The 57,671-nt window shown below is 37.6% G+C and carries 53 protein-coding genes, 1 tRNA gene and 2 riboswitches (2 of these 56 cut by a window edge); of the genes, 16 read left to right on the top strand and 38 right to left on the bottom strand.

Going from position 1 to position 57,671, the window contains the following annotated elements; genetic code table 11:
* The 10 genes from EPI11_RS12950 to EPI11_RS12905 form a co-directional block, all read right to left on the bottom strand.
* Nucleotides 1-165: the 5' portion of a GNAT family N-acetyltransferase gene (locus tag EPI11_RS12950; protein WP_128390404.1), read on the bottom strand. The gene continues 126 nt to the left of window position 1, outside the view; the window shows 165 of its 291 coding nt (coding positions 1-165); it begins with the start codon at nucleotides 163-165; its stop codon lies off the left edge, out of view.
* 188 nt (nucleotides 166-353) lie between these two features.
* On the bottom strand, nucleotides 354-944 hold the full coding sequence (locus EPI11_RS12945) for a Crp/Fnr family transcriptional regulator (RefSeq protein WP_128390403.1): 591 nt from the start codon (nucleotides 942-944) through the stop codon (nucleotides 354-356).
* Nucleotides 945-1,035: 91 nt separating this feature from the next.
* Nucleotides 1,036-3,813, bottom strand: a complete 2,778-nt coding sequence (gene acnA, locus EPI11_RS12940; protein ID WP_128390402.1) for an aconitate hydratase AcnA — start codon at nucleotides 3,811-3,813, stop codon at nucleotides 1,036-1,038.
* A gap of 201 nt (nucleotides 3,814-4,014) precedes the next feature.
* Nucleotides 4,015-5,988 carry a protein-disulfide reductase DsbD family protein gene (locus EPI11_RS12935; protein ID WP_128390401.1) on the bottom strand — a complete coding sequence of 658 codons (1,974 nt, stop codon included), beginning with the start codon at nucleotides 5,986-5,988 and terminating at the stop codon, nucleotides 4,015-4,017.
* A 14-nt stretch (nucleotides 5,989-6,002) separates the two neighbouring features.
* On the bottom strand, nucleotides 6,003-6,809 hold the full coding sequence (locus EPI11_RS12930) for a hypothetical protein (RefSeq protein WP_128390400.1): 807 nt from the start codon (nucleotides 6,807-6,809) through the stop codon (nucleotides 6,003-6,005).
* Nucleotides 6,810-6,811: 2 nt separating this feature from the next.
* Nucleotides 6,812-7,339 (bottom strand): heavy-metal-associated domain-containing protein, encoded by a 528-nt coding sequence (locus EPI11_RS12925; RefSeq protein WP_241657624.1) that lies wholly within the window; start codon nucleotides 7,337-7,339, stop codon nucleotides 6,812-6,814.
* A gap of 1 nt (nucleotide 7,340) precedes the next feature.
* Nucleotides 7,341-7,826: a TlpA family protein disulfide reductase gene (locus tag EPI11_RS12920; protein ID WP_128390398.1), complete on the bottom strand. Its 486-nt coding sequence runs from the start codon at nucleotides 7,824-7,826 to the stop codon at nucleotides 7,341-7,343.
* A gap of 23 nt (nucleotides 7,827-7,849) precedes the next feature.
* Entirely contained in the window at nucleotides 7,850-8,218 is a 369-nt protein-coding gene (locus EPI11_RS12915) for a heavy-metal-associated domain-containing protein (RefSeq protein ID WP_241657623.1), read from the bottom strand.
* A 161-nt stretch (nucleotides 8,219-8,379) separates the two neighbouring features.
* Entirely contained in the window at nucleotides 8,380-8,736 is a 357-nt protein-coding gene (locus EPI11_RS12910) for a hypothetical protein (protein WP_128390397.1), read from the bottom strand.
* 159 nt (nucleotides 8,737-8,895) lie between these two features.
* On the bottom strand, nucleotides 8,896-9,393 hold the full coding sequence (locus EPI11_RS12905) for a GNAT family N-acetyltransferase (RefSeq protein ID WP_128390396.1): 498 nt from the start codon (nucleotides 9,391-9,393) through the stop codon (nucleotides 8,896-8,898).
* Nucleotides 9,394-9,709: 316 nt separating this feature from the next.
* Here EPI11_RS12905 and EPI11_RS12900 point away from each other — a divergent pair, with 316 nt between their 5' ends.
* Both EPI11_RS12900 and EPI11_RS12895 read left to right on the top strand, forming a co-directional pair.
* Nucleotides 9,710-10,756 carry a hypothetical protein gene (locus tag EPI11_RS12900; RefSeq protein WP_128390395.1) on the top strand — a complete coding sequence of 349 codons (1,047 nt, stop codon included), beginning with the start codon at nucleotides 9,710-9,712 and terminating at the stop codon, nucleotides 10,754-10,756.
* Between the two features lie 14 nt (nucleotides 10,757-10,770).
* Nucleotides 10,771-11,322 carry a T9SS type A sorting domain-containing protein gene (locus EPI11_RS12895; protein WP_128390394.1) on the top strand — a complete coding sequence of 184 codons (552 nt, stop codon included), beginning with the start codon at nucleotides 10,771-10,773 and terminating at the stop codon, nucleotides 11,320-11,322.
* A 57-nt stretch (nucleotides 11,323-11,379) separates the two neighbouring features.
* On the opposite strand, the gene EPI11_RS12890 is transcribed toward EPI11_RS12895, so the two are convergent.
* The 8 genes from EPI11_RS12890 to EPI11_RS12855 form a co-directional block, all read right to left on the bottom strand.
* Entirely contained in the window at nucleotides 11,380-12,666 is a 1,287-nt protein-coding gene (locus EPI11_RS12890; protein WP_128390393.1) for a glycosyl hydrolase family 18 protein, read from the bottom strand.
* A gap of 288 nt (nucleotides 12,667-12,954) precedes the next feature.
* Nucleotides 12,955-14,082 (bottom strand): coiled-coil domain-containing protein, encoded by a 1,128-nt coding sequence (locus EPI11_RS12885; RefSeq protein WP_128390392.1) that lies wholly within the window; start codon nucleotides 14,080-14,082, stop codon nucleotides 12,955-12,957.
* Between the two features lie 19 nt (nucleotides 14,083-14,101).
* Complete coding sequence (locus EPI11_RS12880) at nucleotides 14,102-14,788, bottom strand: hypothetical protein (protein WP_128390391.1); 687 nt, start codon at nucleotides 14,786-14,788, stop codon at nucleotides 14,102-14,104.
* Nucleotides 14,775-15,335: an RNA polymerase sigma factor gene (locus EPI11_RS12875; RefSeq protein WP_128390390.1), complete on the bottom strand. Its 561-nt coding sequence runs from the start codon at nucleotides 15,333-15,335 to the stop codon at nucleotides 14,775-14,777. Before EPI11_RS12875 ends, EPI11_RS12880 begins: the two co-directional genes overlap by 14 nt.
* 197 nt (nucleotides 15,336-15,532) lie before the next feature.
* Nucleotides 15,533-16,453 (bottom strand): AraC family transcriptional regulator, encoded by a 921-nt coding sequence (locus EPI11_RS12870; RefSeq protein WP_128390389.1) that lies wholly within the window; start codon nucleotides 16,451-16,453, stop codon nucleotides 15,533-15,535.
* Nucleotides 16,454-16,528: 75 nt separating this feature from the next.
* Nucleotides 16,529-17,434, bottom strand: coding sequence for an SDR family oxidoreductase (locus tag EPI11_RS12865; protein WP_128390388.1), 906 nt, complete (start codon nucleotides 17,432-17,434; stop codon nucleotides 16,529-16,531).
* Between the two features lie 264 nt (nucleotides 17,435-17,698).
* Nucleotides 17,699-19,156, bottom strand: a complete 1,458-nt coding sequence (locus EPI11_RS12860) for an FAD-dependent oxidoreductase (RefSeq protein WP_128390387.1) — start codon at nucleotides 19,154-19,156, stop codon at nucleotides 17,699-17,701.
* Nucleotides 19,157-19,323: 167 nt separating this feature from the next.
* Nucleotides 19,324-19,397 (bottom strand) — tRNA-Arg (locus tag EPI11_RS12855).
* A gap of 70 nt (nucleotides 19,398-19,467) precedes the next feature.
* Between EPI11_RS12855 and EPI11_RS12850 the strand changes: the two genes are divergently transcribed.
* Complete coding sequence (locus EPI11_RS12850; protein WP_128390386.1) at nucleotides 19,468-19,980, top strand: adenine phosphoribosyltransferase; 513 nt, start codon at nucleotides 19,468-19,470, stop codon at nucleotides 19,978-19,980.
* On the opposite strand, the gene EPI11_RS12845 is transcribed toward EPI11_RS12850, so the two are convergent.
* The 5 genes from EPI11_RS12845 to EPI11_RS12825 all read right to left on the bottom strand — a co-directional run bounded on the left by EPI11_RS12845 (nucleotide 19,977) and on the right by EPI11_RS12825 (nucleotide 25,970).
* Nucleotides 19,977-20,117, bottom strand: a complete 141-nt coding sequence (locus tag EPI11_RS12845; protein WP_128390385.1) for an SsrA-binding protein — start codon at nucleotides 20,115-20,117, stop codon at nucleotides 19,977-19,979. The genes EPI11_RS12850 and EPI11_RS12845 overlap by 4 nt on opposite strands.
* A gap of 110 nt (nucleotides 20,118-20,227) precedes the next feature.
* On the bottom strand, nucleotides 20,228-22,138 hold the full coding sequence (locus tag EPI11_RS12840; protein WP_128390384.1) for a M56 family metallopeptidase: 1,911 nt from the start codon (nucleotides 22,136-22,138) through the stop codon (nucleotides 20,228-20,230).
* A gap of 102 nt (nucleotides 22,139-22,240) precedes the next feature.
* On the bottom strand, nucleotides 22,241-24,241 hold the full coding sequence (locus EPI11_RS12835; protein WP_128390383.1) for a M56 family metallopeptidase: 2,001 nt from the start codon (nucleotides 24,239-24,241) through the stop codon (nucleotides 22,241-22,243).
* A gap of 1 nt (nucleotide 24,242) precedes the next feature.
* Nucleotides 24,243-24,602, bottom strand: coding sequence for a BlaI/MecI/CopY family transcriptional regulator (locus tag EPI11_RS12830; RefSeq protein ID WP_128390382.1), 360 nt, complete (start codon nucleotides 24,600-24,602; stop codon nucleotides 24,243-24,245).
* Nucleotides 24,603-24,719: 117 nt separating this feature from the next.
* Nucleotides 24,720-25,970: an MDR family MFS transporter gene (locus EPI11_RS12825; RefSeq protein ID WP_394343647.1), complete on the bottom strand. Its 1,251-nt coding sequence runs from the start codon at nucleotides 25,968-25,970 to the stop codon at nucleotides 24,720-24,722.
* Between the two features lie 64 nt (nucleotides 25,971-26,034).
* On the opposite strand from EPI11_RS12825, the gene EPI11_RS12820 reads away from it, so the two are divergent.
* A complete protein-coding gene (locus EPI11_RS12820) occupies nucleotides 26,035-26,637 on the top strand; it encodes a DUF1684 domain-containing protein (protein WP_128390380.1) in 603 nt (200 codons plus the stop codon).
* Between the two features lie 78 nt (nucleotides 26,638-26,715).
* Here EPI11_RS12820 and EPI11_RS12815 read toward each other — a convergent pair whose 3' ends face one another.
* The 3 genes from EPI11_RS12815 to EPI11_RS12805 all read right to left on the bottom strand — a co-directional run bounded on the left by EPI11_RS12815 (nucleotide 26,716) and on the right by EPI11_RS12805 (nucleotide 30,368).
* Nucleotides 26,716-27,951 carry a homoserine dehydrogenase gene (locus tag EPI11_RS12815; protein WP_128390379.1) on the bottom strand — a complete coding sequence of 412 codons (1,236 nt, stop codon included), beginning with the start codon at nucleotides 27,949-27,951 and terminating at the stop codon, nucleotides 26,716-26,718.
* A gap of 9 nt (nucleotides 27,952-27,960) precedes the next feature.
* Nucleotides 27,961-29,139, bottom strand: coding sequence for a trans-sulfuration enzyme family protein (locus EPI11_RS12810; RefSeq protein WP_128390378.1), 1,179 nt, complete (start codon nucleotides 29,137-29,139; stop codon nucleotides 27,961-27,963).
* 148 nt (nucleotides 29,140-29,287) lie between these two features.
* Nucleotides 29,288-29,399, bottom strand: a riboswitch (SAM riboswitch).
* Between the two features lie 105 nt (nucleotides 29,400-29,504).
* On the bottom strand, nucleotides 29,505-30,368 hold the full coding sequence (locus EPI11_RS12805) for an EamA family transporter (protein WP_128390377.1): 864 nt from the start codon (nucleotides 30,366-30,368) through the stop codon (nucleotides 29,505-29,507).
* Between the two features lie 352 nt (nucleotides 30,369-30,720).
* Between EPI11_RS12805 and EPI11_RS12800 the strand changes: the two genes are divergently transcribed.
* Both EPI11_RS12800 and EPI11_RS12795 read left to right on the top strand, forming a co-directional pair.
* Nucleotides 30,721-32,343 (top strand): S8 family serine peptidase, encoded by a 1,623-nt coding sequence (locus tag EPI11_RS12800; RefSeq protein WP_128390376.1) that lies wholly within the window; start codon nucleotides 30,721-30,723, stop codon nucleotides 32,341-32,343.
* 19 nt (nucleotides 32,344-32,362) lie between these two features.
* Nucleotides 32,363-33,301 (top strand): NAD(P)H-dependent flavin oxidoreductase, encoded by a 939-nt coding sequence (locus EPI11_RS12795; RefSeq protein ID WP_128390375.1) that lies wholly within the window; start codon nucleotides 32,363-32,365, stop codon nucleotides 33,299-33,301.
* 38 nt (nucleotides 33,302-33,339) lie between these two features.
* Here the strand turns inward: EPI11_RS12795 and EPI11_RS12790 are convergent, their stop codons facing one another.
* The 5 genes from EPI11_RS12790 to EPI11_RS12770 all read right to left on the bottom strand — a co-directional run bounded on the left by EPI11_RS12790 (nucleotide 33,340) and on the right by EPI11_RS12770 (nucleotide 39,310).
* Nucleotides 33,340-33,963: a YiiX family permuted papain-like enzyme gene (locus EPI11_RS12790; protein WP_128390374.1), complete on the bottom strand. Its 624-nt coding sequence runs from the start codon at nucleotides 33,961-33,963 to the stop codon at nucleotides 33,340-33,342.
* A 2-nt stretch (nucleotides 33,964-33,965) separates the two neighbouring features.
* Nucleotides 33,966-35,384: an alkaline phosphatase gene (locus EPI11_RS12785; RefSeq protein ID WP_128390373.1), complete on the bottom strand. Its 1,419-nt coding sequence runs from the start codon at nucleotides 35,382-35,384 to the stop codon at nucleotides 33,966-33,968.
* 333 nt (nucleotides 35,385-35,717) lie between these two features.
* A complete protein-coding gene (locus EPI11_RS12780) occupies nucleotides 35,718-37,004 on the bottom strand; it encodes a voltage-gated chloride channel family protein (protein ID WP_206619123.1) in 1,287 nt (428 codons plus the stop codon).
* A 37-nt stretch (nucleotides 37,005-37,041) separates the two neighbouring features.
* A riboswitch (Fluoride riboswitch) is annotated at nucleotides 37,042-37,112 on the bottom strand.
* A gap of 117 nt (nucleotides 37,113-37,229) precedes the next feature.
* A complete protein-coding gene (gene lysA / locus EPI11_RS12775) occupies nucleotides 37,230-38,456 on the bottom strand; it encodes a diaminopimelate decarboxylase (RefSeq protein WP_128390372.1) in 1,227 nt (408 codons plus the stop codon).
* A gap of 434 nt (nucleotides 38,457-38,890) precedes the next feature.
* On the bottom strand, nucleotides 38,891-39,310 hold the full coding sequence (locus EPI11_RS12770; RefSeq protein WP_128390371.1) for a hypothetical protein: 420 nt from the start codon (nucleotides 39,308-39,310) through the stop codon (nucleotides 38,891-38,893).
* A gap of 317 nt (nucleotides 39,311-39,627) precedes the next feature.
* Here EPI11_RS12770 and sucC point away from each other — a divergent pair, with 317 nt between their 5' ends.
* A complete protein-coding gene (gene sucC / locus EPI11_RS12765) occupies nucleotides 39,628-40,824 on the top strand; it encodes an ADP-forming succinate--CoA ligase subunit beta (RefSeq protein ID WP_128390370.1) in 1,197 nt (398 codons plus the stop codon).
* Between the two features lie 89 nt (nucleotides 40,825-40,913).
* Here the strand turns inward: sucC and EPI11_RS12760 are convergent, their stop codons facing one another.
* Nucleotides 40,914-41,342 carry a response regulator gene (locus EPI11_RS12760; RefSeq protein WP_128390369.1) on the bottom strand — a complete coding sequence of 143 codons (429 nt, stop codon included), beginning with the start codon at nucleotides 41,340-41,342 and terminating at the stop codon, nucleotides 40,914-40,916.
* A 210-nt stretch (nucleotides 41,343-41,552) separates the two neighbouring features.
* On the opposite strand from EPI11_RS12760, the gene EPI11_RS12755 reads away from it, so the two are divergent.
* From EPI11_RS12755 to EPI11_RS12730, 6 genes are all read left to right on the top strand, one after another.
* A complete protein-coding gene (locus tag EPI11_RS12755; protein ID WP_128390368.1) occupies nucleotides 41,553-42,071 on the top strand; it encodes a thioredoxin family protein in 519 nt (172 codons plus the stop codon).
* Nucleotides 42,072-42,089: 18 nt separating this feature from the next.
* On the top strand, nucleotides 42,090-42,923 hold the full coding sequence (locus EPI11_RS12750) for a GNAT family N-acetyltransferase (RefSeq protein WP_128390367.1): 834 nt from the start codon (nucleotides 42,090-42,092) through the stop codon (nucleotides 42,921-42,923).
* A 63-nt stretch (nucleotides 42,924-42,986) separates the two neighbouring features.
* Nucleotides 42,987-43,370 carry a rhodanese-like domain-containing protein gene (locus EPI11_RS12745; RefSeq protein WP_128390366.1) on the top strand — a complete coding sequence of 128 codons (384 nt, stop codon included), beginning with the start codon at nucleotides 42,987-42,989 and terminating at the stop codon, nucleotides 43,368-43,370.
* A 135-nt stretch (nucleotides 43,371-43,505) separates the two neighbouring features.
* Nucleotides 43,506-44,195, top strand: coding sequence for a sensor histidine kinase (locus EPI11_RS12740; protein WP_241657622.1), 690 nt, complete (start codon nucleotides 43,506-43,508; stop codon nucleotides 44,193-44,195).
* Complete coding sequence (locus tag EPI11_RS12735; RefSeq protein ID WP_128390364.1) at nucleotides 44,164-44,883, top strand: LytR/AlgR family response regulator transcription factor; 720 nt, start codon at nucleotides 44,164-44,166, stop codon at nucleotides 44,881-44,883. The genes EPI11_RS12740 and EPI11_RS12735 overlap by 32 nt, the downstream gene beginning before the upstream one ends.
* 174 nt (nucleotides 44,884-45,057) lie before the next feature.
* Nucleotides 45,058-47,328, top strand: coding sequence for a cation:proton antiporter (locus EPI11_RS12730; protein WP_128390363.1), 2,271 nt, complete (start codon nucleotides 45,058-45,060; stop codon nucleotides 47,326-47,328).
* Nucleotides 47,329-47,632: 304 nt separating this feature from the next.
* On the opposite strand, the gene EPI11_RS12725 is transcribed toward EPI11_RS12730, so the two are convergent.
* Genes EPI11_RS12725 through EPI11_RS12715 form a run of 3 tightly spaced genes read right to left on the bottom strand, consistent with a single transcriptional unit; the run spans nucleotide 47,633 to nucleotide 53,349 of the window.
* Complete coding sequence (locus EPI11_RS12725) at nucleotides 47,633-48,721, bottom strand: efflux RND transporter periplasmic adaptor subunit (RefSeq protein ID WP_128390362.1); 1,089 nt, start codon at nucleotides 48,719-48,721, stop codon at nucleotides 47,633-47,635.
* 1 nt (nucleotide 48,722) lies between these two features.
* A complete protein-coding gene (locus EPI11_RS12720; protein ID WP_128390361.1) occupies nucleotides 48,723-51,950 on the bottom strand; it encodes an efflux RND transporter permease subunit in 3,228 nt (1,075 codons plus the stop codon).
* Nucleotides 51,951-51,963: 13 nt separating this feature from the next.
* Nucleotides 51,964-53,349 (bottom strand): TolC family protein, encoded by a 1,386-nt coding sequence (locus tag EPI11_RS12715; protein WP_128390360.1) that lies wholly within the window; start codon nucleotides 53,347-53,349, stop codon nucleotides 51,964-51,966.
* A 178-nt stretch (nucleotides 53,350-53,527) separates the two neighbouring features.
* Between EPI11_RS12715 and EPI11_RS12710 the strand changes: the two genes are divergently transcribed.
* The 3 genes from EPI11_RS12710 to EPI11_RS12700 are packed head-to-tail and all read left to right on the top strand — an operon-like array spanning nucleotide 53,528 to nucleotide 56,348.
* The gene (locus EPI11_RS12710; protein ID WP_128390359.1) at nucleotides 53,528-54,556 is read left to right on the top strand and encodes a sensor histidine kinase; all 1,029 of its coding nucleotides are present in this window, start codon (nucleotides 53,528-53,530) and stop codon (nucleotides 54,554-54,556) included.
* Nucleotides 54,553-55,284 (top strand): LytR/AlgR family response regulator transcription factor, encoded by a 732-nt coding sequence (locus tag EPI11_RS12705; RefSeq protein WP_128390358.1) that lies wholly within the window; start codon nucleotides 54,553-54,555, stop codon nucleotides 55,282-55,284. Before EPI11_RS12710 ends, EPI11_RS12705 begins: the two co-directional genes overlap by 4 nt.
* A gap of 17 nt (nucleotides 55,285-55,301) precedes the next feature.
* Nucleotides 55,302-56,348, top strand: coding sequence for an NAD(P)-dependent alcohol dehydrogenase (locus EPI11_RS12700; RefSeq protein ID WP_128390357.1), 1,047 nt, complete (start codon nucleotides 55,302-55,304; stop codon nucleotides 56,346-56,348).
* Between the two features lie 52 nt (nucleotides 56,349-56,400).
* Here EPI11_RS12700 and EPI11_RS12695 read toward each other — a convergent pair whose 3' ends face one another.
* The 3 genes in view from EPI11_RS12695 to EPI11_RS12685 are tightly spaced (at most 20 nt apart) and all read right to left on the bottom strand, a layout consistent with a single transcriptional unit that may run on beyond the window.
* Nucleotides 56,401-56,823: a DUF3995 domain-containing protein gene (locus tag EPI11_RS12695; RefSeq protein ID WP_128390356.1), complete on the bottom strand. Its 423-nt coding sequence runs from the start codon at nucleotides 56,821-56,823 to the stop codon at nucleotides 56,401-56,403.
* A 20-nt stretch (nucleotides 56,824-56,843) separates the two neighbouring features.
* Nucleotides 56,844-57,119: a GNAT family N-acetyltransferase gene (locus tag EPI11_RS12690; protein WP_128390355.1), complete on the bottom strand. Its 276-nt coding sequence runs from the start codon at nucleotides 57,117-57,119 to the stop codon at nucleotides 56,844-56,846.
* A gap of 7 nt (nucleotides 57,120-57,126) precedes the next feature.
* Nucleotides 57,127-57,671, bottom strand: partial view of a pirin family protein gene (locus EPI11_RS12685; RefSeq protein ID WP_128390354.1) — the 3' portion only. The gene runs 352 nt beyond the window's last position; 545 of the gene's 897 nt are visible here — the last part of the coding sequence; its start codon lies beyond the right edge, outside the window; the stop codon is at nucleotides 57,127-57,129.

The raw sequence follows: 57,671 nt of genomic DNA, 5'->3' as shown, positions 1-57,671 counted from the left end.
AGCCAACGTAGATGCAATACCTTTACCTTCTAATTCGGGAGGTACATCAGTATGCATATAAGCGATGCCTCCATCAAATAATTTGTACTGAACAAATGCTATTTTATCCTCTGAATGGATTTCAAAACGCATGTCTTTTTCATTGTGTATTACATTATATTCCATGATGTTGTTTTTTAGTACTGTAAAATTAGTACCAATAAAACAGAATACACTTGACCTATGTTAAGAAATGAGGGGAACTATAATGATTGAATTTTGGTGAATAATGGATATGTAGAATCCTACCCATTTTATACAAATAAAATTAGCATGTATTGGATAGAAGCAACCTGATGTAGGTTAGGAAATAACTAGGGTTTAAAGTTCTTGTTTGCCAGTTCCCAGCGAACCCTGCTCAGGCTTTCGGGCGCAATACCAAGATAAGAGGCTATCATTTGCAAAGGTAGCCTGTAGGTGATTTCACGATGGGTTTCTATAAAATCAAGGTACTTCTTTTCGGCAGTGGCTGCGAGCAGATAGTTAATGCGCTTCTGCATCTGACGAATGTTTTTTTGTAGTGCTAATGTATTAAATGAAGTAAATTTATCAGAAATCTGTTCAAGCTTATTAAAGAAATCCTTCTTGATATAAATTACTTCAGAGTCTTCAATGGTATCAATAAAAAGTTCGGAAGGTTCGTCAAAATAAAAACTGCTCCTGTCGGCAATCCACCAGTTTTCTGAGGCAAATTGTATAATATGCTCTTTGCCCATTTCGTCTACAGTATACGATCGCAATAATCCTTTACACACAAAGAAAGCCCTGTCACAAATCTGATCCTGTTCTAACAGTATCGTTCCCTTTTTTGCTTTAAGGGTATATACCATAGGCTCTAATTCTTTATAGTTTTCTTCGGTTATACCGGCATTGTCCAGTATGTACTTTTTAAAATTATCAGGCATTTATAGCAAAGAGTTTATGTGGCTTATTTTATAGTATTTGTTTAATAGTAAAACAGGCAGGATTATGTAAAGATCCTGCCTGTTTTTAAGGTTATGCTTTATGCAGAAACTGCCTTAATACATACTGCAATATACCTTCATTTCTATAATATTCAACCTCAATTTTCGAGTCCAGTCGGGCAATGGCTTTAAAGGTGATTTTTTCACCGTTGCTATTTACGGCAGTAACATCTACTTCTTTTAGCGGCTTAATGTCGTTGGCGATTCCGGTAATGGTAAACTGTTCTTTTCCGGTTAGTCCAAGGCTTTCGGCATTTTCTCCATTTTTATATTGCATTGGTAATACGCCCATACCTACCAGGTTGCTCCTATGTATTCTTTCATAGCTTTCGGCAAGAACTGCCTTTACTCCTAATAGGAAAACTCCTTTTGCAGCCCAGTCTCTCGAAGAACCGCTGCCATATTCTTTACCCGCAAGAACCACCAAAGGTGTTTTGGCTTCTTTATATTTTATGGATGCATCATAGATGCTCATTTCTTCGCCTGTAGGCATAAATTTAGTGTAACCACCTTCTTTATCGGCAAGTTTGTTTTTAATACGTACGTTAGCAAACGTACCTCTCACCATTACTTCGTCATGACCACGACGGGAACCGTAAGAGTTAAATTCTTCTTTTGGAACACCACGGCTCAATAAATATTTACCAGCAGATGATGTTTCATTGTAAGAACCTGCAGGCGAAATATGATCGGTTGTTATACTATCGCCCAAAGCTAAAAGTACGCTTGCATTTTCAATGTCTTTTAGCGGTTGAGGCTGATCCGGTAAATCTTTAAAGAAAGGAGCTTCTTTTATATAGGTCGATTTATCGTCCCATTCATATATTTTCTCATTAGGCACTTCAAGGTTCTGCCATATTTCATTTCCGTCAAATATAGTTCCGTAGCTATTCGCAAACTGTTTCGGTGAAAGTACAGAACTCATAATTGCATTGATCTCATCGTCAGACGGCCAAATGTCTTTTAAATATACGGGCTGCTGATTTGGGTCGTAGCTTATCGGTTCGTTCAACAGGTCAATATCTACACGTCCTGCAATAGCATAAGCCACAACAAGCATTGGCGACATTAAGAAGTTCATTTTTATTTGAGGATGTATCCTTGCTTCAAAATTCCTGTTACCTGAAAGTACAGATGCCATTACTAAATCGTGGTCATCGATTGCTTTTGCAATGTGTGGAGGAAGCGGGCCCGAATTACCAATACAGGAAGTACATCCATAACCCACAATGTGAAATTTCATCGACTGCAGGTCATCCAGTAGATCGGCTTTTATCAAGTAATCAGTTACTACTTTAGATCCTGGTGCTAAAGATGTTTTTACCCAAGGTTTTACATTAAGTCCGTGCTCTCTTGCTTTTCGGGCCACCAAACCTGCTCCAATCATTACATAAGGGTTCGACGTGTTTGTACAGGAAGTAATTGCAGCAATTACCACAGCCCCATCAGATAGCATAAATTGTTCCTGGCCAATGGTAACGGTAACGATTTTCATACCGTCTTCAATTTTTTGTTCAATTTTGGTTTCCTGCTGCATTTGTGCTTCTGCCTTAAAGGGAAGTGAACTTCCTCCTTCGGCAAACCATCGTGTAAGCTGTTCCTGGGGTTTAATATATTTTCGTCCAAATGATTGATGCAGTACATCAATAAAAGTCGATTGGAAATTTTTAAGCAGTATTTTATCCTGCGGCCTTTTTGGTCCTGCCACAGTAGGTTCTATTGTAGAAAGATCTAATTCTAAAATATGAGTATAGGTAATGGTTTCATTCCCGGTACGCCATAACATATTTGCTTTACAATAGTCTTCAACCAGTTTCACCTGATCTTCAGAACGGTTGGTTAAGCGCATATATTCTAATGTTTTGTCATCAATAGGGAAGTAGGTTACAGTACATCCAAATTCTGGAGACATATTACCGATTGTAGCCCTATCTGGTACTGAAAGGTTATCTAACCCAGAACCGAAAACTTCTACAAATTTACCTACTACACCATATTTCCTAAGGAGTTCGGCAATGGTAAGTACCATGTCGGTAGCTGTAGAACCTAAAGGAATTTTCCCTGTTAAGCGAAGTCCGATAACCTCCGGCATGATAAAATAAATAGGCTGTCCAAGAATGGCGGCTTCAGCTTCAATTCCTCCAACACCCCAGGCAATAACTCCAATTCCGTTTACCATTGGAGTATGGCTATCTGTACCTACAAGTGTATCGGGGAATACTTCACCGTTACGTTCAATAACACCTTTAGAGAGGTATTCCAGGTTTACCTGATGGCAGATACCCATACCAGGCGGAACAACACTAAAATTACTAAACGACTGCTGTGCCCACTTTAAGAACTGATAACGCTCTTTATTACGCTTATACTCTTCGTCCATATTACGGTCATACGAATACTCGGTTCCAAAATAATCGACCTGCACGGAGTGATCTATAACAAGGTCTACCGGAATGAGTGGATTTATCTCATCCGGATTTTTTCCTTTTCGGGCAATTTCTGCTCTTAATGAAGCAATATCTACTACGGCAGGAACACCTGTAAAATCCTGCATTAGTACACGGGCAGGCTTGAAGGGTATATCTTTATCCGACGCTTCGGGTTTCCAGCTAAGCAGGGTTTCTATATTTTCGCGGGTAATAGCAAAATCATCAAAATTACGTAATGCATTTTCTAATAAAATCCGAATGGAAAATGGCATCTTTTCAATGTCAAAACCCTGGTTTTGCATTTCCGTAAGGCTGTAATACGTATACGTGCCGTTTTTGGTGTTCAGTAATTTTTTAATCTTATAAATATCTTTCGGCATAATTCCAAGTATTAGTTAGTAGATAGCAGTAATTATAAAGGTAAGGCTAATCGATGATATGACAATAATTCAAAGTTCTGATTTTGAGCTGTAAATCATAAATTTTTGATAAATATTGTCCATAGAAAAGGGGAGAACTCAATTGAATTCTCCCCCTTTTTTCCTGATAAGTTTAATCTTCTGTTTACAGTTCTTAATTTATTATTTGAATTGTTCAATACCCGATTTCAGCCATTGTTCATATTCATCAACATCGGGCATATAACCGGCAGGTTTGTTCAGGCTATTTTCGTTTGTATCTAAAACAAGATAATACGGCTGTGCATTTGCTTTGTAGCGTGTAATTTGGAAATCGCTCCATTTATTACCTATAGATTTTATCTTTTTACCCGTTTCTTTAGAAACGTATTGTTCTGCAGCCGGGAGCTCTCTTTTGTCATCTACATACAGTGATATCAATACAACATCGTTGTTTAAGATGGATAATATTTTGGGATCAGACCAAACATAATCTTCCATTTTCCTGCAGTTCACACAGGCAAATCCTGTAAAGTCTAAAAGGATTGGTTTGTTAACTGATTTGGCATAAGCCAATCCTTTTTCATAATCTGTAAAGGCAATAATATCATGCGGTCCTCTATGGGCTCCATCTGGCAATATGGAGACTGCTGCTGTGCTTCCACCTTTTGAGCTTCCTACACCATGAGGCGATTCACTATAGGTCATTGGTGGTGGAAAACCGCTAATTAATTTTAGAGGTGCACCCCATAGGCCGGGAATCAAATAAATGGTAAAGGTCAGTACGATTAATCCCATCGATAAGCGACCTACCGAAATATAGGGTGAAGGCGAATCGTGCGGTAGTGTGATTTTCCCAAATAAATACAGAGCGAGTGTACAAAATATGGCGATCCAGATGGCTAAGAACAATTCTCTTTCAAACCAATGCAATTGCAATACTAAATCGGCATTCGATAAGAATTTAAAAGCCAATGCCAGTTCTAAGAAACCTAAGAACACTTTTACCGTGTTTAACCATCCGCCCGATTTGGGTAGAGTATTTAACCAACCCGGAAACATTGCAAACAGCATAAAAGGTAATGCTAATGCTGTAGAGAATCCAAGCATACCTACAATCGGCGCAATACCACCTTTTGATGCTGCTTCTACCAGTAAAGTTCCAATTATTGGTCCTGTACAGGAAAAGGAAACAATAGCCAGAGCCAACGCCATAAATAGTATACCAATAATACCGCCCCTGTCTGCTTGTCGGTCAACTTTATTGGCCCATGAATTGGGAAGCATTATCTCGAATGCACCTAAGAACGAACTGGCAAATACAACCAATAATACAAAGAAAATTACATTGAACCATACATTGGTCGATAGGGCATTCAGGGCATCTGCACCAAAAATAAGTGTAATAACAGACCCTAAGAATACATAAATAAGGATAATGGATATACCATATATAATGGCATTCTTAATCCCTTTTGCTTTGGTTTTACTTTGTTTGGTAAAGAAGCTTACTGTCATTGGTATCATTGGGAACACACAAGGTGTTAGCAGTGCAGCAAATCCGGATAAAAAGGCGATAAAGAAAATTTTGAATAGACCGGAATCTGATGATTCCGGAGCTTCAGGTGTTTTTTTTGCTATAGCTTTTGTTTCTGTATTAACCGTATTTTCAGTTATGAGTGCTGATGCTTCAATTTCTTTAGCCTCCAGTGTCTTTAAGTTAAATTCAAAGTATTTGTTTTCACTGATGCAGCTCTCTTTACATACCTGGTAGAACAGCTCAACCTGAATAATTTTGTTTTCAGCATTACTGTGTTTAATCAATTGAGTAAACGTTACTTTATCTTCAAAGAAAACTTCGTTTACACCAAAAACATCGCTAAATACCGTTTTGGTTTCGCTTTCGGTCGCTTTCCCTATCGCTTCATAGTTTCCTTTTGTATTATGAAAAATGAATTCGGTAGGCAGCGGGCCATCTTCAGGAGTGAATTGAGAATACACATGCCAGTCGGTTTCAATAACACCATTCAGGGTAAGCAAATATTCCGAATCCGATTTTTTCTCGACGGAAGCTTCCCATTTAACCGGGTTTAAAATTTGTGCCTGCACATTTGCAAATGCAAAAAGCAGTAGTACTAAATAAAATATTTTTTTCATTATGTTATGACTGCTTATTTAGTAACATTAAAAAAAGTGTATTCCAGTTTTAAGAAGATACCGTCTGATGTTATACGGTGCATAGAATTGTAAAGCTCTTTTTTATAAGCAATGTCTATTCTAGCCTGACTGTTAATGATAAACTGAATTGAAGGTACTATATCAAGATACGATCTTCCATTTTCTGTTATCGTCTGGCCCACAAATTCCAACATGGTGTTAATATTGGTTTGTTTGTAACTGGTGTATTTTTTAGGATGCATTAAACGTCCAATAGAGAATGTATAATTCACAGCATTGTTCCCAAGATTGTCGGGGAACTTGTAGTTGTTATTGTCAAAAGCCTGTCCGTAACTTACAGAAGAACTTATCGCTACTTTCTTAATTAACTGGGTAGCTACAATACCTGCCTCGAAGCCAGTATTCATTCCCATCATATCGATAGGTTCCTGATGAATTGCCGAACTATTCCAACTGTATCGTCCAAAGGCTGCCATCCTGAAATGGCTTTGAAGATCATCTACAGAGAAAAAACGGTATTTGGCATACACACCACCACCTCTAAGATCGAGTCCGTTATTCATGTCATTAAGGTAGGCAGAGGCACGAACCATTAAGTTTTTATTGATCCCCCAGGTAACTTCGGGTGATAAATTATATACGTTTCCATTTTCCATCTGGTTTTCCAATAAGGATTGTCCAACACGAACTGAAAGGGAACCCGCCGGAGCGTTGCTTGCGGGTTCTGTAACTACAAACAATTCCTGAGCATTTATTTTTAATGAAATAAACAGCAAAAATACAATTGATAGATATCTCATTATTAAATAGCTTTTATGTGATAATCATTTTCATTTTCGGCCATGTAGCTTGGGTGCTTAGAATATGATTTGGCTAATTTTTTATACTCTTTCTGGGTTACAAAACCTTTGTCTAAAACCCTGTATTGGGTTTCTTTATCAGAAATCGGGTTGTTAGGATCGATAAAAATAAACAAACCATCTTCAATTTTTAAGGTTGAATTGTCTTGTAAATTTTGAGGATCAAGTTTCATAGTTAAAACCATTGATCCTACAAAGAATCCTGCTTTTTCGACAGCCGTTTTTAATACTTTAGGCTGTAAAAGCGTATTCTCTTTAAAATAAACCGTAAAGGTGTTGGTGTTCAGATCAGTACTGATGCTATCTACCTGAGTCATGGATTTTAACTGCTTATTTATAGCATTCGAGCACAGAGAGCAGGTTAGGCCTGTTGCCATGATTTCTGCTTTAGATATTTGAGCGTATGAGTTTACACCTGATAGCAATGCTAAAAGTGTAAGGGCTAAGAATTTTATATTTAATGTTTTCATGTTATTTGTTTTTTTTGATTTGTGCAATTATCTGTGCTTCGGTAGGGTTGATGGCGATCAGTTTTCCTGATGCATCAAAAAGGTAGGCTGCCGGTAAAGCTTCTACTCCAAATGCTATGGATGTTTTGGCATCAAAACCTTTTGGGTCGATTAATTGCGGGTGTTTTAGTTTGTCTTTTTCAATGGCTTTTAACCATTTGGCTTTATCGGTATCTATAGATATTCCTACGATCTCAAAATTTTGGCTTTTGAATTTGTCATACAGTTTAACCAGCTTTTTGTTTGCCAGTCGGCAGGGAGCACACCAGGATGCCCAAAAATCGACCAAGACTGTTTTACCTTTAAAGGAGTTAAGTTTTACTGTAGTATTTTTGTCGTTTTGTAGTTGGACATCAGGAAAAGTATCTCCTAGTTTTATCTGTGCCGTTGCTGTATAAAAACTCAGAAAGATTAGGAATAAAGCGGCTATATTTTTTAGCTTAAACATAAAGTGTCAATTTAAAGTTTCTATTACTTACTTGTTTTTGGTTCTGCCTTTAGTTCTCTTTCATACTGGCAGCATCCGTGTAATTGTTCGTAAACAGCATCTTCAGCGGTGAACTTTTCATTGTCATATCCTGCGTCGGCTATACTTTTTAATATCTGGTCTAAACTGGTTTTCTTAGGATTATAAGTAACGGTTGCCATTTTAGTATCGGCATTCCAGTTTACTTTGGCAGTTTTGTTTTTAGCCGCAGCCGTTTCAATGATTTGTTTGCACATACCGCAATTACCATTGATCTTTACTGTTTCTGTTACAGTATTTTTGTTTTGCGCATTGGCGAAAGTGACTGATAGCAATAGGGTTATTGCTACCAATAATTTATGTATTGATTTCATTTTATATTGTAGTTTTTGGATAGATCAATCCTAAAGCATAACAGTAACAATAGCATATAAGGCTATGTTCTGAATAGTACAGGGATTAACTAATGTTTAATGATTTTTTAGCCAAATAAGGCTTAAGGTTTGACGTATTTATAGCTGTCGGGGAAGAAGTACTAGCTTATTTTAGGTGGAAGCCAGATAGATCGAAAATCTGATGAGATAAAGATTTCTGAATAAAAGTAATTTTGTTTTCTGTCAGAAAAATCAAAAAGAGAATCATTTTCTGATTGGAAAGCAAGCGTAGGGGTGAAGCCGCAAGACACCGAAGGGCAACCGCAGGAAACACTTTTACAGCCACTATCGCAACTGTGCTTTTTTTCTTTAGAATGGTGTTCTTTGCAACAATCTTTTTTAGAAGATTCCTTTTTGCAGCATGCCATCTCTGCTTTATTATTATGTGCATACGTTACCGTTGGTCCCAAAAGGAAACCAAGTGTAAGCAATAATAATATGTAGATTTTTTTTGTCATGCAGATTGCAAAAATACAATTTTATAGTTTAGGGCTAATGTTAAAAATTCAAAAGAGTTATGACCCCGAATGATTGTACGTAAAAAGTCTAAACAAATTCCGAGCCATTTTATTTCCGATTTTAAAAAACAGGCATGATTTTCAAGAAAAAAGTCAATTTTATCGTTTGATCATAAAAAAGGCCAGGTCTTCGTCATCTATAACTAAATCATCCAATCGTGTAAAACCTGCTTTTTCTAATACTTTTTGAGATCCAACATTGTCAAGATCTGTTACGGCAACTACTTCTTCATTATCTGTTTTTTCAAAACAATACTGTACTAAAGCCCTGCTTACTTCGGTACCAATACCTTTTCCCCAGTATCTTTTACTCAGGGTATAGCCAATTTCCAGTTGATCCGGATTATAGGAAAAATGACGGGCAAGGCACACGCCTATAAAATCATTATCGGCAGCATTGTAAATTCCCCAACGGTTAAATATTCCTTTGTTATTGTTTTCCACTGCCATTTTAAACAGCTCAGTATATTGTTCGGTAGTACGATAAGGTACATGGCGTGTAACTTCATTATCACTAAAATGATCAAGGAATAAAGCTTGCTCTTCAGCTAAAAGGTCACGAATAATAATTGACTCGCTTTTGTGTAGAATAGACATTTTGTTCAAATTTTGGTAAAGTTAAATATTACGGGTGAAATTAAAATAGTAAAAGTTTTAATGATGTGTTAAATACTATTAGACGTTATATGAATAGAATATTTATATTTTAAATATAGCCAACAACAGTAATGATATATTTTTACCTAAAATGTGTTTTTCTTAACATTTGTTTCGTTTTTATATATTTTTTTAGTTATAAAAATGTTAATATGTTAAATTTAATTCATTTCGATTAACAGTATATTGTAACCGATTAACGGTGTAACGAATTGGCTAATTTTATCATATTCAACCATATAAAATTATTTTAAAAATGAAAAAAAATCTTTACGTTGGCCTTTTTGGCCTAAGCTGTTTATTTGCCAATGCGCAAAACAATCAACAAAATAGTTTGGCAACGAGTGGTGGGTTAGAAGCCGGAACGACCTCTAGCGGCACAGGCCAAAATGCCTTTTATGGTTACCGTTCAGGAAAAGTGAACACTACAGGTGTGTATAACACTTTTATGGGAAACAACTCGGGTGTGGTAAATACAACAGGTTCTTCCAATACTTTTATTGGTAACTTTTCAGGTCAAAAAAATACCATTGGTGCGGGTAATACTTTTATAGGAGATAAATCTGGACAAAGTAACACAGGAGGAGCATCAAATACTTGTGTAGGAACTTTTGCCGGGGTAAGCATAACTAATGGACAGGCAAATACCATTATGGGCACTAATGGAGGAGCAGGATGCAGCGGATCAGGAAATACCATGATAGGTATGGAAGCAGGATGGAGTAGTTTTGGAAATCCTGGAAACAACAATACTTTTTTAGGTGCCAGTGCCGGAACTGAATCTGTAGGATCAGAAAATGTTTTCATTGGCTATCAGGCAGGGTCTGGCCAAACAATAGATGGTGCCTTTATTGTAGAAAACTATAATTATTTTCAGCCTGCACCGCTTATTAAGGGTGATTTTGCTACAGGAAAGGTAGGAATCGCAGTTTCAAGTTTTCCTTCAACAGCAGGTTCTGTAGATGTATCAGGTTATAAATTCTTTGTTAAAGGTGGTATCCTTGCCGAAGAAATAAGAGTAGCTACTACCTGGGCAGATTATGTATTCGAAAAAGATTATCAACTTCCAACGCTTAAAGAAGTAGAACAGCACATTACTGAAAAAGGACATCTTATAAATGTACCATCGGCTAAACAAGTGGAAGAAAATGGTATTTCGCTTGGTGAAATAGCAAAAATTCAGCAGGAAAAAATTGAAGAGTTAACATTGTACATCATTGAGCAAAATAAGGTCAATGAGAAACAAGCTGAAGAGATAAAAGAAATGAAAGAGTTCATGATGAACCTGGCTGCTAAAAAATAATAAAAAGTATTATTATGAGAAAATATATATTATTTTTTGCACTTTCACTTGGGTCAATGCACCTGCATGCCCAGGGATGTGTGCCCAATCTCACGCTTACAACACCTGAAACCAGTACACCTGTTTTGCATCAGGCATCAAACACGGTAGTAGCTTCTTCAAATTATGGTGTAAGTTCGGGTTATAATGCTACGCTTAGGGCAGGAACACTGGTAGAACTAAAGTCAAATACGCATATTAAATCCGGTTCACTATTTCTTGCAAAAATCGGCGCATGCACAAAGGCAAAAAACAGTGAACAGGGCATGTCAGATGAATTATCAGAAGATGTTGCGCTAACAATATATCCAAATCCTGTAAGATCATTTTTAACTGTTTCTATTGATAAAATGGAAATGTCTAAAATAACAGTATCTAACCTTGAGGGAAAAGTTATAACAACATATGATGCTAAAAAACAAACCTCTCTACAATTAAACTTTGAGAATTATACTCCCGGAGTTTATACAATTATAGTTGAGACAGTTGATGGTTCTGTATTTCGAGAGAAAATTATTAAAAACTAAATGCAAAGCCCCACAATTGTGGGGCTTTTTTAATATAACTATTGATTATTTGCTATGTTATCCAAATACAGCATTAATTTCTGAAAGCACCCACGTATAGCCGCCTCCGGCTAGCTGAACCTTTTGTGTTGCACCACTAAAAGCAACAATTGTCTGTCCAGACGGCGCTGTTACACTTTTTGTTTCCTGTCTGGATACAGAAGAACTGATAGATTTAGGATAACTAGTACCTGCTATCGTGATTTGCACGATTACATAATTGCCATACCAGTATCCTGTTACATAATTGAACTGTGATAAGCCACTACTAGGTAAAGTGATAGTAGGATTTTGATGACCGGTGTCACCTCCATGCTGCAGCATTTCTACAGTATAAGAACCATCTTTATTCTGATTACCTGACTGTATTGCATCAACTACTTCACCACTCCATACCGTTACACTTTGCATTAGTGTAGAGATCGATTGCGCTTTGATAATTACGTTATCATCAAAAGGTACGGTTGAAGGTGCGCCTTTAATATACATGCTTAACAATAGTTGTTGTCCCTGTTCGAAAGCCCAGTCATCTGAATCCAGACGCCAATTGCAAATAGTATTATAAGAATAAGTTTGTCCATTGATTTTAAAACCAGCCTGGTATTGCTGACTGGCTTGCAGCGCATTTTGGAAAGGCTTGTTGCCCGATGTCTCAAATTTGGCGCCAAATCCAAGCAATGAAGAATTGATTCCTATAGCTACGAAGTCATCTGGGTGAGTGAAGCCTGAATAGTTTTGCAGGTTAATAATGTTGCAGGTGTTATTAACAGTATTGCCGTCAAGATTATCCGCTACGGCAGGAGAAAGGCTTATGTAATAAGTTGATCCGAAAGCTTGCTTCAAGGCTTTAAGCCATGCTGACGATTGGGTTGATGATAAATAGCTTATCGGGCTTTCCCAATCAATATCAAAACCATTCATATTATTATTACCCAGGTAAGTTGCAATGTTTGCTGCAAAAGCCTGTAGCGTTGTTGGGTTGTTAATAATTGTTTGAAGATTACTTAAAATCTCATCGGTAAATGCAAGGGTTGCAAATAATTTGATGTTTGGATTCTGTGTTTTTGCATCAGTAACAATCATTTGCAGACCCTTATTGCCTGTGCTGATTGTGGGTTGCTGGGGATTGGTCATATCAACCGCATACCAGGCGATGCATAAATAATCCAGACTCTTATAAACATTATTGAGTCTCATCGAAACAAAATTGCTGTTAGGTGAAGCAGGGGTTGTAGCACTCGCAGGATGCAGTTCTGAATCAATCCATGCGCCTATAGCGCCGTTAAAAGTGTTGTTTGTTGCCATTTTTAATTATTTTAGTTGGAAATTTGATACATAAAAAAACCCCGATAGAGTCCGGGTTTCTAAAGTAGAAGCGGAATCTAGCGGGGAATTATGTATCTCTAAATTACTTTTATTTTTCAGAACCTACTATAAAGACCACAGAAATGATAATTAATGCGATTAATTGCAATTTATTACGATGAAATCCTACATGTTTGTCTTTAAGTGTCTGATTTTTAAATATGAAAATTCTCGAAATTATATAAAAAAGCAGCCCTCCGGCTGCCTTTCATTTTAACTAACTTCTAATTACATATCGAGCCTCCAACCAAAGGTCAAATTGTGTTCTTTGTAGGTAGATTTTTCAAATACCGGATTAAGATCATATTTAACAAATAATGAAATAGGGCCAAAACCTACATAACTGCTTATCCCGTATACAAAGGGAGTTACATTATAATCTCTCTTCATTCTGTCTATTATTCTTTCGCCGTCTTCTTTATATTTAAGTTTTTGAGTTGCACTTAAATTTACCCCCGCATATCCGCCGATACCTACTTTAAACTCGTTACTTGTATCGTAACGGAAATAATCTTTATACTCTCTTTTTCTTGATGGACCAAACTCAAAATGGAAAGGAGCGATAAGGTTGTTTATTAATAGTTCGTTTATTTTTAGATGGTTAGGGAACTCTTGCAATACAGTAGTACCATTGTTATTTACAAAATATTTATTATTTTTTGGTGATAACGAATTGACATAAAGAGAAATACCATACGCCAATCGCACTTTATTGGAATCTTTTAGCAGCCTGGTTCTAAAAGCAAAACCGATCTCGACATAAACACTTTTTCCAAAACGATAGGAGTCACCTATAGTTCGCCCATCGCCTACTGTGTTATTCCATCCAACAGCAAATACTACATCAGTGTACGTTCGCTTATCATATTTCTTTTTTCTATTCTCTGCATTATAGCGCACACCCAGTAAAAAACTACCTGCATCATCATAGGAATTACCAAATCCTACTTCAATATAAGATCCGGCATAAGGAGTAAAGTTATACTTAACATTTCTTTTTACAAGTTCTATCTGTCCGTCAATAATTGCAGTTTTACTATCAATAATAATTGCTGCATTTTTTGCTGCCTCTTCTTTAAGCGTTTGCGCTTTATCGGCTGTTATCTCTCCCTTTTCTAACTGCTCAGTAATTTTTTCCAGTTCCTTTTTAAGGTTAAATTTTTCGGTATCAATAATATTATTTTTTTCCTGTTCAAGGCTGGCCAGCTTTTGAGTTTTTATTTTCTCGGCATATTGGGCAGAATAATTTGGTTCTCCTTTAATTGTGTCCTTTACTGTTTTTGTTTCCTGTGCGGTAGCATCAGGCATGCAAAATCCTGTCGCCGCAAAGGCGAGATAAATAAATAGTCGTTTCATGGTGATTGATTGGTTAAGGTTAGTGTTTTTCTTTAATGGCTATTTTTATAGTCTTGAACTTAAGGTTAAAGATTTTTAATGTTTTATCCCTAAAAGAATTTTCCATTTCTTTTTCTGCTTCATTCAATAATGCAATATCGTTTGTTGGCAGGTTTTTATTTTTTAAGCGCTCCATTGCAATTTCCTTTTGCGCTTTGTGTAATAACGAATCGACCTCATCATTTGTTACACTTCCTTTTAATAGTACAAGTTCATTGATGGCAAGGGCAACTTCATTGGCTTTTACAGTTTCTGAATCAGGTTTTATATTTAGTGGCTTAATTTCCTGGCGGATAGATGTTTGTTTTTCTATTGCAACAGTTGTATTTAAGTTTGTTTTTTTATCCTGTAAAATAATTTCTCTTTTGAATTCCTGATGCATAATGCTTTCAGGAGCAGGCTCAATAACTGATGGTTGGCTTGGCTGCTCAACAACTGTTTGCTGAGGTATAATAATAGTATCGTTGTTGCTCAATACTACAAATAGCAGTCCGCCAAGACTTATAATCACGATTGCTGCGGCAGTCCAGTACCATGTCAGGCGCTTCTTTTTCTTTTTTTGCTGCTGCCTGTTGTAAGCAATACGGTTCCACGCTTCTGCCGAAGGTGTTATAGTACGCTCTTTTAGTTTGCGCTGCAGCTGTTCTTCTATATTATATTGTTTCATTTCCTCTTTTTTGTATTGATGTGAGCTGTTCCTGCAGCATTTTTCTGGCCTTAAACAATTGCGATTTTGATGTACTTTCTGTGACACCCAGCATTTCGGCAATTTCTTTATGGTTGAATCCTTCAATCGTATACATCACAAGTACCGTTTTATAACCGTTTGGCAGATTATCGATAAGCAACTGTAAAAACTCAATATCATAATCAGGCTCTGCGCTATGTGCGGGTAAGACTTCGGCCTCATCAATTTCGGCAAAATAAAGCTCCCTTCGGGTCCTTAAAAAGTCTATTGCCTCTCTTACCATAATACGGCGCAGCCATCCTTCAAAACTGCCTTCAAACCTAAATTTCGCTAAATTTTCGAAAGCCCTTGTAAACCCCTGTATCATTACATCTTCGGCATAATGTATATCCTTTATATAGGTCCTGCATACCCCCAGCATTTTTGCTGCATGCCTGTTATAGAGTATCTGCTCTGCCTTAGCGTCATTGCGCAGGGCTTTTTTTATCAGGGCATCATCAGATGTATGTAAAGCAATAATTTTCAAGTTGGTTCAATAGGTTGGTTATACTAAAGACGGAATATTATTTAAGGAAGTTGCCTGACCTTTTTATTTTTTTAGAATTAATCAATAAAAATAGTCTAATTATATCTTACAGCCAGGCTATCTCAGAGCATAAAAAAAGTGCTATACCTTGCGACTTAGCACTTTTTATTCAAAAACAGTTTATATATACGTTTCTCTTAATTAAAAGAAGCACGAAACAGGGTAGGAGACAGTTTCGTTTTGTTTTTGAATAGCTTGGTAAAAGATTGAGGATGCTCAAATCCTAATTCATAGGCAATCTCACTTATAGACTGGTTGGTTGTGGAAAGCATTTCCTTTGCTTTTTCAATAACTTTATCCTGAATGAACTGTTGTGTGCTTTGTCCTGTCAAATTTTTCAGCAATCTACTTAGGTAGTTAGGAGACACATGAAGTTCCTGGGCTACAAGCTGTACAGTGGGCAATCCTTTTACAGCTAAGGCGTCAGTACTAAAATAATCACTTAAGAATTTTTCTAAGCGGCTTAGCATTTGATGGTTTGTAATCTTACGGGTGATAAATTGCCTCTCATAAAACCGTTCAGAATAGCTGAGCAGCGTTTCGATATGTGAAACAATAATGTTTTGGCTAAACCTGTCAATGTTAGCCTGATATTCCTGTCTGATGTTATCAATGATAAGATTAACTGTTTTTTCTTCTTTTTCGGATAAGAACAGAGCCTCATTGACTGAATAGTCGAAGAAATCATAGTGTTTGATGGTTGTGGTAAGCGAAGTATTCCACAGGAAATCGGGATGGATAAGAAGCATCCAGCCCGATTTTTCTTCAATAACTTTTTCTTCCGTTTCGATCCTGAAAATTTGATTGGGTGATATAAAGAACATTACACCTTCATCGAAATCATATTCCTGCTGGCCGTATTTTAAAAGACCATTTATACCGCGTTTCAGGGAAATCAGGTAGAAATCAAGTACCCAGTTTATTTCACTGATATCGGCAGGACGTAGTACCTGACTATAATCAACCACGCTGATAAGAGGATGCTCAGGTTTGGGCAAACCTCTCAGTCTATGAAATTCACTGATCGTTTTTATCCGTTGAGTTTTCCTATGTTCCATTACGTAAAGTTAAGCATTGTTTTGTTTGCCATAAATGTGGTGAGAAGTCCAATCTGCGCATCAATAGAAACATAATTATCCCTTGTTATAAGCTTTCGCAAATTCTTTTGCAAAGTCTGCTAGTTTTACCTTTCCCAATACCGGCTTGTGGCGATAATAATCTTCATAAAGTTCTCCGGTTCCCTGACTTGCCTGCAATTCAACAAAACCATGTGCAACCTGAGCATTGAATCCTATATTGAGCCAGTTTTCTAAAAGCTGCCCGTCGGGTATTACCTGCCAATTCAAATTGGGCTTTCCAATAGCCTGACCCAATGCTGTTGCAATTTCATTTGGCGATACTTCATCACTTGCTACATAGCGCACTGTTCTTCCCTCAAAAGGGATCTCTATTTCCTGGGCAATTGCATCTGCAATATCCAATGGCGAAACCCAAGGCTCTTTTTTATCGCCTCCGTAGTTGGAAATGATAGAACCTTTTGATGTGATAGTGGGAATAAAGGAGAACATATTGATGTAAAAGCCAACCGGGCGTATGAATTTAATGGATACATCTTCGGGCAGTTCTCTAAGAGTCTTCTCAACATTGTGATGGAAGAGAAGTATACCTATGTTCTTGTCGGTATGAGCTCCAATGCTACTAAGGTGAATGACCTTTTTAACACCCGATCGTTGAACAGCTTTTTTGTAGTTAAGACCTATCTGGCTTATGGTAGCTATAAAGTCAATTTCTTTATCAAACATATCGCCTGCCGCTTCCATGGTTTCCATAAGATAAACGATATCAGTACCATGGAAGACTTCCGATAAGAAGTCAGTATCAAAGATATTCCCGATCAGGGCTTTTGCTCCCAGTGCCTCTATTACCGATGCTCTTTCTTTATTACTGCTGATCACAGTTACCGAATGTCCTTTTTGTACAAGCTCAGTTGTAAGTGGCTTTCCGATGTTTCCAAGTGAGCCTGTTAAAACAATTTTCATATTTCTATATTTTTGTTACTGCAAAGTTCAGTACAAGCAAAAAAGTAGAATTATCCGAATCTATCCTTGTATTAGCCTAAATTGTGAAAACTGGTATTTGCCCGATTTTAGTCTAATAGTTTTGTTGGCTGTCGTTATATTAAATATACCGATATATAGTATTGCTAATACCCCAAAAAATATATGCAAATTGGTAGTAAATGATTTTAAATAGTTGACATAATAAATATGGTCAACTATTTAAGTTATGTATTAATAGCCTTTTTATGTGTCTTTATTCTTTAGACAACGCCCTCTGGGAGCATCACTCTCATGAAGTACAATTTCTGAATGTAAGAATTGTGCAGCTTCTGCCGAATCTTTTACTTTTACAGCACTGCGCTCCAGCATTTCTGATTCAAATTCATTTAATACATTTTCTCTCAATCCGGCTTTTCTCCATTGAGATAGAGGTCTGCATCCTTTTGAGATTCCCCGAGCCAGGGTGAGCGCATCGAGCAGTGCCTGATTTGCTCCTTGTCCCTTGAAAGGACTCATTGGGTGAGCTGCATCTCCAATCAGTGTTACCTGGCCACCTTTTTCTAATAATTCTACCTTGAGTAATTCTCTATCATAAACGGGATATCCGGAAATTTGTGCTGCTTGTGTGGCGGCTAAAATCTGAGGAATAGGGTCATGCCACTGAGTTCTACGACACGCTTCTTCCTTGAGTGCATCAGGTCCTTGAGCACTTAATTCCTTAGCCTCTTTTTCTGGCATTGGGAAGCTAAGCTGCCACATCACCGAATCTGATGTATAAGGCATCATGTAGATACGCTCATTGCCATTGGCAGTTTGAAATACTGTGGCAGAATCAAGTAAAGAACTGGTAAGCCCTTCGAGTGCGCTCAAAGGACATATACCTAATATAACAATACAGCCCAGGTAACGTAGAGGGGTACTATCTTCGCCAATCAGCGACTTTCGCACCGAACTTCGAATACCATCAGCACCAACCACCATATCAGCTTTGAAGCTCTTTATATCACCGTTTACTTGAAAGGTCAGATCAATACCCTCATCCTTACATTCTTTAAAATCGATTAACTGGTGACCCCATTGTACCATATCATGTCCGCCAAGCTGCTCAAGTAGTGCTAAGCGCAGCGATTGTCGTGCGATATGTATATTGGAACGTTTGGAAGTTGTTTTTGTATCTGGCTGCACCCACTTTCGAATTCCCCATTCCCCAATCACTTTTCCTTCAGTAGTATGAACGATGTGTCTTGTTGAAGTCACTCCTTCTTTTAATGAAAAAATACCCAATCCTTCGATAGCTTTACTAGCTTGTTGCAAAGTGAGTCCGTAGCCCTGTGAGCGAGCATCAAAGTTATTATCCCGTTCAAAGATGGTAAAAGGGATTCCGCGGTGCAAACAAGCAACAGCTAAAGCGATTCCTCCTATACCACCGCCAATAATAGCAATATGTGGGTAATTTTCTGTATCTGCTATAGGTGGAGCAGCAGAAGGGAGTAATCCGGATCCTGAACAGTTTAAGCAGGAGTATAAGTGTGCCTTAGGACGAACAGGAGCCGTTCCTTCGTCTTTCGTTTTTTCAAATTGATCCAATGCTATTTGGTAGAGCAGGCGTATTTTCTTGCTGAGCTTCCGACTTTTTTTGCCGCTTCCATGACATTCCGGACAAATAGTCCAGCTTGCTTCTTCGTTTTCTACTTTTTCCACTTCCACTTTATCTTGACTCTCGTTATACCGATGTTTATGTGCTATTTGAATCTAGTAATTTCACCTTGAAACAAGTAAACCGTTCATTTATAGAGATAAACCTGTTTATATATTATGAAAAAGGCATAAAAAAAATGCTAAACTGTTTAGCTTAGCATTTTTTAAAGTGACCTCGACTGGATTCAAACCAGTAACCTTCTGAGCCGTAATCAGATGCGCTATTCAGTTGCGCCACGAGGCCTTAATTCGGGTGCAAATATAGGGAATTATGCTTAACTTGCAAGTGTTAATCAATATAAAATTTAAAAAACATGACATTAAACCAGTATATACGTGACATTCAGGATTTTCCAAAAGAAGGGGTTGTTTTTAAAGATATAACGCCACTTTTAGCTAATCCAAAGGCTGTTAGAGAGTGTATGGCGCTGTTAATGAATAATCTAAAAGACAGGAAGATTGATAAGGTAGTAGGAGTAGAGAGCAGGGGCTTTTTTTTCGCAACATTAATTGCTTATGAGCTTGGAGTTGGTTTTGTACCGGTACGCAAACCTAAAAAACTTCCTTTCGATACTATTTCAGCTTCCTATGAGCTGGAATATGGCACAGATACACTTGAGGTTCATACGGATGCCATAAAGCCAGGAGACAGGGTTTTAATACATGACGATGTATTGGCTACCGGTGGTACAGTTAAAGCAGTTTGTGAATTAGTAGAAAAACTAGGTGGAGAAATTGTACAATGTAATTTTCTTATGGAGCTTTCTTTTTTACATGGCAGGGATAAAATCAGTAAACAGGAAGTATATGCTCCGTTAGTATATTAACCTAATGCCCTTGTAGTCACAAAGTATTTCCAGGCAATAATGGCTTTTTGGACTTTTGTAGCTTTTGCAAGATCCAATTGTTCTTTTGTATAATTGGGCAATAGCCAATGATTGAGTTTTGCAAGAAGTTTATACATGGTTAGGAGGGTTTGGTAAATCAAATATAAAAAAAGACTGCCTTTTTAGGGCAGTCTTTAAGAATAAATTGTGTAATTGTAGTACTTATAATAAGCTGTTTATTATTTAATTAAGGTTTATTTTGAGTGGTAATTACTAAGAAACCATAGTAAGCTTTACTTCCATATTTTTCTACCCCTTTTTCATTTGGTGCTTTTCCTAATTCAATATTTTTTATAGACATTACATTACCTAATACTGTTCCAAGTTCTTTTTTGGTAACCTCTTTACTGTCAACACTTAAATAAGCTTTGTCGAAATCAAAGCCTTGATCCTGAAGTGTTTTTATAATATCATTACTCTCATTTTTTACTATGGCAATTCTTGTAGAACTATTATTTATTTGTTGTACTCTTTCAGTTATGGGTGTGTTTAATTTTCTGTTTGCCTCGGTAGTTACATGCAGTTCTGGTGAAACCTGATTACTGTTAAATGCCATTTTTTGGCGAACTTCATAATTTTTAGGAGTAGCATTTTTGTCTTCTTTTAGGGTAATCTCCATAGCACCGTGCTTAGCTGCTTCGCCATATTTTTCAACAGCTTCTTTACTATTTAAAGCTTTCACTTTATCAACTTCACACTGAAGAGGTATACTAATAGCTGATCCCGGATTTTGTTTTACTCCGTTAATAATGATTAGTGATTCTTTACCATTCTTAGTAAATGAGTTTACTGTCCAGTTTTCTTTCAGAGAGTCATCTTTTTTAGCGGACCCGTCAACTTTTATTTCTTCTCCTTTATGGTTTAAAACCTGTCTTTTTACAGGATCATTAAATGTTATAACGTTTTTATTTGTTCCTTCTTCTTGTTCGATAGCAACAGTAAATGGATGTATAGGACTGTTGTCATTTTTATTTTTTGTTACCTCATATACTGGATAGGAGGCTTGATTGTCTTTGTCTTTTACCGAAACTTTTATAGCAATGATTTCACCTTTGGCATTTCGAATAATATTTGAAAAGTAAATATCTGCATCAAATTCCTGTTTAAAGATCAATTTTTCCTCGTTTAGCTCTTTTTCGTCAGAATCTTTATTTACCTCAAGGGCAATTTTAAATTTCGTTGTATTTTTTGCTTTTCCGGTGGCTGCTTTTTCTGCTTTTTCCTGAGCGATTACTTCAGTTTGAAATAAGTATATAAAAGCGACAAGAACCGGTACTATAGTAATGTACTTCCAGTAGTTTCGTTTTTTCGATTGTTGTTTATTTAGCATCATAATTCGTTTTTTGATCAATGATTGATAAAAATGATTGGTAAGGCTTAGGCATTCCGGTTGTAATGTTATTTTTAGCAGTGTTTTCTGGTATGCCTGCACATCAGATATCTCTTTAGTTGCTTCGGCATCGGCAATGAATTCAAGGTTTTGGGAGATCGCTTTTTTATATAACCATACAAATGGATTAAACCAGAAGATGGAACAGAACAACTGGCTCAGCAACATATCTACCGAATGCAGTTGCCTACTGTGTACTTTTTCGTGTGCTATAATGTTTTTAAGCTCGTTTGGCTGTAATAAAGCCGAATTGTATACAATATGCCTGAAGAAAGAGAAAGGTGACTGTATGGCTTCTGAATCAATTAAAAAGAACTTATTTTCGTATTGAACTTCTTTTCCTTTTAGGAGGCGAACAACTTTAAAAAGATCGATAAGGAACCGGATCATAAAAAAAAGTACTCCTGCCAGATATACTCCAATTGCAATATACATCCAGTTAAATTCAAACGAAGGTTCCTGCAGTACAGGTTTTGATTGTAATATTGGCCCGTTGATAATAATTGTATTAATAGGAGGTAAGGGATCTATCCATACTATTTTTGTGTAAACCAGAAACGGTAATAGTACAGACGTAAATAGGCCTGTTAATAGGAAAAGCCTATTTGAGGTAAAAAAAGTTTCTTTTTTAATAAACAGATAATATGCAAGAAAGAACAAGGCAATAAGACCCGATGCTTTGGCTAAGTAAATAAAAAAACTTTCCATAACTAATTGTATATTAATATGTTTATTAAAATATAATATATAACAGTATTAAGGCGGCCAGGTATAAGGCCGCCCCTTTACGAATCAAAACTAACCTCAAATTTAATTTGATTTTTTACTTATTTCCTTCCTTGCTTTTTCCATCTCTTTTTTCGCCTTTATCATTTCTTTTTTGGCCTCTTTCATTTCTTCTTTTACATTTTCCCTAATTTCATTTTTCATTTCTTTCATTGCTTTGAAACTTTCACGATAAGCTTCGTTGTAAACTCTTTTAAATTCTTCTTTATCTTTTTCAGAAAAAATATTTTTCATTTCGATATCACCCATTTCTCTCTTAACATCTGCCTGAGCCTGTTTTATGTCGGCCTTTAGTTGAGCAATGTCCTGAGCTGAGAGTCCTTGATTAGAAAACTGCATTTCATTATCCCAGTTAATCGCACTAAGGGCTTTCATTCCTTCATTTACTCCCATAGCTGCATAACCCATAATCTCATCCAAATTTGGCATAATGATTTCGCTATTATTAAGTGCATAAGAGTAACTGCCGGATTTGTTGTTTGAAGATGGCGTACTTTTTTGAGTTGTAATTTCCATAGCTCCTTTTTTCGCCTCTTTACCATATTTCTTTTTCGCTTCTTTTGGAGAAAGAACGTTAATGATTGATATTGTTTGGCCGTTAGGAATATTGATTATGTCGCTTTCTTTTTGCTTCACACCATTTATATAAACAATGGCTCCTTCAAATGGGGTATTTATAAAAGTCCCCCCTTGGTTATTATTACGGTTGCTAGTTGTGTTGTTTACAGCAATAGCCGTTAATGCAGGAGGAGAAGGAGGCATTGGCGGTGCCACTGGCGGGTTTGGTATAGTACTATCTGCAGTGTTGTTCTCTGAGCTCATTCTCATGTTAGTACCGGTAAACGTAATGTAGTTCTTATCCGAACCGTCATTTTTTTCTAAGCCTATCGTAAATGTAACAATGGGTTTGTTATTTAATACCTGATATATTTTAGACTGGTTTTTATCTTTTACAGTAACTTTTATACCGGTAATTTCTCCTGCAGCATTTCGTTTTAAGTCGCTGTAGATAACATCGGCATCAAATTCATTTTTAAAAATGCTTGCCTGTTCATCCAGTTCACTGTCGGTGGCGTCTTTAGTAATTTCGAGAACAAGTTTTGTTTTTTCATTGGTAGTCATTGTGACTGCTTTTTCCTGTGCTACAATTTTTACCTGAAAAAGAAACATAAAGGCAACCAGTGCAGGAAGCACAGTAGCATATTTCCAGGAGTTTAGCCTTTTGGATTGTTTTTTGTTTAACATAACGATTCGTTTTTTGATTAGTGATTGATAAAAATGATTGGTGATTGCGATACACTCGGGTTGTATCGTTATTTTTAATAAGGTTTTTTGATAAGCAGTTCTGTCAGCCAGTTGTTTTATAGCTTCGGCATCGGCAATAAATTCCAGGTTTTGTGAGATCGATTTTTTGTACATCCAGGCAAAAGGATTGAACCAAAATGCCACACAGAATAACTGGCTAATGATCATATCTATAGAATGCTTCTGGCTGCTGTGTACTTTTTCGTGGCTGATGATACTGTTAAGTTCGTCAGGATTTAATACTGCCGAATTGTATATGATATAATTAAAGAAGGAGAAAGGCGATTTAACCTGATGAGAGTCAATGAGCCTAAACTGTTTATCTTTTACAATTTCATTTCCACTTAATAATTTTCTTATGGTCAATAGATCCAGTGTGAAACGTATGAGTAGAAACAATACTCCTGCAAAATACATTCCCGCAGCAACGTCAAACCAATTGATGTCGATGGTTTGAGGCTGAGGCTTTGCTGCCAGCATGTTTCTGATAAAAATAAGCTGGTTGAGATTTATTGGCTGTGCTGATTGTGGTGCAGCTGTTATCCATATTATTTTAGTGTATTCAATTGCAGGAAGCACAACAGAAGTCACCAAACCAGCCAGCATGAACCATCGGTTTGAGGTAAAGAAAGTTTCTTTTCTCAGCAGAAAATAATAAGCAAGGAAGAACAAAGCAAGAAGCCCGGACGCCTTAGCCATATAAATGATAAAGTTTTCCATATCACTTCTTTTTTTCGATCATATCCAGAATCTCACGAAGTTCATCGGCACTGATTTTTTCTTCCTTAGCAAAAAAGGAGATCATACTTTTGTATGAATTATTAAAATAATTCTCAATAGCATTGCTCATAAAACCTTTTCTGTAGTCTTCTTTGGTTACAACAGGGAAGTACTGGTGTGTGTTGCCATAGGCATTATGACTTACATAACCTTTCTCTTCAAGATTCCTTATAATAGTAGAAAGGGTATTGTAGTGAGGTTTGTCGTCTTCAATTTCGGTAAGCACATCTTTTACAAAAGCTTTTTCAAGTTTCCATAGTATGTGCATAATTTCTTCTTCCTTGTTTGTTAACTTTTGCATGACATCTTTAATTTATACTCCAAACTTAAAACTATTTTTTTAGTTACGCAACTATTTTTATAGTTAGTAAACTCAAAAGTTAGTTAGTTTATTGTCAGATGCCTGCAATAAAATATTTTAGGTGTTTTCTTTTGCGACCATTTTTTTTACGAGAAGCAGGATAGCAGCAGAGAATAGTCCAATTATTCCCATAACGATCCAGTTTGTATTATAGCCCCATTTAGAAATTACTTCCATACCTAATTTTGCACTTACAACGTGGGCAAGACTAAAGGTCATGGTGTATAATGCCATATAGCGGCCTTCATGGCCACGTGGTGCACGGCTAAGAGCAAAAGAGTTTGAGAAGGGAAAGTTGAACATTTCGGCAAACGTAAGCATCACGATACTTACTATTAGTATGCCTACCCACATGTCAAATAATAAAACAAAAAAGTTGAGAGCCATGAAAATGGCACCCCAAAAAATGATCTTTAATTTTTGTACTTTTTTACGTTCCAAATACCCCACAATAGGCATTTCCATAAAGAAGACCATAAGTCCGTTTAGAGACATTAGTAATCCGGTTTGAACTTCTGTAAGTCCATACCATTCTTTATGGTATAAAGGAAGGGTAGTAAACAACTGGAAAAAGATCATGGCAGACGCAAAACTACAGAACAGAAATAACCAAAAAGGAGTATCGCTGAATACTGATTTTACTTTTTTCTGTTCTTCTAACGGATGGTCGTCGATCTTTGGTCTCTTTTTCTCTTTTACCAAAAGGCAGAACAAAGTAATGGATGTTATACATGAAATGCCATCTGCCCAAAACAATCCGTGGTAACCTACACCAAGAATAACTAATCCGCCTAAAGCCGGTCCGGCAGCAAAGCCAAGATTCACCGCTAGTCGTACTAAAGTTAATGCACGGGTTCTGTTCTCCGGTTTGGCATAAGCACTTAAAGATACAAACATAGCTGGACGGAACATATCTGCAATGACCATGATACTGAACATGGCAATACAAAGTCCTGTAAACGTGGTTATAAACTGTAAAATAAAAAAGAACAAACCACTTGTAAGCATACTGAAAACCATTACTTTATAGAATCCTATCTTATCTGATAGTTTACCACCTAGCCATGAGCCAATCATAGAGCCCGACCCGAAGCAAACCATGATCCATCCTACCTGACTATAGGAAAAATGAAGGTCTTCTTTTAAGTATTTTGATAAGAAAGGGAACACCATTGTACCTGCACGATTGATGAAGGTAATGAGGGTAAGTATCCAGATCTCTCGTGAAAATCCACGAAAATTATTGATGTAACGGGTAAAAGCCTGCTGAAGCATTTGTGTGGGTTGGTTTGTTACAAAGTTACAAATGTTGGTTGTTTGGCAGGAATCAAATGATAAATAAATAATTATTTTTGTGAAAAATAAAAGCTATATGAAAAAGCTATTCACGATTGCCGCATTCCTCTCTGTATTTGCAATTAAGGCACAACAATGTTCTGTTGAAAACGCTATTAAATATCAGGAGAAATTAAATAAAGAATATGCCGATCCTGCAGAATCTCCATTAATAGAAGAAGATTTGAAAACATTCAAGTCGTTGGATTTTTATCCGGTGGATTTGGATTATTGTGTTAAGGCTAAACTGGTGCGTACACCTAACGAAAAACCGTTTGAAATGTTTACCACAACCGACAGAAAACCTATGTATGTTAAGTTTGGAGAGCTACATTTTAAATTGAAAGGTAAAAAATGCAAACTGGATGTTTTTCAGAGCCTGGACCTAATAAAACTGGAACAATATAAAAACAGCCTGTTCCTGCCTTTTACAGATTTTACTTCGGGTAACGGGAGTTATGGCGGCGGCCGATACATTGATCTTGAGCAGCCAAAAGGCAAAACGATCTATATAGATTTTAATACGGCTTATAATCCTTATTGTGCCTATAACCATCAATATTCATGCCCGATACCTCCAAAGCAAAATGACTTAAAAATAGAGGTAAACGCAGGAGTAAAAGAATATAAGAAGCACTAAAAAGAACAACCCCTTAAAGAACAAAGCCTTTAAGGGGAGTTTCCAAACAATTGACAGTAGATTGGAGATTATAGATCTTTACAGGGCTAAAACAGCTTCTTCAATAATAGCCTCCTGTCCTGTAACTACATGCAATAGGATAAAAGACCTATCACCCGTGTTTTCAGATTGTATTGTCCTTAGGTTTTTAAATGATATGGTTCCGGTAATGTACCCAACTTCATTATTTGTGTATGCTTCTTCAATGGCAGAAAACTGCTGTTTAAAGGTTTCACTGTCTTCTTTTTTATGGCGAAGCAGTACTTTTAGATTTACATCATCACTTAATAGTAAGTTTTCCTGCTGGCGTATCTTTTTATATTCATACCTATAATTATAGCTTAAAGCTGAAATGTCAGACAGTACTGCCGAAGCTGTAGGGTGTGCACCCGCACCTTTGCCAACAAAGAATTGCGTATCGGCAAAGCTGGTTTTTGCAAGTACACCATTAAATACATCGTCTACATTATAAAGTCGGTCTTCGGTTGATACAAATTTTGGGATCACAAAAGCGGACAAATTACCGTCTGTTCCTTTAAATGCCTGAGCTACCAGCTTTATCTTAAGTCCTTTTTCACGGGCATATTTAAGCTCCAGTTCGCCAATACCATCAATACCTATATTAAAGATATCTGCAGGTTTTGCTACATAGCCAAACGAGTGGGCTAAAAGGATAAGTAGTTTGTATTTGGCATCAAAACCACCGGTATCCAGTATTGGATTGCTTTCTGCAAAGCCTTTATCCTGTGCCTGTTTAAGAGCTTCATCATACGACAGGTTTTCGGCAAAGGTTTTGGTAAGTATATAATTGGTAGAACCATTTACAATTCCTTCTATAGATTCTAAAAGGTCATTGTCGTAGTACTCTTCAAGGTTTCGAATGATTGGTATACTTGCACAGCAGGCCGCTTCATACAATAAAGGGACATTGTATTTTTCCTGTAGTTCTAACAGTTCGGTAAAATGCTCAGCAATCATTTTCTTGTTAGCAGAAACTACTGCTTTACCTTTTTTAAGTGCCGCCGAAACAATTTCGAAAGCCGCATCGGCATCATCGATCAACTCTACAACTACATTTATTTCATCATCATTCAGGATATCGTTTTTATCGAATGTAAAATTCTCAATACCAATTTCCCTTGATTTATTTCGGTCTTTAACGCAGATATTTTTAATATTAGCTTTTAAGCCGGGTGTTTTTTGAAGTACTTCATAAAGTCCAAATCCTACACAGCCAAAACCATACAATCCGATATTTAATTCTTTTCTTGACATAATTGATAATTAAGCGGTTACTGTATTTTTTTCTGCACTTTGTTTAACAGCAGCCTCAATAGCCTGCTTTAGATCATCAATAAGATCATCTGCATCTTCCAGTCCAACAGACAAACGGATAAGGCTGTCGGTAACACCAGAGCTGTATCGTTTTTCAGCCGGGATCGATTTATGAGTCATTTCGCATGGTAAACAACACAAACTTTTTACACCGCCTAGGCTTTCTGCCAATTTGAATAACTTGGTAGAAGAAACAATTTGAGAAGCAATTTCTTTATCATCGATAACAAGATCGAAAGCAATTACACCGCCAAAATATTTTTGCTGGCTTTTTGCAATTTCATGATTGTGATGTGAAGGAAGCCCTGGATAGTAAACATTTTTTATTAATTTTTCTTCCAGTAGGAATTCTGCAATTTTTTGAGCATTTTCTGAATGCTGTTTAATTCTCAGTGTAAGGGTTTCGATTCCTCTTATGGCTAACCAACTGTCAAACGGACCCAGTATAGCACCCGAAGCATTTTGTATAAATTTGATCTTGTCGCCAAGTTCCTGTGTAGCAGTAACTACAAGTCCTGCTATAATATCACTGTGTCCTGCAAGGTATTTTGTAGCACTGTGCACAACGATATCTGCACCAAGGTCAATTGGTTTCTGAGCAGCCGGAGATGCAAAGGTATTGTCTACGCATAGCAGTACTTTGTTCGCTTTTGCAATTTGAGCAATGGCTCTGATATCTGATATTTTTAGAGTTGGATTTGTAGGCGATTCGATCCAGATCAGTTTTGTTTTATCGGTTACTGCTGCTGCAATATTGGCCGAATTTGTAGAATCTACATATTTGATACTGATTCCGAATTTTTGGTAGATGTGGGTAAACAACCTGAAAGCTCCGCCATAAATATCATCTACTGCAATAACCTCGTCGCCAGCTTCAAGTAATTTTATTACAGCGTCTATAGCTGCAAGTCCGCTTGCAAAAGCATAACCGTTTGTGCCGTTTTCCAGTTTTGCAATACAGTCCTCAAGCACTTTTCGGGTAGGGTTGTTACTACGGGCATAATCGTAGCCTTTGTGAACCCCGGGAGCTTCCTGCACAAAAGTTGACGTTTGGTAAATTGGGGTAGAGATCGAACCTGTTAATGGGTCTACCGGAATGCTGTGTAAAATTTGAGTCTGCTCTTTCATTTTGATATGAGTTTAGTTTTATTAAAAATGTTTTTGTCAATAAAAAACATCCTAAACCCAGGTATCGGTGAGAGCATAAAATAAAAAATGCTCCCCCGATAAGTCAGAAGAGCATATAATATTTTGAAGTATTATTTACTATTTTCTAAGCTTATCTTTCCCTGCCAATGCAGAGGTTGAATGTGGCACCTTATCGCGCAGAGCGTGACAGGTTGCCAAGACGTCATAGGGTCAATTCCCTCGGTCTTTCTGGATAAGAATAATTTTTTAAAGAACTTGCTGCAAAGTTAGCGTACAAAAAATGTAATTTCCAAATTTATTTTAAAAAATTTTAAAAACTACTGTTTTTCAATGTGTTGCAAGTGTTATTTCGCTGCGTAAATTTGAGATAGTGTGATAAAAACGATCGCTGTCAATGCTAAAACAATTCCTAAATAATTTGGTTTAGAGAGCTTTTCCCTAAAAATAAATATTCCGGTAAGGCTTCCCAAAACGATAACTCCCATGTTCATGGCAGCAAAAACTGTGGAAGGATTATCGGCGAATGCCTTGTGTGCTTTCAGATAAAACAGGATATTACCAAAATTAAAAATACCTACCAATGCTCCAAAAGCAAGGTTGATCATTTTAAGGCGATTGTTTTTAAATAGTATTTCGTAGAGTACAACAAATGTAATTATGGCAAGTGCGCCACAAAAAACAATGAACAATGAAGTTGTAAAAGGCAATGTCGTGTTTATGGCCATTTGTTTAAAGAGAACATCGATCACACCAAATCCTATCAGAACAATTGAGGGGTACAGCCAGTTCTTACTTTCTTTATCCTGTTTTTTAGAGAGTATCAGAAAGATGGCAGGAAAGCCTACACCCAAGCCGATAAGTTTTAGTAAATTAAAATCTTCCTTGAAAATAAGCCATGCAGCAAGGATAGGGATAAAGAGTGATAAACGCTGGGCAGCATCTGTTTTTACGATACCGATATGCCTTATGGATAGTGCTAATAAAAGGAATATTGAAGGCAGTAATATCATTAAAGGAATGTAAATACTCCAAGGGGATGAGGCATTTATTCCTTTCAGATTTGGTTCAAAAAACAGCTGGCAAAGTATAATGGCAAATACATAATTCCACGCTATAACCTGCTTTATACAGATGTCATAACGCCTGGCTGTTTTGAAGATTATTCCAACAGATACACTGCAAAAGATACTTAGTATTAAAAAGAGCATGGGCTTAAAAGTTTAGCATTACAAAAATAGGGTTTTACATCATTGCAGTGTTAAATAAATTCTTCTTTTGTATATTTGGATTCAAGAAATGACAAGCTATGAAAAAGCCTAAAATACGGAGTATTGCTGCCTGGTAACCTTTGCTTGATTTTGAAGTATAAAAACAATTTACATCAAATTTTATTTATAGAAATGTGAGGATATGGCAATAACTAAAACTCCCCTTGTTATATTCACGTAAATGATATAGGCAGGTTAAAACTATTCAACTAGGGCTTTGATTATAAAGGGATTTTATATTGTAGATTCAAGCCGAAACCTTTTTTGAATTTGGAAAAAGCATAAAAGAGTGATGAAAAAATTACTATTTATTATTGCATTGTTTTCGGTTGGCTTTTGCTATGCCCAGGAAGACGCATGGGTTTATTTTAGAGATAAGCCTGATGCCGAATTTTATCTTGCCAACCCATTAGAAATGCTAACCCAAAAGGCATTAGACAGGCGTACAAAACAAGGTATCGCATTGGATGATAAAGATGTACCAATTCATCAGGCTTATATTGATGAGGTAATTGCATCACAGGGCATAACGGTAATGGCTAAATCAAAATGGCTTAATGTATTACACATTCGCGGGAGCCGGGAAGATATACTTACTCTTAAGGTATTATCCTTTGTTGATAAGGTCGATTTTGCAAATAAAACATTAAATATACCGGGAAATATATCGGGTCGTACTGCTAACCAGCAGCAATATATGGCTGTTAATAAAGATTTTGAAACGCATACTGATTTTAACTATGGCTCTTCGGCTAACCAAATACAAATGCTTAAAGGGAACTTGCTTCACGAACAGAATTTTACCGGTAAAGGGATGACTATTGCAGTACTTGATGCCGGTTTTCCAGGGGTAAATACTACCCAGCCGTTTAAGCGCCTTTTTGATAATAGTCTTATTTTAGGGGGATATGATTTTGTAACGCGTTCTGATAATTTTTATGGAGGCGGAACTCACGGAACACTGGTGCTTTCTACTATGGGCGGATATATAGACGGACAATTAACGGGTACAGCTCCCGATGCTTTTTACTATCTTTTTATAACAGAAGATCCTACCAGTGAAAATCCTGTTGAGGAGTCCTATTGGGTAGAAGCGGCAGAAAAGGCTGACAGTCTTGGAGTAGATGTTATCAATACATCTTTAGGGTATTTTGGATATGATAATACTGCTTACAGCTATACTTATGAAAATATGGATGGACAAACGGCATTTATAAGCCGTGGTGCTAATGTGGCTTTTTTAAAAGGTATCATGTGTGTAGTATCTGCGGGTAATACAGGAACTAGTAATGCACCTCATATTGGTGTTCCTGCCGATGCTGCTAACTCTCTTACAGTTGGTGCTGTAGATGCCCAGAGAAATTATGGAAGCTTTAGTTCTATTGGTCCGTCTTTTGACAATAGGGTAAAACCTGATGTTATGGCAAAAGGAGCGCAATCTACTATCGCCACTACAGATGGAACGGTTGGTACAGCGAGCGGTACATCGTTTGCCAGCCCTATTACTGCAGGTTTGGTAGCCTGTTTATGGCAGGCATTACCTGATATGACAAATGTAGAATTGCTTCAGTTGATACGACAATCGGCAGATCGGTATGCAAATCCGACTAACCAGTATGGTTATGGTATACCTGATTTTAGTCTTGCTCTTCAAAATGGTAAGGACATAAAAAACATGAATACCCGTTTTATACTGTTTCCTAATCCCTGCAATGATATAGTAAATATTGCTTTTCCAAAAGGGGTACATAGTGCAACGGTTACTGTTTTTAATAATTTAGGACAATTGGTAGTAAATAAAGCAGTTTCTACTAATGAACCCTACTTAACTCTTGGGGCTTTGGCTACAGGAGTTTACAGTTATAAATTGGAGTCGGCTGCAGTTTCCCAAAGAGGCAGATTAATTAAAGAATAATAAAATTTTTAAAACATAAATGAACAGAATTACCCAACTTTTTAATATACAATATCCTGTAATACAGGCAGGAATGATATGGGCCAGCGGATATAAACTGGCAAGTGCAGTTAGTAACGCAGGTGGATTAGGCATCATTGGTGCAGGTTCTATGTATCCGGATGTGTTGAGAGAACATATCCAGAAATGTAAAAAAGCAACAGATAAGCCTTTTGCTGTAAACGTACCAATGCTGTATCCTAACATTGACGAGATAATAAATATTATAGTGGAAGAAGGCGTTAAAATCGTATTCATGTCGGCAGGTAATCCTAAAACATGGACGGGTTTTCTTAAAGAAAAAGGTATAACAGTTGTACATGTAGTGAGTAGTGTTAAGTTTGCACTAAAAGCCCAGGAAGCAGGGGTAGACGCTGTCGTAGCCGAAGGTTTTGAAGCAGGTGGGCATAATGGTCGTGAAGAGACTACAACCTTCACATTGATACCAATGGTTAAAGCACAGCTACAGGTTCCGCTTATTGCTGCGGGAGGTATAGCAACAGGTGAGGGAATGTTGGCTGCAATGGTATTGGGTGCCGATGGCGTCCAGATAGGAAGCCGTTTTGCAGCATCGGTAGAATCATCTTCTCATGCAAATTTCAAACAGGCTATAGTAAATGCTCAGGACGGTGATACCCACGTAACGCTGAAAGAACTGGCCCCTGTGAGGCTTATAAAGAATAAATTCTTCCATGACCTTATGGCTTTATATGCTAAGGCACCAACGGTAGATGACCTTAAGGATTTATTAGGGCGAGCCCGTGCTAAAAAAGGTATGTTTGAAGGAGATCTTGAAGAAGGTGAATTGGAAATTGGCCAGATAGCCGGACTTATAAATGAAATAAAACCAGCTGGAGATATCCTTAAAGAGATTATTACTGATTTTGAAAAGGTAAAGAAAGCGGTGGTTAACTTATAGTAAAAAGGCTCAGATATTATCTGAGCCTTTTGTTATCTTTAATTTGTTTCTACCGTGTATAATAGTTTGCTATTGAACATTATAGATGGTGATATCACTTTTTCGTTTTTTGGAATGTTAGCACCATAACGTTCTTTAAGTTTTGTTTTTACAGCCGGATTGCTTAAATCGAAATCCTTTAATTGTTCAAGGTTTCCTATTTCAATTCCTGTTCCTTCTTTATAGATTTTCCAAATCAGTTCAGAACAATAAATTCTGTCGTTGCTCCATTCGAAATACAGATCGTAATTTTTTCCTAACATCTTTTTTCCTGCTGATTTCATCTTTTTTAAATTGCCAGAAGTCAGTACTTTATCAGCATTTTTAAGGCGTTTTACAACATAATGGCTGTCTTTTCCTCGTGTAATCCATTGGTCTAAAGGTGTCGTCTGAACGGGTTGAATAGCTTCAAAAACAAAGTATTCATCACCTTCTTTGTAGATAATACCACAGTGTGAGTACTTTGATTTGGTAGCCAGTTGTATGGCTTGGCTTTGCGCCGACCGGGAGGTTTGGAAAATCAAATCTCCGTCTTTTAGTTTATTATTATATACAGCATGGTTTTCGGTTTTTTTACAACCAAAAAGGAGTAACATACTAAGTAATAATAATAGATTTTTCATATTTAAAATTTATTCTCAACCTCTGCTGCCTGAAGCATAAGGTAATGTAAGTCAGTGTTTTTAACGAATGGTTTTAGCAGTTCGCTGCCTGGCCCAAACATTGCCAGTTCTACATAATCTGCAGAGTGATCCATGCTTATCCATCCCACTGAATTGGTTTTTTGCTGCATCTGTGCAAAGGTTTTAAAAGGCACTTTTTTGTAATTATATAGGCCGCCTTCTTCTTTGTTCAATCCGTCATAATAGGTTAAAATGATTTTAGCATCTTCTTCAGAAACCGTTGTACCATTAGCATTTGCTACGATTTCGCGAACCTGGGCAACCGTATTATTTGGATGGATGGTATTAAGTATCCACTCGTTGGTATGGGTGTATTTCTGGATGCTGTCAAAGTTCACATTAGCATCTTTACCATAAATAACTCCTGGATTGGCATTACCGTGATCGGTAGTTATAATAACCAAGGTTTCTTTGTCCTTTTCGGCGAAATCTATAGCTACTTTGATGGCTTCATCAAAGGCAGTCTGGTCATAAAGTAAGGCACCAATGTCATTAGCATGAGCGCCCCAGTCTACCTTACCGGCTTCAATCTGAAGTACAAAACCATTCTTATTATTTTTCATGCGGTCAATAGCTTTTTGCGCCATTTCTGCAAGAGTAGGAGTAGTCTCTTTTAATGCAGTATCGTTTTGCCTGTCAATAGTATAAGGGAGTCCGTCATCAGCAAATACACCTAATACAGGTTTGTCATTGCTGGCAGCCATCATCTCTTTTCTGGTGCGGGCAACCTGCCATCCTTTAGCTTTATAATCGGCATAAATGTCTTTTTTGTCCTTACGGATCTCGGGACTAAAGTAGTTATTTCCTCCTCCCATCATGATGTCAAATCCTAATGAAAGGTATTGCTCTGCAATATCGTCCTGGGCATTTCTGCTTTTACTGTTAACACAAAAACCTGCCGGAGTTGCGTGTGTTATAGGTACTGTGGTAACACATCCGGCCATCTTTCCTGCCTTTTTAAACTTTTGCCAGATTGGCATATTCATTTCTCCGTTTGGGCCAACGTTCAGCGAACCATTGTTAACCCTAAAGCCGCCGCCCCATGAAGAGCTTCCAGCAGAAGAGTCGGTCACTATAGAACTTGCCGAAGCCGTGTCCATTAGTGCCCGGTTAATTCGTTGGTCTTTATAGAGTTGAATCCAGTTAGATCCTTTTCCTGTTTTTCGGTTAAGGTAAAGATCGGCCATGTTAAGTGTACCGGTACTCATACCGTCACTTACCATAAATATTATATTTTTGGCTTTTTTATTCTTATTTAAGGTGTTTATGTCAAGTATATTGGCAGTACTTTCAAAAGGATTAAGCAATGTTGCGCCAAGAGTGAAAAGCGAACCGTTCCTGAAAAATTTTCTCCTGTTCATTTTAATTTTAATTGAGATTCCAAAGTTAAAAAACTAATCGAAACGCATACTTTTTGTCGTGTTATTTATACGTTATTTGTTCCACTTTCCGGTTTTAAAACGCACTTTTTGAGTGAAACATTTATTTTTTGCAAGTGTCTGTAAAATAGAACTTTGTCTGCGTTACAATTTTTATATTCCACTTTATGTACAATTTTATCGGGAGTAACTACCAGATGATACCAAAAGCGTAAAAAATGATGAATCCTGTTTTTCTTTTTTACTGCAAAACTGCCTGCAGTACTTTGATCGTTATTACTGTTTAATTTTGCAGTGATAAATTTACAAGGGTTATTACTGTTTTAATGCATTTAGTCTTTTTTTAATCCTGTTGTATAAATGATGCTTCGGACCCCCAATAATCTGCGAACTGTAAATCCCGGTATGTCCAGAACATAAATAGGCTGCTATAGATGCTAATCCAATATAAAGGCCACATTCTATTCCAAATAATTCCATACCCATAATAGTACAGGCAATAGGCGTATTGGTCGCGCCGGAAAATACGGCAACAAAACCCATTCCGGCAAGTAAGGCTATTGGGAGCGGAACAAAAAGAAATAAAGCATTCCCCAGTGTTGCACCTATAAAGAATAACGGAGTTACCTCCCCGCCTTTAAATCCGGCACCAAGAGTAAAAGCGGTAAGTAGTAGTTTTAATATAAAATCGTAGACAGGGAGATTATAATTAAATGCTTCTGTAATGGTGGGAATACCTAAGCCAATGTATTTTGTAGTTCCCAGCTGCCATACTATAAGGGCTATAATGATACCACCTATAAAGGGGCGAAGCGGAGCATATTTTATCCTGTCTTTAAACAACTTGCTGAAAAAGTGCGTCGACTTAGAAAAAACCAAAGCTGTAATACCAAACAGTATTCCGGCACCTATGGTATAGAAAAAAAGCTCAGGATTAATTTTTGGTATATAAGGAATGGAGTAATGCGTATGAGATACATTCCATGTAGTACAAGTATAACTGGCAATTAGGGCGACTAAAAAACTAGGGAGTATCGCTTCATACCGAACTCTGCCAAGAACCATTATTTCCAATGCAAAAATAGCTCCGGCTAATGGTGTTCCAAAGACCGAAGCAAACCCGGCACTTATTCCCATTATGATAATGATCTTTCGGTCGGGATCACTTAATTGAAAAAGATGGGTAAATTGATCAGCAATAGCACCGCCCATTTGTACAGCAGTACCTTCACGACCTGCAGAGCCACCAAAAAGATGTGTTATTAATGTTCCCACTAATATTAAAGGAGCCATCTTTAAAGGGATAATCTGTTTAGGGCTATGAAGTTCTTCCAGTAATTGATTATTACCCTTAACGACCGATGTTCCCCAATAATGGTACATCAGCCCGATGAACAGTCCGCCCAATGGGAGTAGGGCTATAACCCACACATGGTTTTCACGCCAGTTGGTAATCCAATTTAAAGAAGTAAGAAAAAATGCAGAAACAGATCCAACGATGGTACCTATAATAATTGCAAAAAAGACCCATTTGAATAAATAGAGAAGAAAAGGGATTTGCTGTAGTGTAGTAATGTGTCTTTTAATGTGCTGATTTGTCATAATTATATTTAATTAAATACATCCATAGTGGCATAAGCCAGTAATAGACGTCATCAGCTCCAATGAATTGGTGGGCGGTTCAGGGCAGACATCATTGCCATATTGAACTGTAAAATTACAAAATTTCTTTATAGAACCAAATACCGAAAAGTTAGTTTATAGCAACAAAAAAACCGCACCTTTAGGTACGGTCTTTCTAACTAAAAAACAATCAATTATAATTACCTAAGCAGTTACAGCAGCAGGTTCAAATTCTATAATAACCTGGTTGCGAATAATATCTTCAAAGGTTTCTCTTTCTCTTATTAAATGACCTTTACCTTCATACCATAGAACTTCGGCCGGGCGAACCCTTGAGTTATAGTTCGATGCCATAGAGTAACAGTAAGCTCCCGCATTACGGAAACACAATAAATCACCTTCCTTAATTTCAGGAATACGGCGGTTGCTGGCAAAAGTATCGGTCTCGCATATATAGCCTACAACAGAGTAGAAACGTTCTTTCCCTTTTGGGTTAGAAATGTTCTCTATATGATGGTGCGAACCATAAAGCATTGGGCGTATAAGGTGGTTAAAGCCACTGTCTATACCTGCAAATACGGTAGAAGTAGTTTGTTTTACTACATTTACTTTGGCTACAAAAAAGCCTGCTTCGCTTACCAGGAATTTGCCCGGTTCAAAAGTTAGCGTCAGGTCACGGCCATACTGTGCACAAAAGGCATTAAAGCGTTTGGTCAGTTTTTTGCCAAGTTCTTCAACATCCGTCTGGATATCATCTTTTTTGTACGGAACTTTAAATCCGCTTCCAAAATCAAGGAACTCTAAGTATTTAAATTGAGCGGCAACCTCAAACAATATCTCTGCAGCATATAAGAATACTTCAATATCTAAAATATCCGATCCCGTATGCATATGGATACCATTAATGTGCATGCCGGTGTTTTCTACAATACGCAATAAATGCGGCATTTGGTGTATTGAAATACCAAATTTACTATCAATATGTCCTACAGATATATTACTGTTACCGCCCGCCATTACGTGAGGGTTAATACGGATGCATACCGGTATTGTAGGATGTTTTGTACCAAACTGCTCTAATATGGACAGGTTGTCAATATTGATCTGGACACCCAGAGCTGCTACAGTTTCAATTTCTTCCATAGATACACCATTAGGAGTGTAGATAATCATTTCTGGCGAAAAGCCTGCAAGCAGTCCTAAACGTACTTCCTGTATGGAAACGGTGTCAAGGCCGGCCCCCATCTGTTTAAGGAGCTTTAATATGGATATATTTGATAATGCCTTTACAGCATAGTTAATTCGTAAATGATTTACCTTAGAAAAGGCTTTCTCTAATCGAAGGTATTGTGATTGTATTTTCTCCGCATCATATACATAGAGCGGGCTTCCAAATTCTTCTGCCAGTTGCAGTAATTGTTTCGTTTCCATCTTCGTTTATCACTTTTAAGTGGTACAAAAGTAGCTATGAATGAACACTCTGGCAAAAAAACACATGAAGGTTAACAAAATATAACAAAATGTTATAAATATAACAATAGTTTTTTGTTTCGTTGTTTTGGTAACGGTTTTAGAGTTGTTGAATTCTAAATTGTGTAGTAGATTTTATTTATATACAGCGATTTTAGAAGTATCAATTGTTTTAGGGTTAAATAAATCTTAGATGGTATTGAGGAGTAAAAAATTACCCGGACTCATTAAATGGCACTAAATTATTGTAATTTAATGAGTCCAGGTAATAAATACATATGCTATATATAGGAGTACGCTATTAATATAGGTTAGAACTATCTTTGCATCCGGAAGTAAATAATAGCAAGGTGACTGCGATTAATAAGGATAGTATATTTTTCATAATTATATTTTTATCGTGTAAAACGGTATATAGGTCCGTCGACTGCAGCAGTGCTTAGTTGAAGCATGTTTCCATTAAGTTCTATGCAGCCAAAATTTTTATTGTCAAATGTTAGTTTCTTATCACATACAGGGTTCCATACTTCAACGTTGTAATTGTAATCCCCATCTTTTGGAAGATCAAAACCTACATGCAGAGGTATAACTTCCCGTTTGTCATTCACATTTACCTTTTGCTTGTTTTTATTAAACGTCCAGGTAATTGTCCCTTTCATAAATTCCTCATAGTTTCCATCCATAGGCGATGTTATTTTTATTAGATTCCATTTTCCATTAATGTCATTAGGTGTATTACCGTCGTCGTCATTCTTATTGCAGCCGGCCATTAAAAAGGCAGCTGCTATTACTGAGAGTAATTTTAATTTTTTCATAGCGGCTAGATTGTTTGTATAATAGTGTAATTATTTTGTACAAAATTTAAATCCAATACTATCGACTGAAACACAGTAAATAATGTAATGTGTAAGAATAATTTTAACGTTTTATTAATGATTTGTTTGCTTTAAATATAGATGCAATATATAAAAAAAGGTTGCGCATTTAATTTTATAATTAACATTCGTTAACACTTATTTAAGGAGATAAAACCAACTCATTTTGCATATAGATAAAAAATTAAAAATACTTTCGGTCATTGGATGTATTTTGCTATTTTTGTTCCACTTTTAATAAGATAAATGCAATACTTATGAATTTACACGAATATCAGGGAAAAGAAATACTGGCAAGCCATGGAGTGCGCATACAGCGCGGGATTGTAGCAAATAGTCCTGACGAGGCTGTAGCTGCCGCAAAACAATTAACTGCTGAAACCGGAACCGGATGGCATGTTATTAAAGCACAAATTCACGCAGGTGGACGTGGAAAAGGCGGAGGCGTTAAGCTTGCTAAAAACCTTCAGCAGGTAGAAGAGATTGCAGGACAGATAATTGGTATGGATCTAATTACACCTCAAACTCCTCCTACAGGTAAAAGAGTACATAAGATACTTGTTGCAGAAGATGTTTACTACCCTGGAGAAAGTGAAACTTCAGAATTCTATATGTCAGTACTATTAAATAGAGGTAAAGGCCGTAACATGATTATGTATTCTACCGAAGGTGGTATGGATATCGAAGAAGTTGCTGAGCACACACCACACTTAATCTTTACTGAAGAAATTGATCCAGCTGTAGGCTTGCAAGGTTTCCAGGCAAGAAGGATTGCTTTTAATTTGGGTCTTTCTGGTAATGCTTTCAAAGAAATGACAGTTTTTGTTGCTGCTCTTTACAAAGCTTACATTGACAGCGATGCTTCAATGTTTGAGATCAACCCGGTGTTAAAAACATCTGATAACAAAATTTTAGCTGTTGATGCTAAAGTTTCAATTGATGATAACGCACTTTACAGACAAAAGAAATATGCAGACATGCGTGATATCCGTGAGGAGAATCCAATCGAAGTTGAGGCTAAAGAAGTTGGTCTTAACTACGTGGATCTTGACGGTACAGTAGGTTGTATGGTAAACGGTGCCGGTCTTGCTATGGCAACGATGGACCTTATCAAATATGCAGGTTTTGAACCGGCTAACTTCCTGGACGTAGGTGGAACTGCAGATGCTAAACGTGTTGAGACTGCTTTCCGTATCATCCTTAAAGATGAGAACGTAAAAGCAATCCTTATCAACATTTTTGGTGGTATCGTTCGTTGCGACCGTGTAGCACAAGGTGTAGTAGACGCTTACAAAAACATGGGAGACACTATTAAAGTGCCAATCATTGTACGTTTACAAGGTACTAATGCAGAAATCGCTAAAGAACTTATCGATAACTCAGGTATGCCAATTCTTTCTGCAACATTGTTCCAGGAAGCTGCAGATCAGGTTAAAGCTGCTTTAAGCAAATAATACATAGCGTATTCTATATATAAAAAATCCCGAACGTGAGTTCGGGATTTTTTTTTTCTGTACTTTTTAAAAAGAAAAATAAGTAATGCCTATTTTTTAGAAGAGAAAGTGTTGATGTTCTCTTTCCAGTAATCGATCAGGTTCTTTATTTTTTCTTTGTACTTGTTATAGTCATTACCTTTATGAATAAACCCCTGGATAGAAAGCTTGTTTGCTTCCTTTACAGAATATTCATCCTGGGCATTAGAGATAATTATATAAGGTATATCCTTATCGGCAAGAACCTCTTCTTCAAGTATAATATTTCTCAGTTCAAACCCACCCAATTTAGGCATGTTAATATCTGATATTATAATAAAAGGTTCGATTTCTGGTCTTTTAATGTATTCGAGCGCCTCGATACTATCAGAGAAAAATAGAATGTTATTCTTATAGCCAAGATCTCTAAAGATCTCTTTTAAAATATCCCTGTCGTCTTCATCATCCTCAATAACAAGTATATCCCTGTGCATTTTCATAACGTAGGTCGGTTTTAGTTTTGCTTTTTTAAAGTATTAATATTCGGCTGCAAAGTATAAATTTTTTTGAAATTTGAGTTACGGATAAGTCGTAATTCTTTACAATTTATTACATAAAATTACGGTTTAATATGGTAAGTAGTATGTAATGCATATAAGTTATTTTCCTAAATTGCAGTTGTAAAACCAACTATATAAAATCTTTTCCATATGAAACTTAAATCGGTAATCATCTGCCTGTTATTATTAGGAAGCTTAACGTCAATGAAAGCTCAGGAACAGGCCTCTGTAATTATAGAAAAAGCCTATACGCAGGCTAAAAGAGAAAATAAAAAAGTCTTTGTCATGTTTCATGCTTCATGGTGCGGCTGGTGTAAAAAAATGGACAAAGCTATGGAGAGCGATGCCTGTAAAAGTTTGTTTAATGATAACTATGTAATTGCACACCTTACAGTACAGGAATCACCTAAAAACCAAAATCTGGAAAACCCGGGAGGCGAAGATTATCTTAAAAGATTTAAAGGAGACAGGGCGGGATTACCATTTTGGGTAATACTTGATAGCAGTGGCAATGTGCTGGCCGACTCTTTTAATGTTAAAAACGAAAATCTTGGTTGCCCTTCTACACCACCGGAAGTTACAGAGTTTACCGCAAAGCTTAAAAAGACATCTAAGCTAAACGATAAACAGTTAGCCGTAATCGCTAAAGAATTCACCATCAAAAAATAACATTTACCAAATTTAGTTATGGAAATTAAAACACTGGAAGGAAGTCCCATTTCTTCCATAGTTACTGCATTTAATAAAGCATTCTCTGATTATGCTGTAAACTTTAGCTTTAATAATGAGAGTTTCGAAAAGAAATTAGTGTCAGAAAATATAAAACTGGAAGCTTCTCCGGCTGCTTTTGTAGATGGAGAAATTGTTGGATTTATATTACATGGGCTCGATGAGATTGACGGTGTAAAACGTGTGTTTAATGGCGGAACAGGAGTTGTGCCGGAACAGCGCGGAAAAAGAATAGTGCAACAGCTATACGAATATATTTTACCAATCCTAAAAGATAAAGGATACAGCCACCATCAGCTCGAAGTACTTGGAACGAATACAAAAGCAGAGAAGAGTTATGAAAAAGTTGGCTTTTCCAGGGCAAAGAGCATTGCTTCTTTTAAAGGCACTGTACCAGAGTACAATGCTGAAGGTATTACGCTGAAAAAAGTAAAGGCTTTAGACTGGGATACGGCAAAAAACTTTTGGGATATCGAACCTACCTGGCAAAACAGCAATGAAACTGTTTTAAGGATGATAGATAAGCTTCAGTTTATTGCTGCATATAAGGGTGATGATTTTGTTGGCTACGCAGCCTTCGACCCTGTAGGCGGAAGGATCAAGCAGTTTGGAGTAAAGAAAGAGGAACGTAAAAAAGGCATAGGCAGAACATTATTTAGCTATGTAAATAGCGCAGTGGGAGAGGTGAGTTTTACCAATTACGATCAAAGTGATACAGCAAATATCGCATTTTTTAAAGCATTGGGCCTGAATGAATATTTTGAATCGTATGAAATGCGACTGGTTTTTTAACAATAGCCTATTACCATATTGGTATCGATAAAAAGCCGTAATTTTACATCAAACTTGAATATCATGAAAAGAGCAATTTATTTAGTATTGATAGTGTTTGCGTTTGTATCATGCCAGGCACAGCAAAAAGAAGAGATACAAAAGGTATCGCCTGAACAGTTCTCTCAAAAAATAAATGCTGAAAAAGGCCAGCTGGTAGATGTACGTACACCTAAAGAATACAAAGCAGGGCACATACAAAATGCAGTGAACATACATTTATACGATCAGGATTTTGAACAGCGTATAAACAAGCTGGATAAAGATAAAGTTGTATATGTATATTGTAAAGCAGGAGGTAGAAGTGCCGATGCTGTAGAAACCATGAAAGCGCAGGGATTTAAAAATATTGTTGAACTTGACGGTGGTACAGATGCCTGGGCCGAAGCCGGTAAGGAGCTGAAATAATAGTAGAAAATGATACCTTACTTAGGTCTGTCATCTTACTTCTGACATCAACATATCCAAACACTTAACCTCTCAATGACAACACCCTTCAATATAATATTGCTTGCTATCATAGTCGTCTTTTTTTTTATTTTGATGACAGTCATTATACGGCTTAGGAAATCAGAGAAGGTAAAGAAAGAACTTGAAACGCGTTTTGTAGAGTTAGAGAACAAGACTAATACATTACAGCTTCAAACGCTTGAGGCAAGGCTTAATCCGCATTTGTTTAAGAACATTCTTAACTCGATACAATCGCATGCATATCAAACGTATTTTGCAATGGATAAGCTCTCTAATGTATTGGATTATATACTGTACGAAAGCCAGAACCGTTTTGTGAGTCCGCGTGAAGAAATTGACTTTGCACTAAACCTTATAGAGATCAATAAGATAAAGATAAGTCCGCTTTTCTCTATCAATGTAAAAAAGAAGATAGACGAACAGGATGCCTTATACGATCAAAAGATACTGGCACCGCTAATTTCTATAGACCTTGTTGAAAATGCCTTTAAACACGCTGATTTACAAAGTCCTGATGCCTTTATTGCTGTTGTGATAGAGTTTAAAGACAACAGTTTTTCGTTAACGGTATCCAACAAGATATCACCAAAATCTACATTCTTAAAAGAGCATAGCGGTATAGGATCGGCTACTTTAGAGCAACGGCTTCAAATAATTTATAAGTCATGCTTTAAATTAGAACGCTATGTGGAAGAAGATATTTATATTGCTAAACTAAAGATAAACCTGCTTGAATACAAAAATCAAATGCTTACTGCTTGATGACGAGCTTCCCGGGCTTGCTTATTTAAAAATGCTTTGTGAACAACTGCCCGAACTGGAAGTTGTAAAAGCTTTTAATAGCCCGGAAATACTTTTGAACGAATGGAAATCGCTCGATTTTGACCTGCTTATTACCGACATCGAAATGCCCGGTATGAACGGTTTGCAGGTAGCTGATGCTGTTAAAGGCAAAGCTATTATTTTTACAACAGCCTATAAGAACTTTGCCGTTGATGCTTTCGACAGGGATGCTGCCGATTATGTGGTAAAACCCATACGACTGGAACGTTTGCAGCAGGCTGTACAAAAGGTTGTTGTTCGAATGGCGGCACCAAAAAAGGTGGTAAAACAGATAAACCTCAATACAGATAAAGGCAAGGCACTCATCAATGTCGAAAAGATATTTTGTATTGTTACCTCTACGATCGATAGCCGTGATAAGATACTTTTTCTTAATGACAGCTCAAAAATTACCGTTAAGAATAGTTCTTTTGAAAAGCTTATCGAAATGCTGCCAACACCCGAGTTCTGCAGGATAAACAAAAAAGCAGTTATTGCAGTAAAACATGTGCAGTACTACAGCCATGACGAAATAACAGCAGATATTATACATACAGATGGGAAAAACTATACCTTTCCGTTAAGCGAAATTTACCGTAACGATTTTATCAAGCTGGTTAAGATTTAGTAATCATTTGCCAATCACATCTATTATCTCACTACTGATATCTGGTTACTCTTTTCATTACATAATTCCCCCACTTTATTACAAAACCTGTTTTAAGAAATACTTAAAATGTATTTACTTACATAATTCTCTGTAATATTGCACGATATTTAACTATAAGCCATTAAGAAAGTTATGAAAAACTTTAGAAACAGTTTTTTTTATGTAAGTGTAATAGCCGTTTTTTCGGCATTAATATACTGGGCATTAAAAAACGGTAAAGAGCTGGAAAAAGGCCGCGACATTGTGGTAAATACATCCACATCAAATCAATGGGATGATTTTATTGACGCACTTTACCATAATCTTACCCACCCACTGGCCATACTATTGGTACAGATCATTACTATAATATTTGTTGCACGTCTTTTTGGATGGATATGTAAAAAAATAGGGCAGCCGTCTGTAATTGGCGAAATGATCGCCGGTATCGTTTTAGGCCCCTCATTAGTAGGTACATTATTTCCTGAATATTCTGCCTTATTATTCCCGGCAGCCTCTTTAGGGAATCTGCAATTCCTTAGCCAGATAGGACTTATACTGTTTATGTATGTTGTAGGAATGGAACTGGATCTTGGCGTACTGAAAAATAAAGCAAAAGATGCTGTTATTATTAGTCATGCGAGTATTATAATACCTTTTACATTAGGTCTTGTATTGGCTTACTTTATTTATGAGAATTTTGCTCCGGCAGGAGTAGAGTTTGCCTCATTCGGATTATTCCTGGGTATTGCTATGAGTATTACAGCATTCCCTGTACTGGCACGAATTGTGCAGGAACGCGGACTGCACCGTACCCGTATTGGTGCATTGGTAATTACTTGTGCCGCCGCCGATGATATTACAGCATGGTGTATACTTGCTGCAGTAATTGCCATTGTTAAGGCAGGATCGTTTGTAAGTTCATTATACATTATAGGTTTAGCAATAGGTTATGTATTCCTGATGCTTTGGGTGGTTAAACCATTCCTTAAGCGTATTGGAGATCTTTACAGCCATAAAGAAAGTATTACTAAACCGGTTATCGCCATTTTTTTCTTAACCCTGCTTCTCTCTTCGTATACTACAGAAGTTATAGGTATACATGCCCTTTTCGGAGCGTTTATGGCAGGTGCCATTATGCCGGAGAACATGCGTTTCAGAAGCATATTTATTGAAAAAGTAGAAGATGTATCACAGGTAATGCTGTTGCCTTTATTCTTTGTATTCACTGGATTACGTACACAGATTGGACTTCTTGACGATCCATATTTATGGAAAGTATGCGGACTCATAATTGCCGTTGCCGTTGTAGGTAAGTTCGTTGGTAGTGCATTAACTGCAAGGTTTGTAGGCCAGAACTGGAGAGACAGTCTTACCATTGGTGCCCTTATGAATACCCGCGGATTAATGGAGCTTATCGTACTTAACATCGGTTATGATTTGGGCGTATTATCTACAGAGATCTTCTCGATGATGGTTATCATGGCACTGGCTACCACATTCATGACAGGCCCTGCACTGGATTTAATAGGGTATATCTTTAACAGAAGGAAAAACTATATTCCGGCAGAGATCAGGCAGGTGAGCCGTTTCAAGGTACTGGTATCTTTTGACAGCCCGGAAGGTGGAAAAACATTACTGAAGCTGGCAAACGCCTTTGTAAAGAAAATGAGCGGTAATGCAATGGTTACAGCCATGCACATATCGCCAAGTAGTGAGATACATACCTTCAACCTTGAAGAATATGAAAAGGAAAGCTTTAAGCCAATTTTGGCAGAAGCCGAGAACCTGGGGCAAAAAGTAACTACGCTATTTAAAGCAACTACCGATATGGATAGCGATATTGCTACTGTTGCTAATAAAGGAGAATTTGACCTTGTGCTTATCGACATAGGACAATCTATATTTGAAGGAACGCTTCTTGGTAAGATCTTAGGATTTACCACAAGGATCATCAATCCGGAGAACCTGTTAAATACCTTTACAGGTAAAGAAAAACTGTTCGAAAATTCACCTTTTGATGACCGTACGCAGCAGATACTTTCTAAGACCGAACCTCCTGTAGGAATTTTGGTTGACAAAGATTTTAAAAGCACAGATAGGGTGTTTTTAACCATCTTCGATCCGGCAGATAGTTTCCTTATTGAGTTTGCTCAGAAATTAATCAGTAATGTAGGATCACAGGTTACGGTACTGGATGCAGAAGGATCTGTAAAAAACAATCCGGAAATCAAAGAAACAATTCGAAGTATAGAGCATAATGTGCCAAACCATATCAAACTATTAAGCCAGCGCACGCTTGAGAAAGAGTTCCTTCAGGAACAGGATCTTATGATAATAAGTGTAGACAGCTGGAAAAAACTGGTAGAATCACGCAGCCCGTGGTTAAATCATACGCCATCATTATTGATTATAAAAAAATAGGTTATTAATTCAGAGTTAGAAAGAAACTGTCTAAAAGTAATTTTAGGCAGTTTTTTTATGTAGTGATGTTGGTAATTTATTATTGAAACGTTTCGATGTTGTCACGCTGAGCTTGTAGACGTTGTTGCATCTTTGGAGGGGTGCCTGAAAGGCGGGGTGGTTTAATTAAAGATGTTACTTTATTACTATCGGAACGATACTACAAAAACCCTTAACAAATACGAATAAAAAAGCCCCCGGAAACCTTTGTTTTCCCAGGGGCTCAACCAAACATAATTAATTACTAAGAAAACTTCTTTTTCATTTAGTTTTTAATGTCAGTACCGTCTCTTAACTCTTCGGTACCAACTTTTATAAGTGTTTCGTTAGGCGTAAATTCACCAAATACTTCTGTACTGTCGGCTGTTTCACGTCCTTTTTTCACCATTACGCGTTGTGTCTTGTTATCTTTTACACGAATAACATAAACACCTTCGCTTGAATTTACCACGGCAGTTTTAGGTACTACATAAGTGCTGTCTTTTGCGTTAAGCGGTAACAGTACTTCGGCAACCATTCCCGGTAAAAGTTTATTATTGTTATTTATTACATCCATTTCCACACGTTCAGAACGCAGTTTTAAGTCTAATGCACCCGACATTCTTTGGATCTTAGCCTTGAAAGTTTCATTAGGCATAGAGCGAACGCTAAAGCTCAATTCGTCCCCATTCTTAAGATAACCTGTATACATTTCAGGAACAGATACGGCAAGCCTCAGTTTCTTTTGGTCCTGCACGGTCAATAGAGGCAGATCAGAGCCTTTTCCTGACGGCCCTACATAAGCCCCTATATTGATATTACGAGCCGTTACGATCCCTGTAAATGGCGCACGAATCTGTAAGTAACCTTGTATAATTTGTATCTCTTTATAAGAAGCTCGCGCTGCCTGTAGCTGGGCATAGTCGGAGCTTTTTCTGGCTAGTGCCACATCAAGGTCATTTTTAGAAATTGTACCTTCAACCTTACTGGTTTCAAGGATACGGTTGTAAGTACTGTTACTTGCCGTATAGATAGCTTCCTGCGAATGCAGTCTTGATTGTGCCGCAGCAAGCTGGGAACTGATCTCCGGTGCTTCAAGCACGATCAATAGCTGACCTTCTTTAACTTCTGAACCTATATCCACTTTTAGTTCTTGTACAAAACTTGCCACTTTAGCATACAGGTCTACCTGGCGGAAGCCTGATAATTCTGCCGGAAGGCGTATTTCAGAAGACAGTTTTTCTTTTTTAATTTGAAAAGTCTCTATTTGTGGTGCGGCTTCGGCCGGTTTTATTTCTTTTTCGTTAGGGCCGCAGCTGCTCAGGATAAGAGCAGATATAAAAAGGGCTGAGGCTGGTACTAATATATTTTTCATGTTATTGGTTTGATGTAGGTACATAAAATTTACTCTCTTTGTCTTCCGGATCCAGTGATACCGATTGGGTTGTGGCTTTGCCCTGTGCCCATGCAAAAATAAGCGGCAGGATAATAAGCACGGCAAAGGTAGAAAATACCAGTCCGCCTATTACAGCTCTTCCCAGTGGCGATACCTGTTCGCCGCTTTCACCATGTCCAATAGCCATTGGTAACATACCCGCTATCATGGCAACACTGGTCATAATAATAGGGCGAAGTCGTAGCGATGCAGCTTCCCTGGCTGATTGCAGTGCGTTGCCGTTAACTTTTCTGAGTTGTTCGGCATTGGTAACAAGCAGTACGGCATTCGCAATAGATACCCCAACCGACATGATAATACCCATGTACGACTGGAGGTTAAGCGTTGAGCCCGTTGCTAAAAGCAATAGTAGAGCACCAAGTACTACAGCAGGTACAGTAGTTAATATTACTAACGATACCCTGAAGGACTGGAAGTTGGCAGCAAGCATAAGGAAGATAACTACAACAGCTATCAATAATCCTGATTCTAAGCTTTTCATGGTTTCAGTAAGTACTTTACTCAAGCCAATAGGTTCTATAAACAATCCTCTAGGCAGTTCGCCAAGTCCTTTTATGGTTGCCTGTACATCTTTGGTAGCTGTACCCAAATCGGTATGGGCAATATTTGCTGTAATAGAGATATAAGGCATAGCACCAAGGTTATCATTCTGACCGCGTGTTTCAGACGGTGTAATAGTTGCTACATCACTTAACACAGGACGTGTAGAATTTTTAAGCAGCGGAATTTCGCCTATATCATTTTCGGTCATCATTTTATCCAGAGGCACTTGTACCTGTACATTGTATGATAAACCTGCTTTTTCGTCTATCCAGGTGTTCTTCTCGGTATAACGGGACGAAGAGGTAGAAGCGATAAGCGAACGCGAAATGTCATTCATATCCACGCCTAATTGTGCCGCTCTCGTTCTGTCAATATCAATATTCAATGCAGGATAATGTATTGGCTGCGCAATTTGGATGTCTCTGAAATAGTCTTTCGTTCTAAGCTGTGCCATGATCTTGTTGGCATACTCCTCATTACGCTTTTTATCTTTTCCGGCAATCCTTATTTCTATAGGTGTCGGCGATCCCTGGCTCAGTACTTTATCAGTAAGTTCTATTGGCTCAAACGATACGGTAACGCCCGGTACATTTTTCTTGATCCTGTTTCTTAGCTCGTCTTTGAATGTATCCATATTAGTATGGAAATCTTTAAGCGCGATCTGGAATACTGCCTCATGAGGTCCTGCCATGAACAGGTATATTGGCGATACAGAGAATAGGGACGGGTGATTACCCACATATACCGATGATATGCCAATATGCTCTTTGCCTACCATGTTTTCCATCTCCTTAAGTACAGCAAGGGCTTTCACCTCGGTACGCTCAATACGGGTACCATCAGGGGCACGCATACGCAGCTGGAACTGACTCGAATTTACTTTTGGGAATACATCCTGACCGATAACATTGAGCATTAATACAGCAAGGGCACTAATACCAATAAGATAGGCAAGGGCAACAAACTTACGCTTTGGCATCAGCCTGTCGATCATTCGCATAAAACTAATCCTGAATTTCTCAAAACGGCTTAATTTACCATCCTTATTATAATCTTCACGTTCTGCAAAAGCAGCTTTTTCTTCGGCTGTGCCATGATTGCTTTCAAGCGCATGTTGTTTGGCATGACCATTAGTTTTCATTAGCCAGTTGGCCATTACGGGTACAAAGGTTTGCGATAGAAGGAACGACATGATCATAGAGAACCCTATCGCCATTGCCAATGGAAGGAATAAAGCTCCCGGTATTCCCGTCATAATAAATGCCGGTGCAAACACAGCAAGGATACACAATAAGATAAGAAGCTTAGGAAGCGCAATTTCCTTACAGGCCTCCCATATCGCGACGGCCTTGGGTTTACCCATATCGAGATGCTGGTGTATGTTCTCTATCGTTACGGTACTCTCATCAACAAGAATACCAATGGCTAGTGCAAGTCCGCTCAAAGACATTAGGTTAATGGTCTGCCCGAATAATTTCAGGAACAATACCCCTGATATAATAGAAATTGGAATAGTAAGGATTACAATAAAGGCAGCCCTTTTATCACCAAGGAAAAGTACAACCATAAGACCCGTTAGTACAGCACCAATTACACCTTCGGTAACAAGACTTTTAACCGAGTTGATTACATATACCGACTGGTCAAATTCATAGGTCATCTGTACATCTTCGGGTAGTGTGCTTTGGATCTTAGGCAGGTTGGCTTTAAGATTTTGTACCACTTCCCATGTAGAAGCATCTCCGGCTTTTGCAATACTCACATATACCGATCTTTTTCCGTTTACTAAAGCATAACCGTTTGTAATATCGGCACCATCTTTAATAGTAGCTACATCTCCTAACGAAAGGTTTTGAACACTGCCCTTAAATAACGGGATCTTCTCAAAATCTTTTATTTCCTTAATGGTATTGTTGGTAGGGGTAAGGTAGTTTTTATCGCCTATCCTAACGTTACCTGATGGTGCTGTTTGGTTGTTCAGCTTTATAGCTTCAACAATTTGGTCTGGTGTAAGGTTATGGGCACGAAGCTGTGCAGGGTCAACATTGATCTCAATCGTTCTTGGACTTCCCCCGAAAGGTGGAGGCGACAACAGTCCGGGTATTGAGGTAAAGGAAGCACGTACATATACGTTAGCCAAATCCTGAAGTTCATTGTTACTGCGTATTTTACTGCTTAGTACCAATTGTCCTACCGGAAGCGATGAAGCATCAAATCGGATAACGAACGGAGGCTGTGACCCCGGAGGGAAAGCCGCCTGTATCCTGTTGGAAAGCGCACTCAGCTCAGCTGCTGCCTGTGCCATGTTAGTATCTTCATAATAGGTAACCTTCATTAAGGTTAATCCCTGTATGTTTTTTGTTTCTATCGATTTTACCCCATTGGCAAACAACATGATGTTTACATAGTTCTTGGCAAAATAAGATTCCATCTGGTCTGGTGTATATCCTCCAAAAGGGTGTGCCAGGTATATTACTGGCAGGTTCATTTTTGGCAGGATGTCAACCTTAATATTGCTTATAGCACCTATACCAAAGAAAAATAGTCCGGCTACAAGTACCAATATGGATATAGGCTTGCGGAGTGCAAAACGTATTAAATTCATTATTTAATAAAAATTAAAATTCGTTGATAAAAAGATTAAAATCGCCCGTTGCGGCAGCTTTCATAAGCAATGCCTGCCATACATTAGTGTAAATAATATCGCGGTCGGTCTCAGCACGGTTAAGCGTATAAAGAGCCTGTGTAACATCTACAAGATCGGTAAGGCCGTTGTTATAAAGGGTGGTACGCTGCAGGTAAGCCTGTTGTGCTGCTCTAACCTGGCGAGGTGCTTCGCTGTAGTTTTCTGTAGCAAAACCCATACGCACGTTGGCTGCATCTTCCTGTGCTTTTAATTGCAGGTCTACCGCTTTATACTCTTCTTCAAGACCCTGTGATATAAGTTTCTGGGCACTTATTTTTTTAGACGAACGTGCTATCGTGGTAATGTTCCATGTCATACCAATACCAAACAGGTAGTTTTGGCGTGTTGGGTTTATACCGTCAAGATAGCTTTGTGTAAACGAATTCTGGTCTACAGCGTAGTTGCTGTTAAAACCGGATGCTCTTGTTTGGTAAATACCAAATAGGCTGAAAGTAGGGTAGTATTCTTTTTTAAATAGTGCGAGTTGTTTGTTGCTTAATTCAATACGGCTTTTGTAAAACTGACGGATTGGGTTGTTTACACTATCAGTTTGACTTTCGCGGGTAAGCATTGCTTTTGGAACGGTAGTAACAAAGGTAGTATCTACAGCAAAGTCGGCAGGTTCTACCCCCATAAGCTCAACAAGCCTGTTGTTTTGCAGTTTTACCTGTTCGCGTATCTGGTTCAGTGCAATCTTAGCCCTCGATACTTCGGCAGCAGCCAATGTAGAATCGACTCCCGGTAATAGTCCATTCTTAACACGTACGGCAGCATTTTTATGTACTATCTGTGCACGGCTAAGATTTTTTTGCTGGGATATTTGCAAACGCTGGCTTGCTAATAGGTTAAGGTAAGCCCCGGCAATTTTTACTTTATGCTGAAACTGTTCCTGTTCAAAATCTTTCTGCTGTCTTTCTGCATCTGCTTTGGCAATGGTAATACGTTGTTTTGTTCGCCCAAAGGTGAAAAAATCCCAGTTCATGTTAACCAGGTACAGTGCGCCAAAGGCAGCATTCCAATTTTGTTCCGGCAGCGGAAGCCCTGATGAAGCAACTCCAAGACCGCCCAAACCATAAAGAGGTCCGTTTTGGCCATTTACAGTTCCGTAGTCCTGTTGTGCCGATAAGTTTAGATTGGGCAGGTAATCGCGTTTGGCCTGCTTTACAGTTTCCTGCGCTGCCTTAGCATAACTGCCTTTTGCTTTTACAAAACCGTAGTTGGCAGTGCCTTTGTCTACAGCTTCCCTAAGCGATAAATTTTGACTAAAGCTGCCTATTGAGTAGAGCAGTAACAGTAGCGTTAATTTTTTTAAGTGCATTGAAGTGATATTAGTAAGATAATTGTGGTGATAATGATGCGCAAATTTACTGCGTGTATCTGGGTTGTTATGGTATTAAATGATGAATTGAACTCGTCATATGATGAATTGAATTCGTCACACAAATTGACTGCTATTACGAGATTAGTGCGTACTTTGCAGTAAGAAAATGAAATTGATGAATAAATTTTTTAGAAATATAATTGAGAACAAATGGTGGCAGGAAGTACTTATACTTGTTTTCTCTTTTATACTTTTCACGTTAAACGACTGGATATTAATTAAGTCATGGCGCGGTATATGGTCGGGCTGTGCATATTTCCTTATACTGTTTGCCCATGCTCAGATCAATCGTTTTTTTCTGCTGCCACTACTTTTAAAAAAGCATAAACCATTGCTCTATATTTTATTGAGTGCTATGCTGCTTCTTGCTTTTTCAGTAATACTGTTTGAAGTATCTTCCCTCTGGATCTATAAAAACTGCTTCCTTTATAAATCGTCCGAGCAAAAAAGCTATGTGTTTCAGATGGCAACACTGGCAGCCACGCTTATTTGTATACTCTCGGTAATTATCATACTTAAGTTTTACCGCGAACGAAAAGATCTTGATAGCGAGAAATTATTGTACAATCAGGCACAGCTTAACTCCTTAAGAGAACAGCTTAACCCGCATTTTTTGTTCAATACGTTCAATACGTTGTATGGTATCAGCCTGCAATATCCTGAACGTACACCAGAACTGATCATGCACGTATCGCAGCTTATGCGTTATCAGCTGGAAAGCAATCAAAGGCAGTGTGTAGCACTGGAAGATGAGATAAACTTTATAAGCAGTTATATCGAATTAGAGAGGGAACGTGTTGGGTATCGTTGTGATATCAAATTCAGCAGCAGTATAGATAACGATAATGCCTACAAGATACCGCCTATGCTGCTTATCTGTTTCGTAGAGAATGCTTTTAAGCATGGCACCTGCACTATAGAAAAGTGTTTTGTAGATGTGAACCTTACAGTACACGAAGGTAAACTGGAGCTTGTGGTTAAAAACTCACTGCCCGAGAAAAAGAACGATGTCGTGTCTACAAAAATTGGTATCAAGAATACTACCGAACGTTTAAGGCTGTTGTATGGCAGTGATTATTCACTGGATATAAAAGAAACTGATATTTATACCGTAAATTTACAATTACAGCTAAAAAGGTTATGAATCAGTCTGTTAAAAAATGCATTATCATAGATGATGAGCCTGCTGCACATTATGTGCTGGCAAATTATATTAAGCAAAATCCCTCGCTGGAACTTGTTTTTCAGGGATACAATGGGGTAGAGGCGATGCACTATCTTGAAAATAACACACCCGATCTTATGTTCCTGGATATTGATATGCCCCAGATATCGGGTATAGAGATGCTGCAAAAACTGGCAAAACCACCACGCACTATCCTTACTACTGCCTACAGCGAATTTGCTCTGGAAAGTTATGAATACGGTGTACTGGATTATCTGCTAAAACCCATATTTTATCCAAGGTTCTTAAAGGCAATAGAACGCTTTTTTGAACTGGAAAGTAATTTGCCTGCAGCAGAAACGGAAGAAGAAATCACAACAAGCATAAGTGTTAAGGTAGACAGCGATATTATTGATATTGATGTAGATGCCATACTATATGCCCAGAGTTATGGTAATTATGTAAAGATCTTTACGCAGAAACGCAATTATCTGGCAACGATAACAACCAATGAATTCGAAAAATGCCTGCCTTCTTCACTGTTTATGAGAGCACACAAATCATATATTATTGCGCTCAATAAAGTTGAAGAGGTCATGAAAGACCATGTAACCATTAAAAACATGCCTATCCCCATAGGTATTACTTATAGGAGGGAACTGGCCGATAAGCTCAGGCTGATCTGTAAAAACAAAACCAACGAATAAACCAAAAACGCTATATAATGATACAAGTAAAAGCTTTTGCAGCATATGATGCTGAGACTCCTTTAAAACCATTTGAGTTTGAAAGAAAAGAAGTAGGGGCTAACCAGGTACAGATAGAGATATTGTACAGCGGTGTATGCCATTCAGATATCCATACAGCTAAAGGCGATTGGGGTCCTGCTATTTATCCGTTAGTACCCGGTCATGAGATCGTGGGAAGGATCATAAAAACAGGCGACGATGTAAAGAACTTTAAAGTAGGTGAGTTAGCCGGAGTTGGCTGTTTCGTAGATTCATGCAGGCAGTGCCAAAGCTGTCTTGAAGGCGAAGAGCAATACTGTGATGAAGGTATGACAGGAACTTATAACAGCTACGAAAGAGGAACAAAGATCCCTACTTATGGTGGTTATTCTACTACTATTACAGTAGATGAAAAATATACGCTTCATGTGTCAGACAAATTGCCGTTAAGCGGCGTAGCACCATTGCTTTGCGCAGGTATCACTACTTACTCGCCATTACGTCATTTAAAAGTAGGTAAAGGTCATAAAGTGGCTGTATTAGGTTTGGGTGGATTGGGTCATATGGCCGTTAAATTTGCAGCCTCTTTTGGTGCAGAGGTAACAATGCTTAGTGGATCTCCATCTAAAGAAGCCGATGCAAAAAAACTGGGAGCACACCATTTTGCACTTACATCAAACCCGGAAGTTATGGCTTCATTGGTAAATAGTTTCGATGTTATACTAAATACAGTTTCGGCGAAACATGATTACAACACATACCTGAACCTGCTTAAGAAAAACGGAACTATGATTGTTGTAGGTGTACCTCCTGCAGGTGAGCCTTTACAGGCTTTTACACTTATAGGTAAACGCAGAAGCATTATGGGAAGCCTTATTGGCGGTATAGCCGAAACACAAGAGATGCTTGATTACTGTGCAGAGCACAATATTGTATCTGAAGTTGAAGTGATCAATATGGATTATATTAATAAGGCTTACGAGCGTATGGAAAAAAGTGATGTAAAATACAGATTTGTAATTGACATGGCTTCTTTGAAATAATAGTCTTTGAAGTAAAGTAAAAAAGGACAATCATTTGATTGTCCTTTTTTTATTATGATAACCAGATAATTAAAAAACTTACCGCCGCAACAGTTAAGCATAGTGGACTGTAATAATGGGTGTCGTTTTTAGCAAACAATGTCCCTTTTACCTTTTTAAAGAATCCAACATATTTAAATTCACCTATAGCCCTTAAAAGGAATAAGGCTCCGATCGCCAGAGTAGCATATTTTATAAAAGTATGGCTTAGCGACTGATCAAATATTCCTGTGTTTCCAATGGTTATAAATGCACAGGCTCCCATTGCAATACCTACACCCATTGTTCCATGAAGGCCGGGCTTAAATGTTTTCTTTCCATCCGAAAATGTAGGCACCACACCTTCCATTCCCCAGTTACCGCCTAAAGCCCAGTAAAAGTGCAGGAAGGAAAGCAAAATAAAGATCACGGTATTTATAAGTACTAAGAAATTCATTCTATAGTTTGATTAGGGATTTATGCAAGTACGTCGCGTATGCTTTCCGTTCTGTCAAACATCTTTTTGGCAAAAGGGCAAAGTGGAATGATCTTCACGTTGTTTTCACGTGCATAATCAACGACTTTGTTAAGCATTTTTATACCTACACCTTTAAACTCAGGGTTTCCTTCGGTATGGTCAATTATTATTTTGCCTTCTCCGGCCCATACGTAAGTCATTAGCCCGGCTTCAACATCATTTTCTACAGCTTTAAAATGGCCTTTTTTACCGTCGTCAAATCTTTCTATTTCCATAAGTGGTTTATTTTTTAATATTAAAACTTTTAATTTCTTCGGGTAATGGTACAAAACCGGTTTCACCTTCAATTTTAGGGAAGGTTTGTTCTTTCCATCGTTTTTTAGCATCTTCTATCAATTCTAAAGAAGTAGCAACAAAGTTCCAGTAAATATATCTTGGTTCTTCAAAAGGCTCGCCGCCAAAAATGTATACGGTTGTATTTTCGTTGATTGTAAACTCACAAAGGGAAGTGTCTTTTGCGACTAATAACTGCTTAGGTAAAAAAGTATCACCATCGCTTTCTATACTTCCTTCAAGAATGTAAAGACCGCTTTCTCCATACAGCTCACTACCAATGGTCATTTTTTGTTTTGTAGTACTTTTAAATTCTAAAAAGTAAAGTGGGCTGTAAACCGGTACATCTGACTTTTTTCCAAAAGCTTCACCAGCGATAAGTTTTACCGAAACATCGCCAATTTTCCATTGCGGGAGTCCGTTTTCCTCAATGTGTGCAAATGAAGGTTCTATCTGTTCCAAATGCTTTGGTAATGCCACCCATATTTGCAATC

Origin of the sequence: Flavobacterium cerinum (assembly GCF_004028155.1) — a bacterium.
In the GTDB taxonomy this organism is placed as follows: Bacteria; Bacteroidota; Bacteroidia; order Flavobacteriales; family Flavobacteriaceae; genus Flavobacterium; species Flavobacterium cerinum.
Note: the sequence above shows the minus strand (reverse complement) of the source record. Positions and strands in the feature narration are given on the sequence as shown.

Excerpts from the sequence above, each read along its gene's own strand:
- EPI11_RS12945 (WP_128390403.1), bottom strand. The coding sequence starts at position 944 with ATGCCTGATAATTTTAAAAAGTACATACTGGACAATGCCGGTATAACC.
- acnA (WP_128390402.1), bottom strand. The coding sequence starts at position 3,813 with ATGCCGAAAGATATTTATAAGATTAAAAAATTACTGAACACCAAAAAC.
- EPI11_RS12935 (WP_128390401.1), bottom strand. The coding sequence starts at position 5,988 with ATGAAAAAAATATTTTATTTAGTACTACTGCTTTTTGCATTTGCAAAT.
- EPI11_RS12930 (WP_128390400.1), bottom strand. The coding sequence starts at position 6,809 with ATGAGATATCTATCAATTGTATTTTTGCTGTTTATTTCATTAAAAATA.
- EPI11_RS12925 (WP_241657624.1), bottom strand. The coding sequence starts at position 7,339 with ATGAAAACATTAAATATAAAATTCTTAGCCCTTACACTTTTAGCATTG.
- EPI11_RS12920 (WP_128390398.1), bottom strand. The coding sequence starts at position 7,826 with ATGTTTAAGCTAAAAAATATAGCCGCTTTATTCCTAATCTTTCTGAGT.
- EPI11_RS12915 (WP_241657623.1), bottom strand. The coding sequence starts at position 8,218 with ATGAAATCAATACATAAATTATTGGTAGCAATAACCCTATTGCTATCA.
- EPI11_RS12910 (WP_128390397.1), bottom strand. The coding sequence starts at position 8,736 with ATGACAAAAAAAATCTACATATTATTATTGCTTACACTTGGTTTCCTT.
- EPI11_RS12905 (WP_128390396.1), bottom strand. The coding sequence starts at position 9,393 with ATGTCTATTCTACACAAAAGCGAGTCAATTATTATTCGTGACCTTTTA.
- EPI11_RS12900 (WP_128390395.1), top strand. The coding sequence starts at position 9,710 with ATGAAAAAAAATCTTTACGTTGGCCTTTTTGGCCTAAGCTGTTTATTT.
- EPI11_RS12895 (WP_128390394.1), top strand. The coding sequence starts at position 10,771 with ATGAGAAAATATATATTATTTTTTGCACTTTCACTTGGGTCAATGCAC.
- EPI11_RS12890 (WP_128390393.1), bottom strand. The coding sequence starts at position 12,666 with ATGGCAACAAACAACACTTTTAACGGCGCTATAGGCGCATGGATTGAT.
- EPI11_RS12885 (WP_128390392.1), bottom strand. The coding sequence starts at position 14,082 with ATGAAACGACTATTTATTTATCTCGCCTTTGCGGCGACAGGATTTTGC.
- EPI11_RS12880 (WP_128390391.1), bottom strand. The coding sequence starts at position 14,788 with ATGAAACAATATAATATAGAAGAACAGCTGCAGCGCAAACTAAAAGAG.
- EPI11_RS12870 (WP_128390389.1), bottom strand. The coding sequence starts at position 16,453 with ATGGAACATAGGAAAACTCAACGGATAAAAACGATCAGTGAATTTCAT.
- EPI11_RS12865 (WP_128390388.1), bottom strand. The coding sequence starts at position 17,434 with ATGAAAATTGTTTTAACAGGCTCACTTGGAAACATCGGAAAGCCACTT.
- EPI11_RS12850 (WP_128390386.1), top strand. The coding sequence starts at position 19,468 with ATGACATTAAACCAGTATATACGTGACATTCAGGATTTTCCAAAAGAA.
- EPI11_RS12845 (WP_128390385.1), bottom strand. The coding sequence starts at position 20,117 with ATGTATAAACTTCTTGCAAAACTCAATCATTGGCTATTGCCCAATTAT.
- EPI11_RS12840 (WP_128390384.1), bottom strand. The coding sequence starts at position 22,138 with ATGGAAAGTTTTTTTATTTACTTAGCCAAAGCATCGGGTCTTATTGCC.
- EPI11_RS12835 (WP_128390383.1), bottom strand. The coding sequence starts at position 24,241 with ATGGAAAACTTTATCATTTATATGGCTAAGGCGTCCGGGCTTCTTGCT.
- EPI11_RS12830 (WP_128390382.1), bottom strand. The coding sequence starts at position 24,602 with ATGCAAAAGTTAACAAACAAGGAAGAAGAAATTATGCACATACTATGG.
- EPI11_RS12820 (WP_128390380.1), top strand. The coding sequence starts at position 26,035 with ATGAAAAAGCTATTCACGATTGCCGCATTCCTCTCTGTATTTGCAATT.
- EPI11_RS12815 (WP_128390379.1), bottom strand. The coding sequence starts at position 27,951 with ATGTCAAGAAAAGAATTAAATATCGGATTGTATGGTTTTGGCTGTGTA.
- EPI11_RS12810 (WP_128390378.1), bottom strand. The coding sequence starts at position 29,139 with ATGAAAGAGCAGACTCAAATTTTACACAGCATTCCGGTAGACCCATTA.
- EPI11_RS12805 (WP_128390377.1), bottom strand. The coding sequence starts at position 30,368 with ATGCTCTTTTTAATACTAAGTATCTTTTGCAGTGTATCTGTTGGAATA.
- EPI11_RS12800 (WP_128390376.1), top strand. The coding sequence starts at position 30,721 with ATGAAAAAATTACTATTTATTATTGCATTGTTTTCGGTTGGCTTTTGC.
- EPI11_RS12795 (WP_128390375.1), top strand. The coding sequence starts at position 32,363 with ATGAACAGAATTACCCAACTTTTTAATATACAATATCCTGTAATACAG.
- EPI11_RS12790 (WP_128390374.1), bottom strand. The coding sequence starts at position 33,963 with ATGAAAAATCTATTATTATTACTTAGTATGTTACTCCTTTTTGGTTGT.
- EPI11_RS12785 (WP_128390373.1), bottom strand. The coding sequence starts at position 35,384 with ATGAACAGGAGAAAATTTTTCAGGAACGGTTCGCTTTTCACTCTTGGC.
- EPI11_RS12780 (WP_206619123.1), bottom strand. The coding sequence starts at position 37,004 with ATGACAAATCAGCACATTAAAAGACACATTACTACACTACAGCAAATC.
- lysA (WP_128390372.1), bottom strand. The coding sequence starts at position 38,456 with ATGGAAACGAAACAATTACTGCAACTGGCAGAAGAATTTGGAAGCCCG.
- EPI11_RS12770 (WP_128390371.1), bottom strand. The coding sequence starts at position 39,310 with ATGAAAAAATTAAAATTACTCTCAGTAATAGCAGCTGCCTTTTTAATG.
- sucC (WP_128390370.1), top strand. The coding sequence starts at position 39,628 with ATGAATTTACACGAATATCAGGGAAAAGAAATACTGGCAAGCCATGGA.
- EPI11_RS12760 (WP_128390369.1), bottom strand. The coding sequence starts at position 41,342 with ATGAAAATGCACAGGGATATACTTGTTATTGAGGATGATGAAGACGAC.
- EPI11_RS12755 (WP_128390368.1), top strand. The coding sequence starts at position 41,553 with ATGAAACTTAAATCGGTAATCATCTGCCTGTTATTATTAGGAAGCTTA.
- EPI11_RS12750 (WP_128390367.1), top strand. The coding sequence starts at position 42,090 with ATGGAAATTAAAACACTGGAAGGAAGTCCCATTTCTTCCATAGTTACT.
- EPI11_RS12745 (WP_128390366.1), top strand. The coding sequence starts at position 42,987 with ATGAAAAGAGCAATTTATTTAGTATTGATAGTGTTTGCGTTTGTATCA.
- EPI11_RS12740 (WP_241657622.1), top strand. The coding sequence starts at position 43,506 with ATGACAGTCATTATACGGCTTAGGAAATCAGAGAAGGTAAAGAAAGAA.
- EPI11_RS12730 (WP_128390363.1), top strand. The coding sequence starts at position 45,058 with ATGAAAAACTTTAGAAACAGTTTTTTTTATGTAAGTGTAATAGCCGTT.
- EPI11_RS12725 (WP_128390362.1), bottom strand. The coding sequence starts at position 48,721 with ATGAAAAATATATTAGTACCAGCCTCAGCCCTTTTTATATCTGCTCTT.
- EPI11_RS12720 (WP_128390361.1), bottom strand. The coding sequence starts at position 51,950 with ATGAATTTAATACGTTTTGCACTCCGCAAGCCTATATCCATATTGGTA.
- EPI11_RS12715 (WP_128390360.1), bottom strand. The coding sequence starts at position 53,349 with ATGCACTTAAAAAAATTAACGCTACTGTTACTGCTCTACTCAATAGGC.
- EPI11_RS12710 (WP_128390359.1), top strand. The coding sequence starts at position 53,528 with ATGAATAAATTTTTTAGAAATATAATTGAGAACAAATGGTGGCAGGAA.
- EPI11_RS12705 (WP_128390358.1), top strand. The coding sequence starts at position 54,553 with ATGAATCAGTCTGTTAAAAAATGCATTATCATAGATGATGAGCCTGCT.
- EPI11_RS12700 (WP_128390357.1), top strand. The coding sequence starts at position 55,302 with ATGATACAAGTAAAAGCTTTTGCAGCATATGATGCTGAGACTCCTTTA.
- EPI11_RS12695 (WP_128390356.1), bottom strand. The coding sequence starts at position 56,823 with ATGAATTTCTTAGTACTTATAAATACCGTGATCTTTATTTTGCTTTCC.
- EPI11_RS12690 (WP_128390355.1), bottom strand. The coding sequence starts at position 57,119 with ATGGAAATAGAAAGATTTGACGACGGTAAAAAAGGCCATTTTAAAGCT.